Here is a 47,627-nt window from a genome sequence, read left to right as displayed (position 1 = left end):
GGACAGACCGCAAGCGTTCTTATGCCGAGATCCTTCGCCGAAAACATGGCTTATTCCTCGCTCCGCGCGGCATAATCCGGAACCCGGCATAATGGATGCATTCATGTCCGAGGGTTGCCGCATGCGCTTCGGCGGAAACGAACGCGTCAAAGACAGGCATCTGAATGAAATCGCCGCTGAGATGGTAGAACGCCCTGTTGCCGCCATGGCGAATCTCGGCGCCCAGATTGGCAAAAAACTGATCGGCAGCCTCGATGCGCTCCTTGCCCGCGCCATTCCCCGGCTCAATCTCGGTCGTATAGAAGTGCTGCGGCAGCCCTTCAATCTGATCGGCGTTGAAAACATTGTAACCCTTCAGGAACGGGATGCGGCGCTCAACCTCTTCGTCTTCTTCGTCGGTCTCCTTCCGCCCGATCGCGTTGGCATAGACAACGAGGGTGGATTTTTCGCCCTTGCGCACCTTGCCGCCGATTTCTTGGGCCTGCCGAAACGTCATCCAATAGCCCGACCCGTAGCCACGCTCGGCCGCGGTCATCCAAAGCAGAACCGTGTTGATGCCGCGATAGGCAACGCCGTTATGACGCAACGGCCTGATCGGTGTGCCGCCGGCGCCCCATGGCTGCATCCAGGGCCGCGTGCCGGCTTCTAGCTGCTCGACGATGCGGGCGGTGATGCGCTCATAGATATCGCTGACGGTCGTAGTGGTCTCGGTTGCCTTTGCCTTACCCATTTCCTTGCCCTTTCCTTGGAACTCGCGAAGCGGGAGCCCTTCGCTCCTGCTTCCCGAGCTCGGGCGGACCAGCGGGGGATTGGGGTGCAAGCGCGTGCGCGGGGACCCGGCTGCACGGAGCGGAACGTCAGTGGAGTGAAGGAAGCTGGGCGGCAGGCGCTTGCAGGGGCGAAGGGGGCAGAGCCCCCCGGCCCCTCAATCAATGAGAATTGAGCCGCTCAAGCGGCACCTCACAATGGTCTGGCGCGCGTGCCGGTGCGCGTCGGCGTCGCCCGACCAGCGTACGTTGCACTGTTTGAGGTCGGTCTAAAGCCCAACACGAAATCGATCACCTTTGACGACGTCATTTCACACGGCTTGAGGACGACGCCGGTATCGAGCACATAGAAGTCGAAACTTACGACGTCGGTTCCACCGAGCCAAATGCGTCGTTCATCGACCGAGCGCCGGATCGTCGCGCCCCATGGTCGACCTTCAAAGGTTCGGAATCGAGTTCGGATCACCGACCAAGCTTCGGCCAAACTCAACTTACGGCAACGGCTATCGCTGGTCTGGGCGGCAGCTTGAACCCATTCACCAAATGAATGCTCTCAATTCACGCTATCTATTTGGCGTGGGGTGCGACTTGCGTCAAAAAATGGCGGCTAGTCGAGAGTGGGACAGATGATCCAAATCCAGAACCTGCAAAAGCGATACGGCTCCGTCGAGGTGCTCAAGGGGATCGACCTCTCGGCAAATGCGGGAGAGGTCGTCGCATTGATCGGTGCGAGCGGGTCAGGAAAGAGCACTCTTCTGCGATGCATCAATTTTCTGGAAACGCCAACCTCCGGCGAAGTGGCGGTGCTGGGCGAAACGCTACGTTTCCAGGCTCTTGGAGGGGCCAGAACCGATGCGGAGCGTCTAAGGCGGCTACGCGCGAGAATCGGCATGGTCTTCCAAGGATTCAACCTTTGGAGCGGCAAGACCATTCTCGAAAACGCCCTGGAAGCTCCGATCTACGTTCACGGCGTTTCAAAGCGCGAGGCGGTCCGCCGCGCAGAACACTATCTGGCGAAAGTCGGTCTCTACGACAAACGAAACCGGTATCCCGAGGAATTGTCCGGCGGTCAGCAGCAGCGTGCGGCGATCGCGCGGGCGCTGTGCGGCGAGCCCGAACTCATGCTGTTCGACGAGCCGACTTCGGCACTCGATCCGGAACTTGTCGGCGAGGTTCTGCGCGTCATGCAGATGCTTGCCGACGAGGGCCGGACCATGGTGGTCGTCACGCACGAGATGGCCTTTGCCCGCGAAGTTTCCAGCAGAACAGTATTCCTCGCGTCAGGCCGGATCGAAGAAACGGGCCACCCGACCGAACTCTTTGCCCGTCCCTCGTCCAAGGCCCTCCGGGACTTCCTTCGCAACATGCATTGAAAACCAAACAAAAAGGGGAATGACACATGAAACTGCCAATGCTTCTCGCCGTCGCTTTCACAAGCTTCGCCGCGCCCGCCGTCGCAGAGCAGCTGCGCATGGGCGTCGAAGCGGCCTACCCACCGTTCAACTTCATCGACGCGAAAGGCAATGTAGCTGGTTTCGATGTCGACATCGGCAATGCGCTTTGTGAAAAAATGCATCGGGAATGCACGTGGGTGTCTCAGGAATGGGCAGGCATCATCCCGGCGCTGCAGGCCAAGAAGTTCGACGTCATCATGTCGTCGATGACGATTACCGAAAAACGTAAGGCCGAAGTCGCCTTCACAAAGCCATACTACTTCACCTATGGCCTGATGATTGCGAACAAGGGCTCCGGCCTCAAGCTTGAGGCCGATGCGCTCGCAGGGAAATCGATCGGCGTCGGCGCCGGTTCCTCGCACGAGGTTTGGGCTGAAACCCATCTGAAGGGAGCGACACTCGTTCCCTACAAGTCGACTGACGATATGTTCCTCGACTTCCAGAACGGGCGGCTTGACGCCGTTTTCGCCGATGCGGTGGCCGTCATCCCGTGGACGGAGACCAACGGCGGCCGTGACGCCTTCGACACGGTTGGAGAAGTCCACGATAAGGCTCTCGGCACGGATATCGGGATTGCCGTCCGAAAGGACAACGCGGACCTACAGGCAGACCTGGATAAAGCTCTCGACGAGATTATTGCGGACGGCACGTTCGAAAATCTGAACAAGAAATACCTCTCTTTCGATCTTCGCTAAGACAGCCCGCGCCCGCCGAGCACCGGCGGGCGCTTCGAACTGGAGGACATCTTGGAACTTCTCGGTGGATTTGGTTTTCAGCTTCTCGAGGGCGCTGTACTGACCCTCAAACTCGCCTTCGCCTCGCTGGCGCTGGGGCTACCGCTTGGTCTTGCGATGGCCATGGGCAAGCTGTCGAAGGCATCGGTAGTTCGTCTACCCACGACTGCGGCCACGAGCGTCTTAAGAGCACTACCGGAGTTGCTGGTGATCCTGATCATCTACTTCGGGATACAGAACGCCCTGAACGCGCTGTCGGAAACCCCTTACGACATTGACCCGTTCGCGGCCGGGGTGGCGTCGCTGGGCCTCATCTTCGCGGCTTATGCGTCCGAGATCTTTCGTGCCTCCTACATCGCAGTCCCCCGCGGCCAGCGCGAGGCTGCGACATCTCTCGGCCTCCCACCGCTCAAAACATTCTGGCTGGTGCAACTTCCGCAGATGTGGCGCATCGCGGTGCCAAGCCTTGGCAATCTCTGGCTCGTCATGCTGAAAGACACTTCGCTCGTCGCCGTCATCGGACTGCAAGAGCTGATGCGTAAAGCGCAGGCCGCCACTGCGACGACGAAACAGGCCTTCTTGTTCTATTCCGTCGCAGCACTGCTCTACATCCTCATGAGTATCGCTTCAGCCCTGGTGATACGTTACCTCAGTCGCCGCTCGCAGGCGGGTTGGGCAAGCTCGTGGGCGGCAGCGTGATGCTCGGGTCAACCATACAAGGAATATTGGCCGAGTATTCCGCCGTCTTGCTTGAAGGCGCGGTGGTCACGCTTAAGTTGCTCATCGTTTCCTCTGTCGGCGGCTTCGTTCTGGCACTGCCTGTCAGTGTCGCACTCGGTTCAAGCCGCAGGCGCTGGCGCTATCCGGCGGCACTGTTCACGCTAGTGCTGCGAGGTTCCCCGCTGTTTGTGCAAGTGTTTCTCGTCTACTACGGACTGCCGCAAATCCTCACCCTTGCCTATGGTGGGATTGTCGCGATCAAGGCGAGCTTCTGGTGGCCTCTGCTATCTTCGCCTTTTCTGCTGATTTCGATTGCCTTCGTCTTGAACATGGCCGCCTACATGGCCGAGGACATTCGAAGCGGTCTGGCAACCATCCCTAAAGGGGAACGCGAGGCGGCAATTGCCTGCGGCATGTCGGAGATGACCGCCCTTCGGCGTGTAAAGATGCCTTGGGCGTTAAGGACCATGATGCCGGTTCTGTTCAACGAAGTGGTTTTGACACTGAAGGCAACGACGCTCGCCAGCACCATAACCCTGCGAGATCTGCTGGGTGCCGGTTCGATGATCTTCGCACGTACCTTCGACATGACGATCTATCTCGTGCTTGCGGTGTTCTATCTGATAATGGCCGGACTGTTGACGGTGGTCTTCCGCTACATCGAGCGCCGCTTTCTCATCGCCCACCGCATTGCCAACCGGCCACTCGACCAGGTGAAGCCCCTTGCAATCAATGCTAAGCACTAGCCGGAGGTTTTGAGGCCCAAGTGTCACAACCTCAGTCGATCTTATCTTGGTGGTGACTGCAATGGACCAAAAAGCGCGTCGGTTTGTATGGAATCTTGATTGGAACCTGCTCCGGACTTTTGTCGTGATTGTCCAGGAGCGGGGCATAACGGCTGCTAGCGAGAAGCTGCTTCGCAAACAGCCTACCATCAGTCAGGCTCTTCGGCGCCTGGAGGTGCATCTGGGCTGCACGCTGATCGAGCGCAGCCCAGGCTCCTTCAAGATAACACCGGCCGGCGAGCGGCTCTACGCGGAATGCCAGACGATGTTTGTCAGCGTCGCGGGCCTGCATGACCTCACTCAAGTTCATGCGGCCGACCTCACCGGCAACGTCTCAATGGCTTTCGCGAGCCACGTCGTGTCACCATTCCTTGACAAGGTCCTGGAGGATTTCCACAAGACCTATCCTCTCGTAACATTCACCTCGACCGTCCTATCGAGCCACGAGGTCATCCAGCGCGTCTCCCGTCGAGACGATGCGGTAGGCTTCTGTCTGATGCACCAGCGCGACCCACGCCTGCAATACACCACGCTCTATCGAGAGTACTTCGGCTACTTTTGCGGCAAGCCTCACCCGTTCTATGGCCGTGATGACATCACGCTCGAGGACATGCGCCAGGCGCCCTATGTTTCTTTCCTGACAGATCAAATGTCTGACGCTCTCTGGCCCGTGGCGCTACTACGCCAGCAGGCCATGCTTCAAGGAAAGGTTGTCGGGGTCTCCTCACACCTCGAGGAAGTCCGGCGTTTCATCGTTGCCGGCTGTGGTTTCGGACCTTTGCCTGTCCACGTCGTGGCTGAAGATGTTCGAAAAGGGACGCTGTGGCCCCTGCCTCCGCTTGAAAATCAGCCTTCAGTCGAAGTCTACATGGTCACCGATCCCCAAGCACGGCACGATCCCGCCGAGACACAGTTGCTGCGGATGCTTTTTGAGGCGATCGAATCCACCCCGATCGACCAACGCACGTATCGTGGCGCTTAGGCATTCAGCGCATCTATCCTGGGCATTTAGATTGTCTATTTGCATAGGCCACGGACGTCGCCCAGACTTTCGATACCGCGCTGAGGGCCGGACATAACATTGCAATTTCGAAGCGTTGGCTCCGCCGAGCAATCAGGCAGAGACGGTCCTGTCGCGCGCTGGAGCATACGGCCCGGTCAACGTGCAACTTATAACTTATAAAGAGGTGGAGCATGTTAAGAAGGATTCCCGCAATCGTATTGGTCGGTTTGTGTGCGGCTGGCGTCGCCGACGCGAAGGACCGTGCACGGGATCTTGGCGTACCGTTCGAGGGGACGCCGGGGAAATTCAACGCGATCACCGATGTCGCCGGCGTCGAGGTTGGTCAGATTACACGCATCGAGGGCGAGGGTCCAAGGGTGGTCGGTACGGGCCCTATTCGGACCGGGGTCACGGTGGTCTTGCCGCACGGCAAGGATAACTCCCGACCGGTCAACGGCGGCTTCTACAATCTCAATGGCAATGGGGAGATGACGGGCCAGTCCTACCTCGAGGACTTTGGAGTGATTTACGGCCCTATCGGCATCAGCAACACAAACGCCATCGGGGCGGTGTATGCCGGCGTACAGCAGTGGACCCAGAAAAAATTCGGAGAAGCGTTGTGGCCGGTCGTTGCCGAAACCTATGACGGCGGCCTGAACGACATCGAAGGGTTTCACGTCAAATCCGAGGATGCCATTGAAGCCATCAACATTGCCAAGCCGGGTGCCGTCGATGAGGGCAGTGTCGGGGGCGGTACCGGCATGCGCTGCTTCGGATTCAAGGGGGGCATCGGAACCGCGTCACGCGTCTTCAAGATCGACGACAAGACCTTCACTGTCGGCGTCCTGGTTCAGTGCAACACTGGAGAGCGAAGCGTGCTGCGCATCGCTGGAGCACCCGTCGGCCAGGAACTCGCAAAGAAGTGGCTGCCCTGCTACGCACCCGGCCAATCCGGTGAGAAGCAGAAGGAACCCGTCTGCGCGGCGGACGGGACCGGCGGCAAACCGACGCCGGACGAAGGATCAATCATCATCGTCGTCGGCACGGACGCTCCATTGAGCCCCATCCAGCTCGACCGTACCGCGAGGCGGGCGGCGCTCGGTCTCGGTCGCCTGGGTTCTTTCTCCGGAAACGGTTCCGGAGATCTGATCGTGTCGTTCTCGACCACTGCAACCGTGAATGACGTTTCCGACGAGGAGGCGGTAGGAGGAGAGGTCCTCGCGACCGGCAAGATTGATCCGGTTTTCAAGGCGACGGTCGAAGCGACAGAGGAAGCAGTCGTCAATTCTCTCGTCGCAGCGGACACCATGACTGGAGCGAACGGATATACTCTCTTCGGACTTCCGCATGCGGACCTCAAGACGATCCTGGGGCAGTTTGGACGAAGCAACTGATAGCCGCCCCACCTGTTTGGTTCAACGGCGAGCGGGCCAATAAGCCCGCTCGCCTCTTTTCATTCGAAAGGCATTTGTTTTGGCACAACTGGCACAATTCGACGTACGCATAAGGGTCGGGCGGGAGAGCGATGCCGAGCTCATCCATCGCGGCCTCAAGCTGATCGCAGCGCACCTCTCCCTCGAAGACAAAGTGACAGCAACGGTCGAGGACATCCGCCGACACGGTTTCGGCACGCGGCCAGCATTCGCAACGTTGATTGCAGAGGTTTCCGGGCAGTTCGCTGGTCTTTGCCTCTATTTCGACAGTTTCTCGACCTGGAGCGGTCGGCGTGGCGCCTATATCCAGGATCTCGTCGTCAATCCGCAGTTCCGCGGACTGGGCGTCGGTGAAACACTGATGCGGGCCGCAATCGCTCGGATATGGTCGGAGGGAGGCCGCTATGTTCGGCTCTCTGTCGATGCATCCAACACGGGTGCCCATAGATTCTATGAGAAAATGGGCCTCGAATGGTGTCAGGAAGAGCGCATTTATGCTCTGCGCGGGGATGCTTTTGCCTGCTTGGCCTCCCCAAGCTGAGCACGCATTCAGCGGACCGGAGCAAGCACCGCCTCATTCACAAAACCAATGGCAGGCTTTCGCGCTATCTATTTGCCTTGCGGCTCATCGGCATGATTTTGTTCATGAAAGTTTCCAATGAGGGATGCACTTAAATGACAGGCACGCAAGCCAACCTCTTCTACCAGTCCGGCACCCGCCGCCCTCTGCTTGACCGCGCTTCGGGCGTGTATCTATGGGACAGATCGGGCAAACGTTATCTCGACGGTTCCAGCGGTGCGATGGTGTCGAACATAGGCCATTCCAACGCCCATGTGCTGCAGGCGATGAAGCGGCAGATGGAACTGTCGACCTTTGGATATCGCCTGCATTTCGAGAACGAACCTGCGGAACTGCTGGCGTCGGCCATTTCTTCGAAGATGCCTCCCGGACTGGATCGGGTGTTTTTCGTTTCCGGTGGCTCTGAATCCGTGGAAAGCAGCATCAAGCTCGCCCGCCAGTATGCGGTTGCCAAGGGCGAAGCGCAGCGCTGGAAGGTCATTTCGCGGTTTCCCTCCTACCACGGCTCGACGCTCGGCGCCCTGTCGCTGACGGGCATGTCACTGATGAGCGCACCATTCGCGCCGATGATGCGGGAGATGCCGAAGATCGCAGCACCCACATGTTACCTCGACCGGGACAATCTGAGTGACGAAGAACGCGGTCTGAAATATGCTCGCCTGCTTCGGGACGAAATCCTGCGTCAGGGGCCGGAGACCGTGCTCGCCTTCATCATGGAGCCGGTCGGCGGCGCCTCTACCGGAGCGCTTGTGGCACCCGACAGTTACTACCGCGAGATCCGTCAGATCTGCGATGAGTTCGGCGTGCTCTTGATCTCGGACGAGGTGATGAGCGGCATGGGACGCACTGGTGCGTATCTTGCCATGCAGCATTGGAATATACGCCCCGACATTGTCGCCCTCTCAAAGGGTTTCGGAGCGGGCTACGTTCCGCTTGGGGCCATGGTGGCGGATCGTAACATTGTTGACACCGTGCTCGGCGCGGGCGGCTTCATTCACGGCTTCACCTATGCGGGCAATCCGCTCGCTTGCGCGGCCGGTCTCGCGGTGATGCAGGAAATCGATCGTCTGCAATTGCTGGAGGCTGCAACCGAGCAAGGCGGCAAGCTGCGTGCCGCTCTCACGCAGCTCATGGAGCGCTTTCATTTCATCGGCGATGTTCGCGGCAAGGGCCTGCTCCTGGCGTTTGAACTCGTCGCAAACCGAGAAACGATGGAGCCGCTCCCGCCTGCACTCAATGCGCACACCCGGCTCGTCGACATCGCCTACGACAAGGGCCTGATCATTTACTCCAGACGCACCCGTGGCGGCAGAATAGGCGACCACTTCATGGTCTGCCCACCGTTGATAATCGACGATCAACAGCTCGAAGAACTCATCACAACTCTGGCCGAAAGCCTTGAATCCTTCGCAGCGGAATACGGCGCTGCGTTGGGTGTGGCCTGAAGGGGATCGTCGACAATGCGGAGCAAACTCGTTGCCATTGAGGAGGCGGTGTCCGCCGTTCGCGACGGCATGACCCTGATGATCAGCGGCTTCGGCATTCCCGGAACGCCTTTCACGCTAATTGATGAGCTTATTCGTCAAGGGCCTCGGCACCTGACGGTCATCAAGAACGACGCCAATGAGCGCGGAATGGGCGTCGATCGGCTTTTGGAAGCTGGAATGGTCGACGTTCTAATAGCCTCCCACATCGGGCTGAACGCGCGCGCCATCGAGAAAATGAATGCCGGACAGTTGCGCGTTGAATTCAGCTCGCAAGGCATCTTGGCCGAGCGCATCCGCGCCGCAGGTGTCGGCATCGCGGCCGTACTCACCGACATCGGGAATGGCACCCAGCTCGCCGAGGGCAAGCAGCGCGCCAACGTCGGTGGCAAGGACTATTTGATCGAGCCAGCGCTGCATGCCGACATCGCCTTCATCCATGCGCGCCATTCGGATCCGTTCGGCAATCTGCGCTATGCGGCAACCGCGCGAAACTTTGCACCCCTCATGGCCATGGCTGCGAGAACCACAATCGCGGAAGTCGAGGAAGTCGTTGCGATCGGCGAAATTGCTCCCGACGACGTTCATACGCCCGGTCCGTTCGTGCAGCAGATCGTCGCCCTCCCCACACTCAGCGAGGCCTATCATGTCCGCAACCGTGCTTAACCGAATGCTGGCGCGGGCCGCTCGGGAGCTGATCGACGGTCAGACAGTAAACCTCGGCATCGGGTTGCCGACCAAGGTGCCCAGTTTCCTCGGTCCTGGGATCACCGTCTGTATCCACTCGGAAAATGGTATCGCGGGGATGGGACCGAAAGCGTGCTGCGACCAGGCCGACCGCAACCTGATCGATGCCGGCGGTAACTACGTGACCGCGGTCGCGGGCACATCCTACTTCGACAGCGCCACCTCCTTCGGCTTGATCCGCGGAGGCCATCTCGACCTGACAATCCTTGGTGCCTTCGAGGTCGCCTGCAATGGCGACCTCGCAAACTGGATTATCCCAGGCAAATTCACGCCCGGCATGGGCGGTGCGATGGAACTCGCTCAAAAAGCGCGCCGTGTCGTCGTCCTGACCACCCATATGGACAAGAACGGTAACCCCAAACTCGTCGAACGTTGCTCCTTTCCGCTCACGGCGGTCTCCTGCGTCGATCGGATCATCACCGACCTCGCGGTCATCGACGTAACTCCGAGTGGTTTCCTGTTGCGGGAACTTGCGGAGGGGGTTTCCGTGGAAGCCGTTCGAGCGAAGACTCTCGCCCCCCTCGCGATCGCCGAAGAACTGGAAACATATTAATGACGTGCGATATGCCCCCTTCCCTCCGACAAGCGATCGCCAAGGCGGTCGACGATGCTTTTCCCAGCCAAATCGCCTTCCTTGAAAGACTGTGCCGGTTCCCATCGACGCGCGGCAAGGAGCAGGACGTCCAGCGCTTTTTAGCCGATGAACTTGCGGCGCGCGGCTACGACGTCGACCTCTGGGAGATCCGCGAGGAGGAGCTTCGTGATCTGCCAGGCTTTTCCCCTGTCGTGACGCCCTATTCGGACGCGTTCAATGTTGTCGGAACCTCTCGCTCCCGGTCGCCAAGGGGTCGCAGCCTCACTCTCAATGGACACGTCGACGTCGTACCGACAGGCCCGGTCGAAATGTGGTCGTCTCCGCCTTTCGAGCCCCGCATCACGGATGACTGGATGTACGGCCGTGGCGCTGGCGACATGAAGGCGGGTCTCTCCTGCAACCTGTTTGCGCTTGATGCGCTAAAGTCGCTCGGATACCGACCCGCGGCCAAGTGCCATATCCAGTTTGTGATCGAAGAAGAGAGCACAGGCAACGGCGCTCTGGCCTGCCTGCAACGCGGCTACACGGCAGACGCGGCGCTGGTACCGGAGCCATTCGACGAGACGCTGGTCATGGCGCAGGTTGGCGTGCTGTGGCTTCGTGTCAGCCTTAGCGGCGTCCCGAGCCATGTGGCGCATGCCAGCGCCGGTGTGAATGCGATCGAAGCGGCAATACCCCTGTTTGCCGCCTTGCGGGAGCTCGAAGCGCGCTGGAACGCCGAGGCGCGCCGTCCACTTGAGTTTGCGCAGGTCCCCCATCCACTGAACCTCAACATCGGACGGATCGAAGGCGGCGACTGGCCTTCAAGCGTCCCGGCATGGGCCACCTTCGAGTTGCGCATGGGCATCTATCCAGGGGACGATATCGACAAGGCCGAGGCGGAGCTTCGCGCATGTATCGAAGCCGCTGCCATGCGCTCTGCCTACCTGAAGGAAAATCCACCGATCATCGTTGGCCATGGCTTCAGGGCGGAAGGCTACAGTCTCGCGCGCGACAAATCCGAGAATGCAGCCGATGCGATCGGCGTGCTCGAGGCAGCACACACAGAGATATCGGCCGAACCGCTCGTGAGGAGCGCGATCACCGCGACAACCGACGCGCGCTTCTTTGGCCTCTACGGTGGTATTCCCGCCCTCGTATACGGTCCCAAGGCCGAACGCATTCATGGCTATGACGAACGCGTATTCCTGCCATCCGTCCGGCGCGTCACCCAATCCATCGCCCTTTTTGTCGCAGACTGGTGCGGCCTCGAAGCGTACCAGTAGGGAGTTTGCAATGCGTGAGATCGCGATCGTCTCGACGGCCAGAACGCCGATCGGCAAGGCCTACAAAGGCTACTTTAACAACACCACGGCGCCCTCGCTCGCCGCGCATGCGATGCGCGCCGCGATCGAAAGGGCGGGCATCGATCCCGTCGCAATCGATGACGTCATCTTGGGCTGCGCCGTGACCCAGGGAAGCAGCGGCGTTAACGTCGCGCGTCATGCGCTGATTGCCGCGGGAATGCCCGTGAGCGTCGCCGCCGCAACAATTGATCGGCAATGCGCCTCGGGGCTGTCCGCGATTGCTACAGGCTCTGCGCAGATACGAGCGGGCGACAGCAGCATTGTGCTCTGCGGCGGCGTCGAGTCCGTCAGTCTGGCACAGAACGAGCATATGAACCGATATCGCGAACGCGATCCACAGGTCGAGGCCACATATCCCCGATACTATATGTCGATGATTGAAACCGCTGAATTTGTTGCGCAGCGCTATGGGATAGCGCGCGACCGGCAGGACGAGTTCGCCGTTCTCAGCCATCGACGTGCGCTGGCGGCATCTTTGGAAAGCGAAATCGTTCCGATCGAAGTCTCGCAGGCAATCAAAGATCCGAAGGACGGTGAGGTTAGCTATAGGGCTACGCTGGCGCATACGGATGAGGGACCGCGGCAAAGTAGCCTCGAAGTGCTGCGGTCCTTGAAACCCGTCCTGAGCGAGGGCCATCATGTCACGGCGGGCAACGCCAGCCAGCTATCGGATGGGGCGAGCGCGATGGTCCTGATGGATGCTTCGCGGGCGGTTCAACGAGGCCTGAAGCCGATTGGTCTGTTCCGCGGCATCGCCGTTGCTGGCTGCCCACCAGAAGAGATGGGCATCGGCCCCATCTGCGCTGTTCCGAAACTTCTCCGCCGGTTCGGCCTCACGGCGGACGACATTGATCTCTGGGAAATAAACGAAGCCTTCGCCTCGCAACTCCTCGCCTGTGTCGATGCTCTCGGTATTCCCATGGAACGCTTGAATGTAAACGGCGGCGCGATTGCGACTGGTCATCCCTATGGCATGACGGGGGCGCGCTTAGCCGGTCACCTGCTGCTGGAAGGGAAGCGTCGCGATGCGAGGCTGGGCGTCGTCAGCATGTGTGTCGGAGGTGGGCAGGGGGCAGCTGCGCTCTTTGAAGTTATCTGAACGCGCAAAAGGACCCGGCACGACCGCGCCGGCTCCAGCCTGTACCGTTCGAAGGCAGACGACTGCGCAGTGTAACCTTCGTCGACGTGTAGTTCTGAACCAGTGATCGCGGTCCCCACTCGTGCCCATAGACTTGGCGTCGTCCTCGCTGCCGCATCCGCGTCAGCCAAGACGCTTGAGAGTACCCGTCAACCCGTTCCCTCGACCAACAGATCAGCTTCGGCGACGCGCATCCGCTCGACAGTTTCGCATCCAGCTTCAAGCGATGAGTACGAAAGACCTATCCCGCTTGTGCGGAATTTCCCGAAAGCAGCGCGCCCGCCAGCAGGACATGCTCTTCTACGAGATGCGAGACGATGTTCGGAGTTCGTTGCAGGCGAGCAAGCCCGTCACTCCCAGGACAGCTTCGCTATTCACCTTCCCGGCCGCGCGAGCGAACGAGCTATGTCGATGATGTCGTCGCGTGTCGCCGTCGGATCCTCTTTATTCCAGGCGACGCCAAGCCCGATCTTCAGATCGACACCGCGCACCGGCTTAAGCTCGAAATTGCGGTTCGGCAGGTCCTTCGTCCATTCGGGGACAAAGCCGATGCCAAGACCGGCTGAGACCAGCGATACCAGCGAGAAGGTGTCGTCGCAGCTGTAGGCAATGTTTCCAGCCAACCCATGAGTGTCGAACATCTGCGAGAAGTAGCGCTCACTGTAGGAGAGGTTCTGTCGGGAAAAGGCGATGATCTTCTCTCCCCTCAGGTCCTCGATATCGATCTCGCTTCGAAGTGCCAGCGGGCTCGTCTTTTCGACTGCCAGCAGATAGCGCTCATGCGCAATCGAGAAGAAACGCAAGGAGCCAATGTTCTCGACCGGCCGGATGAAGCCGAGATTGATCTGGCCGTTTTCCAATCCGCGGATGACGTCGCTGGTCGAGCCGCTTCTGACATGCAGCGACACATCGGGAAACTTCCGGCCGATGCGCGACAGAAACGCCGGCAGCACGCCGGTCGTTGCCGGATAGACGGTTCCGATCTTGATCGTGCGCGCTCCCTTGCCGGCGACCGAGCGAGCCACTTCGGCCGACAGTCCGACATCGCCGATTATCCGAACTGCCCGATCGTAGAACGCCTCCCCTGCCCGCGTCAGCTCGACCCGCCGCGTCGACCGGTCAAGCAGCCGCACACCCAACTCCTTCTCCAGCGCCTGGATATGCGCACTCAGCGCCGGCTGGGCGATGCACATGCGCGCGGCCGCACGATGGAAGTGCAGCTCCTCGGCCACCGCAACGAAATACCTGAGTTGGCGTAGTTCCATACCGTGCTCCGCGCTCGCTGCACTAAATGATGGTCCCGGTTAATGCTCGTGACAAAAAATGCGCAGTACGCAGCCGCTCGCGCGCGCGCCATTGGCTCGCTATAGTCCGGATAGAATCACCTCGACGCAAAATGCGCTCCGAGGTTGTAAATATGCGACCAAAATCGCCACGTCAAGGCGAATTCGATACGGAGAGGCGATTTTGTTGCCGGTTCAATGCAGGATGGCTCGGACAGCGCTTCAAATGAGCGTTAAGGAGCTCGCTGAGGCAGCGACGGTCTCTACAAACACCATTGTGCGTTTCGAGCGCGGTGAAGAACTGAAACCTCGCACCGTTGCTGACATACGCGTGGTCCTGGAAAACGCTGGGGTGGTTTTCGTGGACGGGGACTACGCCGGCAGCGGCGGCCCAGGCGTACGGTTAAGCAAGTAGTCCGGTTGGTTGGGCGAACATTCCAGTCGATACGGTCGTAAAGGCTGTGAAAACCGCGCAACGGAGCTTCGAATTGCCGTGCAAAAGCGACTGCGCCTTAAGGTAGAATACAGAGGTTCAGGAACCTAGGAGAATGGCGCTGAGCGCCAGAGACCACGGCACCGAGCAGCTGGCCCGCACCCTTGCCGAATGGACCGGCTAAAGCATCACACTGGCGACCAAGCGCGCGCTCGAAGAGCGCCTGCGACTGCTTGGCTCCGACATGCGTAAAGCTGCCCTCCTTGAAGATCTCGAAGCGATCCAGCAACGCTGGAACGCCCAGCCTGTCCTTGACAACCGCACCGCCGACGAGATCATCGGCTACGACGCGAACAGACTGCCATCCTGATGGTCATCGAGACCTCGGTCCTTGCCGCCATCGCCAAGCCCCATCTTTTGCTCAGAAGAGAGAAAACGAAAGCGAGCAAGAAGATGGCTACCACAACTTATCACAAGGGTTTCATCGGTCGTGCATTCGCAGTTCTCGGCGCTGCTAGCGCTGCCGCCGCCGCTGTCGAAGGTCACCGCCGCCCGAACGCAAGCGACCTGCGCACGCTCGGCATCGACCCCGCGAACTTCCCGGATACGCGCCGCGGCTAACAAATACCAGCGCTCTCAAGGGCGCCTTATCCTCCCAAGGATGAAAAACGGCTCGGGATCGAAAGATCGCCGGGCCGCTTTGCATTTGAGGGTGTCAGCGAGACTTTCCGAACGGCAGGAATCTCGCAATCGGGTCCGAAGGATCTGGGACCAGGGAACCTCGGCATCGATTGCTGTGTAGCCGGCCCGCGTCAGTGAGAACTCGACATGACCGGCTCCGTCCTGCCGGCGGACCATGTATTGCATGTTGAGCGCACGGAAGACCGCCGCATGCAGGTCCTGCGGCCAATCGATGTCTTCGGCCGGCACGCGATGCGCACCTGCCCTGTACAGTTCCTCGAGCACATTCTTCAGATCGTCAGCCAGCATTCGTTCCTTATCCGGTGTGCTGCGTGATTTGACAACGCGGCACGGTCGAACCGAGCCGAAAGAAAAACGGCCCGGCGTTTCCGCCGGGCCGTTTCCGATTTAAAACGAGCGTCCGCCGCTTAGGCTTCTGCGCGAGCCCGCTCTTCCTGGTGTGCGCCAGCAAGCTCTTCCTGTCGTTCCCGCTTGTTGTAGCGGATCGACGACCAGAGCGAGATGCCGATGAGCGCAGCACCGCCGAGGCCGGTGATGACTTCCGGAATGTGGACGAGCGTCTGGAAGTACATGACCACCGAGAGGATCAGGATCGCGTAGAACGCGCCGTGTTCCAGGTAGCGATATTCGCTGAGCGTACCCTTTTCGACCAGCATGATCGTCATCGAGCGCACATACATGGCACCGATGCCGAGGCCGATCGCGATGATGAAGAGGTTCTGCGTCAGTGCGAAGGCGCCGATAACGCCGTCGAACGAGAAGCTGGCATCGAGAACTTCGAGATAAAGGAAGGCACCGAAGCCGCCCTTTGCTGCAGCGCTCATGGTTTCCTGCTGCGCATCGAGCAGGCCACCGACCACCTCAACCACGAGGAAGGTCAGAAGGCCATAGATCGCCGAATAGACGAAGGTGTGCACGTCAGCCGGCTCAAGCAGCGTCGAGAAGCCAAGGATGAGAGCGAGGACGAATGCGATCTCAATGCCCTTGATGGTCGCAAAACGCGCCATCTTGGTTTCGACCCACTTGATCCAGTGCACGTCCTTCTCATGGTCGAAGAAGTAGCTGAGACCGACCATCATCAGGAAGGTGCCGCCGAAGGCCGCGATCGGCAGATGCGCGTCGTTCATGATGCGCGCGTATTCTTCGGGCTTGCTTGCCGCCAGAACGATCGCTTCGATCGGACCGATCTTCGCTGCGATAACGACGATCAGGAGCGGGAAGACGATACGCATGCCGAAGACGGCGATGAGAATGCCCCAGGTCAGGAAGCGATGCTGCCACTCGGGCGTCATGTCCTTGAGCTTGTTGGCATTGACGATGGCGTTATCGAAGGACAGGGAGATTTCGAGCACCGCAAGCACGGTACAGATGAAGAAGACGGAGGCCATGCCACCGATGGTGCCGGTCGCCTGCCAGCCGAGCCAGGCGCCGAGCACAAGGCCGACCGCCGTGACGATGAAGGCCCAGGTGAAATAGCCGAGCGCGCTCGAATGCGATTGAGGCTGGTTCATCGACGTGCCTCCTTCGCGCGGACGACGCCGGATTCGGTGAAAAGATGAGGTTTCAAAACAGAAATTCGCACGGCCGAAGGGGCACATGCGTGAGGCATGAGATCAGTTTTCATGGGAGCTAATCCGCCGGCTAATTTGCTGGCGGTACCGACATCACGAGAGCGCCGTAAAAACTCTCGCCAGAGGGGCCCGGCACCAGTGTTCGACCCGCAATCCGATGTCTGGACGGCGGGAACGTTTGACTAATTAGCAGTGTCAGGCGGAACGTCAAGGGGGCGGCCACTCGCTTTGATGGTGGATCGCCAAACGGTTGTTGCCAAGCTCTGTCTTGGTTCGGCTGCCGCCCCGGGCGCCGCCGCCCATTCATTCGCAAAACTTATGGTTCCATATGCACACGGCAATGGATCGGCCGCGCTGAATGTGGCATGGCGTGCGCAACTTATCGAAGGCCCTGACATGACCGTGATCTCCGCCCCCATAACCGCCCCGAACGCCGCCCGCACCGGTGTTCTCATCATGCTGCTCGGCATGCTGATGTTTTCGCTGAACGACGTCATGGGGAAATGGCTGGTCGCGACCTACTCCGTCAGCCAGCTGATGGTGATCCGGAGCGTGGCGGCGCTTCTGTTCCTGTCCCCCTTTATTCTCAGGCGCGGCCTGCGCTCGATGTTCCAGGTCGAGCGTCCTGGCCTACAGGCCCTTCGATCGCTGCTCTTTGCCATCGACGCCTCCGCCTTTTATTTCGCGGTCGCCTACATGCCGCTCGCCGATACCATGACCTACTGGCTGGCCGCGCCGATCTATGTGGCGGCAGCCTCGCCGTTCCTGCTTGGCGAGAAGGTCGGCTGGCGGCGCTGGACGGCGATCCTCATCGGCTTTGCCGGGGTCTTGATCGCGCTCGAGCCCTCCAAGGAAAGCCTCGGCCTCCCGGCCCTGATTGCGCTTGCCGGCAGCACCGCCTTCGCCTTTGCCCTCATGCTCGGTCGCACGCTCCGCTCCACGCCTGACACGACGCTGGTCTTCTGGCAGATCGTCGGCGCGCTGATCTTCTCGCTCGTCGGCGTTGCCGTCAATCCCTCCGGCTGGGCGCCGGTCGATGGCGAAGCGCTGTTGCAACTCGGCGCGCTCGGCATCGTCGCGATGCTCGCGCATATCCTCGTCAATCGGTCGCTCAAGCTCGCCGATGCCGCCACCGTCGTCCCGCTGCAGTACACGCTGCTCTTCTGGGCCGTCGTCTTCGGCTGGTTCTTCTTCGGCGACACGCCGCGCCCGACCGTGCTTATCGGCGCGGGATTGATCGTCACATCGGGCCTCTTCATCTTCTTCCGCGAACAGCAGTTGAAGAAGCGAAAGACAACAGCCTGATCTCCCGCCCGGCGGGGTTCCCTCATCGGCGACACTCTGCTACGCCGCCGAGATCATAGCGTGAAGGAGATATGCCCGTGGCCAAAGCGATCCATTCGATGATCCGTGTTCTCAACGAGAAACGATCGATCGATTTCTATCGTGTGGCCTTCGGGCTCGAAATCGCCGAACGCCTCGAGTTCGAAACCTTCGTGCTGATCTACCTCAGGAACGGGGAAAGCGAATTCGAGCTGGAGCTGACGGTCAACAAGGACCGGACCGAGCCCTATGCGCTCGGTGATGGCTATGGTCATCTGGCGTTGTCGGTCGACGACCTCGACGCCGAACATCAGCGGCTCACGGAAGCCGGCCTCAACCCGGGAAAGATCGTCGACTTCAACCTAGACGGCGCGCTGCTTGCCCGGTTCTTCTTCGTGGTCGATCCCGACGGTTACAAGGTCGAAGTGCTGCAGCGCCACGGTCGCTACAAGTAGGACCTGGCCGCCAGACAGATCAACCAAAACAATACCGATTATCGCGCCTATCTATTTCGCTTATAGACAAGCGCGACTTAGTCTTCCCTGGAAGCATCAAGAATGATGCGCAACAAGGGGAACGCGAATGAAGAAGCGGATTGCAGCAGCAGTGCTCGCCGTCATGGCGACAACGGTGGTCACGGCCCAGGCCGCCGAGAAGATCAAGATCGGCACGGAGGGCGCCTATCCGCCCTTCAACTTCATCGATCCCGCCGGCAAGATCGGCGGCTTCGACGTCGACATCGGATTAGCACTTTGCGAGCGCATGAAGGTCGAATGCGAAGTAGTCGCCCAGGACTGGGACGGCATCATTCCCGGTTTGGTCGCCAAGAAATACGACCTGATCATCGCTTCGATGTTCATCACCGAGGAACGCAAGAAGCAGGTCGCCTTCACCAATCCCTACTACCTCGCAGCCATGACGCATGCGGCCCCGAAGGGTGCAGGCTTTACCGAGTTCACCAATGAGGCGCTCAAGGGCAAGGTGATCGGCGCACAGTCAGGCACGACCCAGGCCGAATACATCACCGCCACCTATCCCGACGCGGAGATCAAGCTTTATCCGACCCAGGACGAGGCCAACCTCGACATGGTCAACGGCCGCCTCGACCTGCAGGTGGGCGACATGCTGCCGCTGCTCGACTGGGTGACGAAGAATGCCGACGGAAAGGCATGCTGCGAACTGATCGGCGAACCGATCACCGATAAGAAATTCGTCGGCGAAGGCGTCGGCATTGCCGTGCGCCAGGAGGACAACGACCTGCGCGAGCGGCTGAACAAGGCCCTCGACGAAATCCGTGCCGACGGGACCTACAAGAAGATCAACGACAAGTACTTCACCATCGACGTCTATACGATGAAGTGACGCATGGATGGCCGGTCGACACGGCCGCTTCGAAAGACCGGCCGCGCCCCAAGGGCGCGGCCGGCCTGTTTATGGCTAGGCTTCGCTCACCGCGCGCTGCTTCGCCACGATCGCCTTGAATTCGGGATCGTCGACGAGCGATTGCACGGCCCAGTAGCCCTCGAGCCACTCGGCCTCGCCTTCCCAACCGCCATCGACAAGCTGGCGCAGATTGGCAAGCGCCCGGGTGCGGTCGCCGGCAAGCGTCCAGGCTCCGGTCGCGTGGAAGCGATACCAGTTGATGTGATCGCTCGCCCGCTCCAGATGCAGCCCCCATTCCCGGCAAGTATCGAGATCGAGATCGCCGACGTTCTCCGCCGGCAAGTTTCCGCTATAGGCAACATGCCGATCGCGTTCGATGAGGCCGATGCCGTTGGCAATCGCGATCGACCCCTTGTTGGAGGCGTGCGTGTGCCATTCGATATCGGGCCGACCTCGCTTGACGCACTCGTCAATCGTCGCAGCCGCTGCCGCCTTGCCGAGCCCCAGGCGCCGATAGGCAGGCTCGGTCCCGACACCCACTTCGCAACGGGTGCCGCTGACGCTGTCGGTTGCGCAATGGCTGACGATGGACCCGTCGTGAAGCACGCAGAAGCCGATGGCGTTTTCCAGGAAGACTTCGGGGGAGGCCCAGCCTTCCATAAGATCGGTCACGGTCTCGATATCGCCGGGTTCCAAATCGAGCAGGCGCTGGTCGATCGGCACGAGGCGGAAGCCGTCAGGCAACGCCGTCGCCGCGAGGCCATGACTTACTGCCGGCAAACCCATCCTGACGCGCGGATGCGGCCGGGCGAAGCCATTGGACCAGATGTCGCCCAGACGATCGGACCAGCGGTCTTCGACGAAGAAATAGGCCCAGTCGGGGATCAGTTCCTTCAGCTCGGCAAAGCTTTCGCCCGCCTCATCGGGCAGGCCCGCGAGATAGTAGGCATCGCCATTGGCGAGCAACGCAACGCGCAGGTCTACCGCGCGATCGACCCAGACTTCACCCTCTAGGGTGCCGTCGAGTACGGCAGCGATGGCCACGTGGGTGGAGGAAAGGTCCTTTAGGACGGATTGAGCAGCCGGATAGGCGGCTTGTTCGAGTAGAAACATGAAAATGCAATCCTGTTGCGGCGGGATATGCCATCCCTGCCGCCAGAAGAAAGAGTGGAGACGATCAGGTCGTCCCGTTTCAGACCGGCTTCAGCCGACCGGCGCACGGCGTTGGACACTGTCATCTTGTTACCTCTCTCTACCTGCGCCCTCGGATCGGACGCGATTGCAATTGCCGAACTAGACAGCCGGGCCGTGCAGCGCAAGCGCTTTACGGTAACCGCTCCAGATTGGTCTGCGGTCCGGCGGGCTTGCGCCATTGGCGGCGGCAACGGCAGGCGCTAAAGCTCTCCTGCCCGGATTTGGTGTAGCCTCACCCCGGAATCGGCGGAAAGCATCGGAGACCGAGATGTTCGACCTCAGCGGAATGACGGCATTGGTAACGGGCGGCGGCCGCGGTCTCGGCCTTGAAATGGCAAAGGCGCTCACGCGGGCCGGCGCGGTTGTTGCGATCAACGGCCGCAATGAAGCGACCCTCGATATGGCGCGCCACCAGGCCGCCGCCGAAGGCATCGCACTCGACCTTGTCGCCGGCGACGTTTCAACGGATGCGGAAGAGATCGTCGCGGCGGCCGCGGCCAAGACCGGCCAACTCGACGTCCTCATTCATGCCGTGGGCGAGCGCGATCGGCGTGGGACCGACGTCATGGACCCTGCGGCCTTTGCCGCCCTCGTCAACACGGACCTGACGGCCGCCTATGCCATGGCGCGCGCGGCACTTCCCTATTTTCACCGGTCCTCGTCCGCCCGGCTGATCTTCGTCACCTCGATCGCCGCCTCCGTGGCGCGGCCTGGCGACCCCGCCTATACCGCGGCAAAGGGCGGTCTTGATGCCCTCACCCGTTCACTGGCGGTGGAACTTGGATCGGCGACGCTGACGGTCAACGCGATTGCGCCCGGCTGGTTTGCAACCGAGACCAATGCCGCACTCGCCTCCGATCAGGCACTGCAGGGCTTCGTCGATATCCGAATTCCCTTGAAACGCTGGGGCCGACCGGAGGAGATCGCACCGGCCGCCGTGTTCCTGGCCTCGCCTGGCGCCAGCTTCGTCAATGGCATCACCTTGACGGTGGACGGCGGCATGACCGCGCAGATGTAAACGTCATCCTAGACAGGTTTCCCGGTGCAGCGACTGCTTTCGGAATCGCCTTGGCGCTGTACGCTCGGATTTGGAGTATTCGCAGATCGACGCGGCCACGCCGCAGTCTTTCCGGGTGATCGTCTTCACCACCGCTCGGAACCGGCCGCCAAGCCTTCGGCAAGCAATGTGGCGAGGTTCGACGCCGGCTTGTCGGCTTTTACCTTCAGCCGCAAGCTGAATTCCGCATTCGGCAATGCCGGGAGCGAAAGTGCCGGGGGTGCGACCGCGATCCCTTCTCCGAGGAAGCGTGCTGTGCGCGCCGTAACGGCAATCCCGCTTCGCACGGCTGCGCGCAGACCGGAAAGGCTGGGGCTTGTCGCCGCGATGCGGTAGCGACGACCGGTCTCATCGAGGGCTGCCGTCGCGGCCGCGCGAAAGCCGCAGGGCGGATCCAGCACCGCGATCGGCAACTCGCTGTCAGCCGTGGGCGGAGCATCCGATGACGATAGCCACAGCATCGGTTCGCGCAGAATGGCACGTTCGTCGGGCGTCGGCCCCTCCCGCATGACGATCAGTACTTCGATCAGCCCCTGATCGTAGGCCGAAGTCAGTTCACGGGATCTGCCGACCCTGAGATCCAACCGCACACGCGGGTGGGTGCGCCCGAAGCGGCGCAAGAGATCCGGCAGATTGCTGTCGGCAAAATCCTGGGTGCAGCCGAGCGCCAGACGGCCGTCGGTGCTGGCACCCTTGAGGCTCAGCCATGCATCCCGGTGAACTTCGAGAATCCGGCGTGCATGAACGACCAATTCCTCCCCGGCCGGCGTGAGAATTCGCCCCCGGCCTAAGGGCGCGAGAAGTGGCTCGCCGATCATCGTTTCCAGGCGCTGCATCTGGGCGGTCACAGCCGAAGGCGTCCGCCCAACGGCCGCGGCCGCATTCGCAAGAGAGCCACTCTCAGCGAAAGCAAGAAAAGTACGAAGCAGATCGGGATCGAAGGCTTCCATTACTTCAATGTAATCGAAGTTATGATATTAAACAATTCGATTTTTCCGAAGATAGAGACGTGGCAGATTGGGCTCACACACGAAACAGGAAACCCGAAAGGAACCACCCAATGCCCATCATCAACGTCACCGTCAGCGGCAAGCCGGACACCGCACTCTCGTCACGGATCGCCGCTTCGGTCAGCGAATTGACAGCAGCGCATCTGCGCAAGGATCCGACGATCACGGCAATCGTCGTCACCTATGCGGATCCGGAACACTGGTTCGCTGGCGGAAAGTCGCTTGCCGAACAGGATATCAACAGCTTCTGGCTCGACATCAAGGTCGTCGACGGCACCAACACCAAGCAGGAAATGGCTGCTTATCTCGAAGCCATCTTCGGGCGCTTCGAACAATTGCTCGGACGGGTACACCACGAGAGCTACGTTCTCGTCCACGAGGTTTCGGCTGCCACTTATGGCTATGGCGGCAAAACGCAGGAATTCCGCTACATCAGCGGTAGGCTGAAATCCGGCGGTTGAAACCCTTTGTCAGCGGGTGTGGCAGGTATCCCTGTCGATTGCCAAGGGAAAACGACGCAGCTCACCTCCACCTATACATCTTATAGTTGCCCCACCCGTGGCCACGCAGCCAAAAGCCCGAGGGCTCGCCCTCGACCGCTGGCGCCACCTTGACTTCAGGCCTTGCCGCCTCGCCGGGAGATGAGCGCGACGAGCGCCTCACGCATATCCGGTCAAGTCTTCGGAACCACGTCACATCGAGGTCGAGGCGCTGATCCACTTGGAACTGCAGGACGTTATCGGCGCGCTTGCCTAGAAGGACGAGCGAGATCCGAGCCAACTGATCGAAGCGATCGGGCAGGCGGTTCCTCCCGCCGTTGATCTTCTTCGTGAAGGTCTCTGCATCGCCCTCGGCGGCCCACCGGTTGAAACCCGAGCGGTCCGACAGTACGACTCGTCGGCGCCGATGCCAACTTGAGGCACCAGCCAGACGGCATTGACCGCCTGTATGGCGATGACGACAGGGCCGCCGGCCGCAGCGCCAGCGATCAAAGAAAGACGGCTGGATATCAAGCTATCCCCTCGAACTGCTTCGCCAAAAACTTCAGGTCGGCGTTCCTCCCGCAGTAAAAGAAGCCGGCGAAGCCCGCGGTTCCGATGATGATCATCAGCAGGTTCTGCCAAGGGATTCCTCCGAGCGCCGTCAGGATCGAAGCGCCGCCGCCGCTGATGACCGGGACGTTAACCTCTTTCGACTTCCACCACGGCGCATCGAGACTGAGAGGCATCACAGGAACGGGCATCTCCTCGGTAACCGGTACCACTTTGACCTCTCGTCCTGCAGCCTCGCAGGCGTGAGCGCGACGATAGCCTTGTGAATGTTGGATCGCGTCTTCGGGCCGACGTCACCGTCGACGTCGAGTCGTTGGTCAGCCTGGCACTGTCGGATGCTGTCGGCGCGATAGCCGCGAGAACGAGCGAGATCCGCGCCCGGCGGTCGAAGCGATCGGCCGGGCCGTTCTTGCCGCCATTGATCTCCCTCGTGATGGTCTCGCCGTCGCCCTCATCGGCCCAGCGGTTCAGCCCGCGGGTGGCCCAATAGAATAAGGGACGAGGCCTTCCCAAAGGTCAGTTTTGACCGCATCCAAATCTGTGACGAAGCCGGGCAGGCGGCGCGACACCAAACCGCGGAACTGGCGATCGTTGTCCTTGCCCGTCAACTGCGTGCCGGTGCGGCCACGGTAGAGGTAGTCGTTGCCGTTCTTCTCCTCGCGTTGCCAAATTCGGTTCGCGTATCGTAGCGCTGCTGCGCCGGGGTCCGGCCCCAGATCTCGCAATCGTACCTGAAGTCGCCGCTTTCGTGCATCAACCTGCGCACACCGAGTTGGCCTGTTCATCTCCGGTTTTGGTTGTCGTGATACAATTCACGAGTCGGATGCATCCAAGAGGAGTGAATCATGAGCCGAAATACCGTCCTCGGAATAATTCTCGCCGTGGTGGTGATCACCCTGGTCGTCGTTCTAATGCCAAAGAAGGAAGCGCCTACGGAAACTGCAACGCCGCCAGCAACGACGACTGAGCCGACGACATCTCAACCGTCGACGGCCACGCCATCGACAACTGAGCCGGCGACTACCCAGCCATCAACAACGACCCCGTCGACGACAGCACCGGCAACCGCTGAGCCGTCAACGACCCAACCTTCGACGACCACTCCGTCCACTACGGAGCCGTCGACAACGGCACCGTCAACTACTCAGCCGTCCACGACGCAACCTTCAACTACGACGCCTGCTCAATAAGGCCTGGTGGCGACCACCCTACACCTAGACAGCGGTCATTGGGTGGTCGCGCTCGCCCAGCCGGATGTGGTCGCGTAATCATTTTAACCGCAACCAACAAACCTGTCGGCGTGGACGAAAATCTCCGAACGCCGCAATGACGAACCGCTCGAACGCCGAGAAGGCCCATCGTTCCTGCGGCACGATCCCCGTCGACAATGTGGCAAGCACAAAAATGCTCGCCTTGAAGAATAAGGCGCGTCGCAGTTCGGGATGCGGTACATCCGTCAGCCGAGGCACGTAGTCGGGTTCAAGCCACAGATAAGCATGGAGGCTGTTCGGCCTGACACCACGCCTTTGTTGTGCAGAATGCCGGCCAATACGGCTATGGCTGCCAAGATGCCTAAAAGCATCCAGACAATTCTCTCAATCGTGGCTTTCGCGCTGATGCGTTCCCTCATCTCGGCTCGGCTTGTCGCCGCCATCGCCGTTTCGCGGTCCTGGGTCGCGGGGGTTGTCGTTGCGTGGCCCGGGATCACCCGGGTTTTCAGGCCGAGGTCCGGGATCGCTGGGCTTCTCTGGCCGTGGGCCCGGATCGCCAGGCTTTTCTTCCCTTGGTGGCTTTTCCTCACGCGGTTTTTCCTCGCGAGGCTTTTCCTGGACGGCGGGGGCCGATCTCACAGCGTTGGAGCGGTCGGTGTCATCGAACTTGGCTGCCCTTAATCCGCAGCCGCCCCCGGCCCAACCCAGCGCACCAGACAATCTCTGACCTCCGGAGAGGAACGGCAGCGCCTGGGCGTTGCCCAGGGATTTCAACGTCATGCGGCTGACCCGTTTCGGCTCGGTGGCCCGGCGGCCGGGCTTGGCGACGACGCAATCGCAGCGCTGCCTCAGTTGCCGGCAACCGCCGGGGCCGCAGAAATCCGCCGCGCCGCTGAGCAGCACCACCGCGGTGGTGCCATCCGGCCCGACGAAGAAGTCGAAGGCGGTGCCGCGCACGCCGATGGTGCCGGCCGGCGTAACGATTTCATAGGCGGAATGGCCGGATTTGCCGCTGATCCAGCGGAACGTGCCCTTGGCGGCCATGATGGTTAGCTTCTTCACCGACTTCTTGTCGTCATAGACGAACTTGTCGATGACGACGGAAGACCCCCAGCCGACGGCAAGCTTGGTGCCGTCCTCGAAGACAAACTGTCCGAGCCCGGACTTCGATGTCGATATCCGTTCGTTCTTGTAGACAGGGTCTCTGACCGCAATCGCACCGCGCGCACCGTTGACGGCCGTCCGGATTTCCACCGCCTTGCCGACCGGTTCCGCGGCAAAAAGCGGTGTCGGAGCAAAGACCATGGCGCAAAGCACGAGCGCGGCACCACGCAAGCAGAACATGGTACGCCTCCAACGCGTTATTGTTATCATATTTCAAAGATTTACGTCTTCTAGCGAAATTGAGGTAAGAGACACCATTGCCTAACCCTATGGGGTGTAGCCGACGACCACTCGCAGCAGACGTAACCAACGCCGACAGCGATTTCGGTGTGTCCTTTCCTAACTTTCCAGGTGTCGTAACAGCAGGCACCAGCTTGGAAAATGCGCGCGCCATGGCTGAGGAAGCCTTGGCGCTGCATATCAACGGCCTAGTCGCTGATGAGGAGGCTACTCCCGAACCTTCATCTTTGGATGCCGTGATGGCCGATCCCGGAAATATAGAGGGAGTTGCGATTCTAGTAGTGCATAAGACTGAGGCGAAAAAAATCGGTCCGCGTAAAGGGCACTTTATCTGAAAATGTTCTTCAGCAGATCGACGCCTTCGCTGAGGCTCACGGACTGACTCGATCTTGGTTCCTGGCAAAAGCCGCCAAACGAGAAATGGAACTCGCGGCGGCGTGAGGTCATAAAACTCGAGGCTCCCCTCGCGTTTTTCTTTGCCGACCTCAAGCCATATCGACCCAATTTGGGAAGAGCCATATCTGCCAAGGCGCTTTGAGGCCACGGGAAGAATTCCCAAACCATGTGATGATCCTTTTTGTTTAGAATAGAAGACCCCGCTCAATTGCGGACCAAGATCAATGCAGCGTGAGGCGAGAGGCATCGCTCTGCGACGAGCGGCAGGGCCGTGGCATTTGGCCACAGCCTCTCGAAACCCACGATGTGATCGCGTATCTCAAACGCCCTGGCCACAACCGCCAGCGAGCGTGAGATTGTCATGAAGCAGCGCGATACACGGAAATACGACCAGCAACTTGGCTTGATCGTTTTGGCGGCCTTCCTGGCCGTCCTCCTCATTCAGGGCGCCATGCTGTTCCTATCGATTTGGCTTGGTGCGTAGCAGCAGCGCGTGCATCCCACTCAAATTTACCTCGTCGCTAGGAAAAACGAGCCACTATCCCGGCATGGCATGATGCCGGCTAGGGGAACGTGATGGGCTATGTCTGGAGTGGCGGGCGCGGACGCTCATGGAGATTGCGCGATTTGGAACGGCCCTCGTGCTAGCTGCCTTACTGATGACTGTCACTGCTCAAGTTGTGAGCAAGGCGATCTGAAGTTCAGCGCACGCTTCGGAAAAGCGAGAGCACACGCTCAGCTGGTGATCAATCGAGGCGAATCATGGATCCCCACGAAATAGCAAGAGAGGCATGGAGCCTTGCAACTCGTCACCTCGCGGGGGGGGGGGGGACGCCATCCGACCATGATGATTGGCCAGGCTATTTCCCTGGAACGCCAACGCTGTTCGAAAGTCGAATTTTGTTGCGAAAGCAGCGAAGTAGTTAGTGAGATCCGGGCGCGTAAGCGGAGAAAAGGCCCCGGATTCCCACAAGGTGATCCGGGGCCCTCTGCCCGAGCATTCAATTTCTACAGACGTCTAAAATCAGCGCCATTCCCTCGCAGAATGCAACCAAATCGATTGCAATTGCGCGCCAAGACGAGGGCCGCTTGGACTGTTAGTTGCCGAGATCCGCGGCACGGTGCATGGCGATTGCGCCGGTATTCGCCACTCGCAGCGGCTGACCTAAGATACCAAAGAACTTTGAGATGTCCGTCGTCAAGTGGCGCGACACATAGATGATGTCGCGGTTGTTGACCGGGAACGTTTGTCCGACCAACAGGCTGTCTGGACGGCTCATGTCTAAGCGGTAGACAAGCGGCACTCTCCCATGGCTGTCGGGCCGCATTCCCTTCTTAAGCATCGCGTCATATCGAGATCTACCGAGCAAGGATGCTGCTATCTCTGCTTCTTCATATCTGAATACGAAGAACCCTTCGGCGTCTGTCGCGAGATCGTTACCGCCCCTGCTCATGCCGAGCGCCTCGATGAGACTGAGATCTCGAGAGCCAAAGGCCTGTCGCTTGTTGGATTTAACAGCGCCCAGAACCGTAAACTGCCGAGGGTCGCGAACCAGGGTTATCTCGTCACCGGATTGAACCCAGATGTTTTCTGTAGGATTGTCGATGAGCGCGCTCATCAAGACGGTGCCAGATTTGTTCCCTCGGGTTACAGTGACAAACGTGTCATAGGTCTCACCGCGTACACCTCCCGATTTCGTGATTACGTCAGTGAGCTTCTCGCCTGCCAGGCTGAGCGGAACGACAGAAGCAGCGTTGACCGCGCCGGTGACCGTGACGTTGCGCGATGCGGTGTCCAGCGAAGTGACAATGACGTCAGGCTCAACGGCCTTGCCTTTGAGCGCCTCAACGATCGCTCGTCTCGCTTGTTCAAGGGTCAGTCCCGCAAACCTGACCTCGCCGACGTAGGGGATTGCGGCTTTCCCATCCGGTTGCACGACCACAGGTATCTTAGCGGCTTTCGACTTGGAGGTTGAGAACAGGCCATCGGCCCCAGCTTCAAATATCGAGACCACGAGGCGGTCGCCTATCCCGACAGTCGCGCTTTCCGGCCTTCCACCCATACCTAGGCGCTTTGAGAGCGTCGTCTTTGAATAGGCTGAAATTAGGCTGGCCGATCGATTATCGACGTCAACGACCTCATAGACCGTCGCGTCATTGCGGTGGAGCTCTTCAGGTGACTTGCCGGCGTCTGAAAGGATAGCATCAGTTAGCGGCCCCGCTCCAGGAACCACGTCCTGACAGGATGTAAGTGCTGAAACGAGAAACAGGGCAACAAGAATGCACTTCAAGCTAACTTTCCCTTTAGAAGGCGGGGCTTCCCGGTTGAGCGTTCGACTTCGCAGACGCGGCATTGATGCGCCAAAGACCGATGCGGTTTCAAGCATTTTCATTACTGATCTGGCAAATTGAATGCACGCGGGCGCCGCATGATGACCGCGCGATATGGAACAGCCGTCGCGCTGGCGCCGTTCAGTGCTCGGCTGTTCTAGCTTCCAAGCGATTGAGGCGGCGGCGAACGCACGCCACCTGACGACGCTTCGGTAACGACGTACCGCCGGAAGCCTCTGCTCTCCGCCGATCATCGCCTGCAAAGACCGGGCGCTGAGAAGTGTCTCCCGCTCCATGCTTACTTTGCTGCCATACTTGTTCAGCTGTCGCCAACCTCCTGAGCGGTGACGACGCATCGGGTCCTCCTGGTTCATCCAGTGTTGAAGAAAAGTTGACGTGCAAGGGCCCTTTCGCCGTGCTCTAACCATTGCAGTTGCCAATCGCCCGGAAAAACTGAGGACCTGCCGGTGGATTTCGAACGGATCGGACGCGCCCGCCTTATGATGCGGCTCCCTCATCATCGAAAGAAGCTCGCGGAGAGTGAATTCCTCGCCCTAACCAGCCTGATCGAAAACTACGGCGCGGCAGTGATTGAAAATAAAGAACACGATTGCCAAGCAATTGAAGAAAAGGTCGATCGACTTCTCTCGTCGCTTTTCTCCTGACTTTGGTTTGGGTATGCCGCTTTCCCGGTCGGTCAAAATAGCTTATTTTAGATTTCTCTTATATTTTGATAAGTAGCCGGCAGGAGGGCATCCATGGGGCTTGGCGGGACAACGATCAGAGCCGAATTTCTGGGCAACTATTCTGTCGCGTCCCTCGATCCCCTTTTGGGGGTCTTCGAGCTATCAACTTCGACGGATACAACAATCGAAGTGCTGCTGGACCGGTACAGCGCGGAGGCATTGCTGTCGGCCCTCGCGCAGCTCCTGGCGCAGGGAGAGGCATCGGAGTTTGATGACGGGATGTGAAGGGTTTGTTCGACGATGTGCGCTACCATCCAGACGAGGCGTGACGCCGGCTGGAGGATGGTGATGGGCTATGATTGGAACGGCGCTCGCGGGCGCCGCATCAAGATCGCGCGATTGGGAACGGCCGTCGCGCTGGCGGCCTTGCTGGTGTCAGTCGCGGCCAAAGTGGTCACGCGAGCGATCTAGCAGGAGCTAGGCGATGGGCTGTCGCCCCCGAGCATCGCGGCATCGATCATCATTTTCGAGCCTCATGTCTTCGCAGGGTCTCTGCCCAAGGCCACGATTCGAGCCCATTCCCATGATCCCCAACGCGTCTGTCGTTGGGACGTTCTTCATGTCGTCGACGGTCTAGTATCCCCGCCGTTTGAGCTCGCCAAGGAGCTTCGGGTTACTCAGTCTCAGGTGTGAAAGATTCGTGGTCATGCCCCATCAGATCAGGCTTTCGGACGTCGCGCAATTTGTAGGGTTCACCATAGCAGCCATGAAACCAGACGCCGCGATGGTAGTTTTCGATTGTGAGCCCGAGCAATCCCCTTCCTCCGCGAGGGCTTACTTGGCACAGCACACTCTTCGGCCCCTTTGGTTGCATCTTGGGCCGTTTTTTTTGGCGTCAGGAACCTTCTCCAGCGTCCCAGACTTAGGTCCGACGCGTTGACGCAAAGGTCTGGGTTGCATTGCCGAATCGTAATTGCTCCGCCACTTGCCGGTAAGCACCAGCGGTGTCAGAAGCCAACGCCGTTGAGGCCGGAGATCACCGAGCGCGCTCTGAAAGCGAAGGGCCGGGCGGTTCAGCTAAGGTTCAGGCTTAAGGAGCCAAGCTGAGCCTAGAAAGGATGAGTCAAATGAAACTGATCGTATCCACCCTTGGCGCCGTCGTCCTGGCGGCATCTTTCGCGCTACCGCTAAACGCCGCGCCAATCCTCGTGCCGAAGCCGGAACAGGTGCAGACCGGCGATGTCCAACAGGTAAAGCACCGCAAACATCGCCATGAGCATGCGGATCGCCACTGGAAACGGAAGTACGCCCATCGTCACTGCGGCTACTACGACAGGTGCTACCCCCGCTATTCCCGGTATTACGGCTATCGTGACCATTACCGATACGGCTATCGAGACTACTATCAGCGGCGGCAAGGCGTAACAGTCTACTTTAGCTTCTAGCCGGCAACTCTCGCTTAACACCGCCCTTGGGATTCCTGCCGCTCAATGGACAATTTCTCAGGAGGCTCCGGAAGCACCGAGGTCATAGACCTGCTGCCCGAGCTGTCAGCATGGGCGCGCAACCTGACGGTCCCGCCAGAGACTGCAACCGCACTGACTGAGCAAACCCTGGAATGGCTGGCTCGTCCGATCGATGGTCGAGCTTCGGCTTGGTCGGGGTCGTCGCTCACGTTCTGGAAAGCCCCGCGGAGGGACCGATGGGCTATGACTGGAGATGATACGCGACCGCAGTATGGAGAATGAGGACGTTTTGGAGATCTGTCGTGAAGCGGCCAAGATGATGCGGCAACAGCGTTAACGACTCCAATGATCACGTACCTGAGACACCACTAAATTAATCCACCCGCATGCAATCTGCGGTCCTTTGCCATTGTCCCTGCACGTTACAACTGGCGCTCAGGACCGCAGCCACCGACCCCGGGGCTCTGGTTTTGCCTTTCACGCGCAGGGAAGAATCGGCCGGTGAGCTCGTCGTTTTAGCGAGGTCGCTCGCGCTTGAGATTTCGATTTAACCCTTCCTTGGCTGCGCCACCTTAGATTGCACACCGAAGGGGGAGCGAAATGCAGAAATTCAGGGAACTAGGACGTCGCCGGTTATGGGTGAGACTGCCGAAATTTCGACGGGCGCTCGAAGCTGATGTCCGCCCGGCGGAGCTGAATGACCTTTTCGAGGCGTATGCGCTCGCAGCTGAACGATTGGAAGAACTGCAAAACAGAACAACATCCAGACTAATGTCTCTTATTCGAGTACGAGGTAGCAAGCAGGGGGATCGAAGAGGTGGTAAAGAGCCTTCTGACCGCTACCCCCGGCAATGCGGCGAACATCGCCACGCCTGTCGCGTCGCTCCGAGACGCAATAAGGCCCCGGAACCCCACGAGGATGATCCGGAGCCTTTCCGTCTGAGCGTTCGATTTCTACAGACGCGCCATTTATTGCTGAAAGTTCCGAGATTTCAAGGTGTACCCAACCTGACCAAGGACCGCACGACGCCGGCTGGGGAATGATGGGCAATGACTGGAATGGCGCTCGCGGGCGCCGCGTGAAGATTGCGCGATATGGAACGGCCTTCGCGCTCGCGGCCCTACTGTTTTCGGTGGCCCAAGTGGTGGGGCGAACGACGTAGAGGGGAAAGTAGATGGATGTCCTGGGCGGTCGCGATGGTCGCAGGGCGCGATTGCCGAGTTGCTACCGCGAAGACGGAGTCCTAAAGGCAATGCAAGATGGTTGCCCGCGACGGTAAACGGCAATCCGGTGTCGCAGAGCCAATGGTCGCCGGTGAGCGGCCGGGCTATCGAAGCCCCGTTAGCTGGAAGGGAAGTATCGCTCCAGCGCCCTCTCATCTATTGGTACCGCTTCAATCGCGAGGCGATACCTCCGTAAAGACAGCGTCAGAACCGGACGCGTGCACCGACTTTCGCACCAGCCGCCTGCGAACCGTCGCCCTCGATGTTGAAGAGCAGCGAGAAGTCGAGGTCCCAGTTGTCGTTGTTGGAGAGCGCCAGCCCGGCCGAGACCCGGCCAAACAGGCCTTCGCCATCGAGCGACGCAAAGCCGACATCGGCGCCGATGGTCGGCGACAGGATCAGGCCGTTTTCCAGTTCCAGCGTCCGCTCAACGTCAAAGCCGATGCTGAAGCGCGCCTGTTCCTCGATGAAGCCCTTAAGGTCGATCGTCTCCCCAAGCGCGTTCCTGACGGTGTAATCGTCGACCTCTTCGTTGAAGTAGACGGCTCTGAGCTTCGGTGTCAGCACAGTGATCTCGTCGAGCTGCCACTCGCCGGTCAGCTTGACGTCCGCCATCCAGCGGGTCGTGTCGAAGGTGCCTGTGAAGATGCCGGTGTCGATGTCGTTCGACGAGCCGCCATAGAGCAGGTTGGCATCGAGGAAGACCCCCTGGCCGATTTCGAACGAGGCATAGGGACCGGCGAGCCAGCCGTTGCCGGTCAGTTCGGCATCCTCGTCGGTTGGGTCGCTCATGTAGTCGTAGTGGAACGACAGGCCGACCAGCGCCCGCTCGCTGACGAGATAATCTGCGCCGATCGAGAACAGGGCGAAGTTGCCCCACTTGTCGCTATCGTCATCCTTGTCCTTGTGGAACAGGAAGCTGCCGTCCATCCAGACGTCGAAGGGCTGATCGGTCTTCACGAAGGTCTGGCCGGCTGCCGCCGCATCGGCGGCATCGCGCGCCGCCTGGATCTGCGTGAGGCTGGTCGAGAAGCCAAGGCGTGCGCCCCGTTCGGACGGCGCGACAGCCGTCGTCACCGGATCGGTGCTTGCCGCCGCCCGGCGACGCTCGATCAGCCCCGGAACCTTGACCGTCGACGACAACAGGCTCTGCCGGTTGCGCACGAAATCGCGCACCAGGCCGTCGATCTCCTCGCCGGCTGCGACACGGTCCAGTGCGATCTTGTAGGTGACAGTTCCAGCACCCGACGTACCGAGTGCGCTTCTCAAGGTGTAGCTAACCACCGCCGAACCGGAATAGGAAGGATTGGGCGTGAACTTTAGATAATAGCCGACCGGCGTAAAGCTGCCGGCGGCTGCAAGCTCGCCCTCGATGATCTCGGCTGTGCCAGCGATCGGCGGCGAGACCGAGGCGACGGCGGCACTGGTGAACGGACCGCCGGTGGCACCGGCGTTGAGATAGACGTTGTTCGGTGTCGTGCCGGCGGGCACGTCGACGACGATGCTGGGCGCCGTCACCGCACGCGGGTTGAGTTTGAGCGTATAGGCAGCCGAACCGCTGGCGCCACGGCTGTCGACGACCCCGATGGTGAAGCGGTAGGTGTCGGGTGTCGCATCCGCGGCCAGTGGCCCGGTCAGTTCCCCGGTCGAGACATTGAGCACCATGCCTTTCGGCAAAGTACCGCTCTTGACGCTGTAGATCAGCGCGCCGGTGCCGCCGCTTGCCGAAATCGGCGCGGAATAGGTCTCACCGACCATGGCATCCGGAAGGTTGCCGGGCGACGGGGTAAAGACGAAGCTGGCGGAGGCAACAGCGATCCGGTAGCTGGCCTGGCCTGTCGCGCCATGGGCGTCCGTCGCCGTCACGGTGAAGGTGAAGTCGCCGTCGGCGGAAGGTCGTCCTGAAATCGACCCGCTCGATGCATCGAGCGTGAGACCGCCCGGCAGCGCACCCGACGAGACCGTGTAGCTGTAGGGGGCCGTGCCGGCGCTGGCGGCAATGCTCTGGCTGTAGGAAACGCCGGGCACGCCGTTGGCAAGCGCTCCGCCAGCCGGCGTCAACACCAGCACCGGCGGCGAGACCGTAACCGAAACGGTGGCCGGCGCCGACGTTCCGGTCGCATTCGTTGCCGTGTAGGTGAAGCTGTCCGCCCCCGAATAACCGGCCGCCGGCGTGTAGAGGATCGTTGTGCCCGTCACCGTGGCCGTGCCATGCGCTGGCGCCGTGGCGATCGCAACCGTCGCCGCCGCCCCGCCCGTCAGATTGAGGCTGATGGCATTTGCGCTGGAGTTCGCAGCGACAGTGGCGCCGACCGGGCCGGCCGATGGCGCCTCTACGGCGACCGCGAGACTATAGCTTGCCGTGCCTGTGGCATTGTTCGCGTCGGTCGCCGTCACCGTGAACGTTGCCGGTCCATCGGCGGTCGGCGTTCCGGACAGGCGGCCGTCGGCTGCCAGCGTCAACCCGGCCGGAAGCGCACCGCCGGTCACCGCATAGGTGTAGGGAGCGGTTCCGTTGGCAGCGGTGATCGTCAGATCATAGGCATCGGCAACCGTCGCACCAGCAAGCGCACCCGCAGCCGGCGTGAAGGCGAATGTCGGCGGCGACACTGTCACCGTGACGGTCGCCGGGGCGGAAGTGCCGGTTGTATTGGTTGCCGTATAGGTGAAGCTGTCAGCGCCGGAGAAACCGGCTGCCGGCGTGTAGCTGAATGTATTTCCAGCCACCGTGGCCGCGCCATGCGATGGGGTCGCGACGATGGCGACCGAAGCGGCCGTGCCGCCCGTAAGATTGGGCGAAATCACGTTGGCCGACGAGTTGGCGGCAACCGTTGCCGTTGTCGCGTTGGCAATCGGCGCCTGGATGCGAACCGTCAGACTATAGGTACCGCTGGTTCCGACCGCGCCATAGGCATCTTGCGCTGCAACCGTGAAGGTGAAGCTGCCGTCTTCGGTCGGCGTGCCGGCAAGCGCACCCGACGGATCGAGCGTAAGCCCGGCCGGCAGGCTGCCGCTGGCGAGCGCATAGCTGTAGGGGCCCGTGCCGCCATTGGCCGTGAAGCTCTCGTTGTAGGCCGTTGCCACGGTTGCGACCGAAAGAGCCCCAGCGGCGGGCGTAAAGGCGAAGATCGGTGCCGAGACGGTGAACGACTGGCTGACGCTCGCAGCCGCCAGATAGGCGTTATCGCCGGCCTGCGAGACCTCGATGGTGCAGGTGCCGCCGTTGCGGAAGCTCACGACGCCACCGGAGGTGACGACGCAGACGGTGGTCGTCGAGGATTGCCAGGCGACGGTAAGCCCGGAACTGGCGCTCGCGCTCAAGGTCACCGGCGTTGCATAGTCCTGCGCCCCCGGATTGGCAAAGCTGATCGTCTGTGGCCCCTTCGGGGTGACCGCAGTGGAGGCACTTGAGACCGCCCCCGGACCGATGCCGTTGGCAGCGGTGACCGTGAAGGTATAGCTGGTGCCGTTGGTCAGGCCCGACACCGTCAGCGGGCTTGCCGAGCCTGTCTCGCTCTGGCCACCGGGGCTGGCGGTCACGGTGTAACCGGTGATCGCCGCACCGCCGGTGCTGACAGGTGCAACAAACGCGACCGAAGCCGAGGCATTGCCGGCCGTGGCGACAACGCCGGTCGGTGCATCCGGCGCGACCGCGTTGACGACGAACGAGCGGCTGGTCTGCATCGCCGGCAGATAGGTGCTGTCACCCGCCTGGTCGGCAAGGACGGTGCAGGTGCCGGTCGATTCGAAGGCCAAAAGCCCACCGGGCGAAATCGTGCACACCGCCGGCGTCGATGACGTGAAGCTGACCGTCAGGCCGGAGTCCGACGTCGCCGTCAGGGTCGGGGTCGTACCGAAGTTCTGCGTGCCCGGATTGGCAAAGGTGATCGTCTGGATCGTGCGCGGCGTCACCGCGTTGGAGGCAGCCGAGGCCGGACCGGGCGTGCTGCCGTTCTCCGCGACCACCGTGAAGGTATAGCTCATGCCGTTGGTGAGGCCGGCGACGACCACCGGACTGGAGGTGGCGTCTCCGGTCAAACCGCCCGGGCTCGAGGTCACGACATAACGCGAGATCGGCGCGCCGCCGGTGTTAGCAGGCGCCACAAAGGCAATGCTCGCCTGGCTGTCACCCGCCGTCGCAACCGCCCCCGTCGGCGCGCCTGGCGCAACCGCGTTCACCGTGAAGCTCTGCGTCACCGTCACCGCAGCAAGATAGGTGCCGTCACCCGTCTGGTCGGCACTGATCGTGCAGGTGCCGGCCGAACCGAAGGTCAGCAAACCACCAGAATCGACCGTGCACACAGCCGTCGTCGACGACGTGAAGCTCACCGGCAGGCTCGAACTCGCCGAAGCCGTCAACGTCGGCGTCGTGCCAAAGTTCTGCGAACCCGGATTGGCAAACGTGATCGTCTGCGTCGCCTTCGGCGTAACGACGTTGGAAGCGCCGGATGCGGCACCCGTACCGGCTAGGTTGGTGGCGGTGACTGTAAAGGTGTAGCTGGTACCGTTAGTGAGGCCGTTAACATCGATCGGACTTGTCGGCCCCGTCCCGATCAAGCCCCCCGGGCTCGCCGTGACTGTGTAACCGGTAACGGCGCTGCCGCCATTGAACGCAGGCGCAACGAAGCTCACGCGTGCGCTGGCATCACTTGCCGTGGCTGCCGCCCCTGTTGGTGCGTCAGGAACCACTGCAGCGACATTGATGCTGTAGTTTTCGCTCGCCGTCCGGCTATGCATGTCGGTCGCCGTAACGGTGACGTTGAAGGCGCCTGCAACCGTTGGTGTGCCGGTGATTGCGCCGCTTGACGAGGCCAGGCTAAGGCCGGGGGGCAGCGTTCCCGGGGCTGCGGAATAACTGACCGTCCCAAGCCCGTTCACGGCTGCGATCGACGTATCGGAGTAGGCCGTCCCGGCCGTAGCAGCCGTCAAGGCACCGCCTGCGGGCGTCAATGTCATGGCGGGCGCGGAAATCGCGATGCTATAGGCGGCCGCCGCCGAACCGGCGGTCGAGCCTGTCGCGGTGATCGTGAAATTTTTGGTGCCGTAAGCTGCCACCGTCGGCGTGCCGGAAATCGCACCGGTCGAGCTCAGGCTGAGACCGTCTGGAAGCGTGCCGGCCGTTACCACATAGGTAAACGTCCCCACGCCGCCGGTCGCAGAGATCGATGCGCCCGGATAGGCGACGTTCACGTCGCCGCCGGCAAGCGCTCCGGCAGGTGGCGTCAGCACTACGGGTGGTGCCGCGATCGCTATCGAATAGATCTTGGAATCGGTCCCGATGGTCGCAGCCGTGGCCTTCACCGTGAAACTCGCGGTGGGGCCGTAGGCGCCAGGAAGCGGCGTTCCGGTGATCGCGCCCGTCGAGGGATTGATGCTCAGACCTGCCGGCAGGGCGCCCGCCGACACCGAATAGGTGATCGCACCGACACCCCCGGTCGCCGAAATCGAGCTGTTTGAGTAGGCAACACCCACCGTTCCGCCCGAAAGCGCGCCGGCCGCCGGCGTCAGAACTACAGGCGGCGCCGCGACAGCGATGGAGTAATTCGCCGAAGCCGAGCCGGTGGTCGCGGCGGTCGCCGTCACCGTGAAGTTCGCCGTACCTACGGCCGTCGGTGTGCCGGTGATTGCCCCGGTTGTCGGATTCAAGCCGAGGCCGGCCGGCAATGAACCCGCCGTTACCGCATAGCTGATCGCGCCCGAGCCGCCGCTGGCCGAAATCGCCTGAGAATAGGCGGTACCGACCGTTGCTGCCGAGAGTGCAGAACCGCTCGCCGGGCTGAGGGTCACTGGCGGAAAGGCATTGACGGTGACTGTAAAATTCTGTGCCAGGAAATGGACGCCGCCGGTTGAAATCGTAGTGCTGTCCTGGATCTTCAGCTTGAAGGTGAAACTTCCCGTCGCCGTCGGTGTACCGGACAGAAGCCCACCTGTCGAAAGGCTGAGGCCAGTCGGCAGCGTGCCGGTGTCGAGCGTGTACGCATATGCCGGCGTGCCGCCGCTGGCGGCAAACTGGACACTGTAAGGAGTACCGACGCCGCCATCGGGCGGGTTGTCCGGCGTCACGTCGATTACCGGCGCCGCGATCGTCGGATTGTAGCTCTTGTCATATGTATGGGGTGTCGGCGTGGTGGAATCGGTCACCCGCACGATGAAATTGTAGGGCCCCGAACCGGTCGGCGTTCCCGAAATGACACCGCCGGCCGAAAGTGTGAGGCCAGGCGGCAGCGTCGTCCCGCCGGCGAGCGCATAGGTATAGGGCGCCGTGCCGCCGGTGGTCGCGAGGGTCTGACTGTAAGGTGTACTAATAGCGGGGGTCGGCAGGCTTACCGGCGTCACCGTCAGCGGCGAACTCGACGGCGCAATCGTCACGTTGAAGGTAACCGGCGACGACATGCTTTCATCGTACGCAATGAAGCTGTCGGACGTCGCTCCGTCCCCATTGTTGGTGTAGATCAGGGCGTTGGTATTCGTCGGCATGCCGAACGTCAGGCTACCGTGGCTCGGAGGCGTCCCGGCGTTGGTAACGAAGCCCCATACGGAGCAGGTGATGATGCTTGTTCCGCCGGACGCCACCGAGATGTTCTGGGTCGTTCCGCAAGCGCCCGCTCGCGCGGAGGACACTGGCCAGAACGTTGCCAGGCAAAGCAGCACCAAGAAGCCAACGAAAGAAAACAACGGCTGGATACGCCCGCCCTCGAGACATGCCCGACCGATTGACTTCTGCAACATGTCCCGCCCCCGCGCGTACTGCACGCCACATGGACGGAAGTCCATCGTCACGACCAGTCCGTTCACCGCCTCGGCTATTGAGTGACACGTAATTTCGAGTCTCACAACCCTAAATCGCACCACTTCTGCGCGAAAGCTAATAAAAATGTTTCTTGAACCCCTCTTCCTAACTTGCGCGTTATAGGAGAGAGTAGGCGCGGGGATTAAATCCAGAGTCGTCACGCTTGTTGCATCGGGGGAAACAATGGCCGAACCATATGTCGGGCAGATCATGATGGGCGGATTCGGCTTTGCGCCGCGTTCTTTCGCATTTTGCAACGGGCAGATTCTGGCAATCAACCAGAACCAGGCCTTGTTTTCTCTGGTGGGAACGACATACGGCGGCAACGGCAGCACGACTTTCGCCCTGCCAAACCTCCAGGGACGCACGCCCGTGTCTGCCGGCCAATCCGCCGACCCGAACTGGCAACCTCCGGCCCATGCGATTGGAAAAATTGACGGCGTGGAGAACGTGACGCTGAATTCGCAACAGATCCCGTCGCACTTGCACGTTGGCAACGGCGCGACCGCTTTGGGCGGGGAGCGTAATCCGGAAGGCAAGCTCTTCGGCACCACCTCTGCGCCCGTATACGCCAAGACCGGTGGTGTACAGGTTCTGCTGTCGCCGCAAACCGTCGCATCGACCGGCGGCAACCTGCCTCACGCCAATATGCAACCATACAACGTGATCAACTTCTTCATCGCACTTGCGGGTGTTTACCCGTCGCGCAGTTGAGCCCAGCCGTCGGAGGTCAAGAATGAGCACTCCCTTTCTTGGGGAAATACGGATGTTCGGTTTTCCGCGCGTGCCGGTCGGCTGGCAAGCCTGTGACGGCACTCTTCTCTCCATCGCACAAAATGATGCGCTTTATGCGCTCATCGGCACGACCTATGGCGGAGACGGAGTGAATACCTTCGCTGTACCGGACATGCGCGGCCGTGTGCCGCTCCATTTTGGCAACGGACAGGGGCTGACACCCCGTGTTCTGGGCGAGAGGGGCGGCACCGAAAACGTAACGCTTGCGAGCACGCAACTGCCTGCGCACAACCACCCGATGTTCGCGACCACGGCGACGGCTGAGAGCACAAAAGTCGATGCGACGCTGGAGCTCGGTACGCTGGGGAGCGATACCCTCTACGTAACCGACACGTCCAACCTTACCGGTTACAACACCTCGCCGCACTCGACCCTGCCCACAGGCAATTCAGCGCCACACAACAACTTGATGCCGACGCTGACGGTGCAGTTCTGCATCGCCACAGCCGGTGTCTTTCCGTCGCAAGGCTGATCGAGCCAGCCACCATCTCACAGCAAGGGGATAATAATGTCAGAGCCTTTCATCGGTGAAATCCAGTTGTTCGGCTTTCCCTTCGCGCCCAAAGACTGGGCGATTTGCAACGGCACGCTGTTTCCCATCCAACAGAATACCGCTTTGTTCTCGTTGATCGGCGTGATCTATGGAGGCGACGGCCGCACCAATTTCCGGCTGCCGAACTTCACCGGGCGCGCCGGATGCACGCAGGGCGGGGGCCCTGGCCTCACCCCCCGCGACATCGGGGAGACGTTTGGCGAATACAGTCACACGCTGGACTCGACGGAAATGGCGGCACATTCTCACGCCTTTACGATTTATAACCAGTCGGACACGGCAAAGAAGGCGAATACACCTTCGCCTGGTAATTCGCTGACCCTGCCCGCCCAAAGTCAGATGATGGCGTTGGATGCCACCCCATATGCGCAGTTTGCCGCAGCAATGATCGGCCCGACGGGCAACGGACAATCACACGAAAACCGGCAGCCCTATCTCGCGGTGAATTTCTGCATCTCACTTGCAGGCGCCTTCCCTGCATTCGGATGACAAGGCCCGAGCAAGCTCTCGACATCGCTTTTCCGACGCGGGAAGCACCTCCCCACGTCCGAGTTACTGGCTTGTCCCTGCGCCATGCGACATCGAACGACGTTCCGTTTCTGCTCGAGCTCTATCGCTCCTTCCGGGCGGACGAACTGGCGCCGGTACCCTGGCCGCCCGAACGGAAACTCGCCTTCCTCGATCAACAGTTCCTGTTCCAGCATCGCCACTACATGGCGACCTTTGCCGACGCGGATTATCTGGTCGCCGAGGCCGAATCCCAGCCGATTGGGCGCGTGTATCTGGATTGGAGCAAGGACCGATGGCTGATCGTCGACATTGGGTTTCTTCCGCAATGGCGTCGCCAGGGCCTGGGGACGAGGCTTATCTCAGCCATCCAGCAAGAGGCCGCCCTCGCAGCGGCCACAGCCATAAACCTGCACGTCGAACAGCACAATTTCCGGGCTCAAGCGCTCTATTACCGCCTTGGGTTCCGAGCGGTTGAAAACGGCCCGTCACACGTCCGGATGGAATGGCCTTGCAGCAAGCACGCCGAAGCAGGTGATCTCTGACCGCCCACTCTAGCGTCAATTGAAAACAGCCTGGTAGACGATGCCCTGCTTGTCGCGTGCGACCGGCACGAGAAAAATATCGAGCGCCCCGAGCGACGCATTTTTCAACCGATAGATCTGCTGCGGCAGCACGATCGCCGAACCGCTGCGGAAGACGAGGGAAAAGGGTGCGCGAAGCATGCCGGGCATGATCTGCGTGGTGCCGGGTGTGGCTTCCGCCAGGGTCAAGGGCATCGTGCTCTCTCCCAAAGACAGATCGAACGCCTGACCGACGCAACCCGCGAAATGTTGAAGCGTCAGCAATTCCATGCGCGGATCCCCTTGGTGATTCCCGTCTGGGTCGTTCCCGACGTTTCTACACCATGGAAGTTGAACACAAAAGCCTCAGCCGGTGAGGATTGGCAGGTAGCTATTTGAGAACGGCAAAAGTAGGCAGCTGCGCGAGCACCGCACTCCGCAACCGCGAACATCCCCGCCCGCTCTGCCATCGCGATCACTGCAGCAGTCGCGCGAGCCCGGTTCGAAGGTCGGTTGCACAGCGATAGTTGAGTTTTGCCTGGAGCGCTTCAACACACCCGCGCGATCGCCTGACTTCACCCAGGAGGCCGTCGATATAGGTGAGATCCGAGCGGCTGCCGGTTTCCTCGATCATGATCCGCGCAAGGTCGCTGATCGACGTCTCGACACCGCTGCAGACATTGACGATGCGCGCGCCCGTGTCCCACCGGCCAAGCGCGTGCAGCAATGCCTCGACGACGTCATTGACATGGACGAAATCACGGGTCTGGCGACCATCGCCATGGATGGTGATGTTTTCACCGCGCTCCAGCCGCTCGGCAAACTTCGCGATCACGCCGGAATAAGGAGACGATGGATCCTGCCCCGGCCCGTACACATTGAAGAAACGCAAGCCCAGGCTCGCGATACCATAGACCTCGTAGGCAGACCGCGCGTGAAGCTCGCAAGAAAGCTTGTCCGCACCGTAAGGCGAAAGCGGAGTGCAACGTCCGGTTTCGGAAAGCGGCAGTTCCTGGCTCGCCCCGTAAACCGCGGCCGATGAGGCGTAGACCAGCGGAAGATGCGCCTGGGAATGGGCAAGCTCCTCGATGATCGTGAGGAAACCGGTTATGTTGATTGCGTGCGATGACGTCAGTTGGCGCTTGCACCGCTCCACCGAGGAGATCGCCGCCAAATGGATACAGGCATCCACATTGGCGAGCGCGCGGCGCAAGGCGTCGCGGTCGAGCACCGACCCCTCGATGAAGGTCGCAGCCTGTGGGACGTTCTCTCGCTTTCCCGAACTCAGATCGTCGAGGATGGTGACGTTGTGGCCGGCCGTCACCAGCCGCCGGGCAAGGTGGGCGCCAATGAACCCGGCTCCACCGGTAACCAGTATCCTTTTCAAGTCGATTTCCCTCGCGACACCTCATCGCGATCGGAGGCGCCTGGATCTTAAGTGCAGGTGGTTTGTCTGAGCCGCCGAGCCGGCCCGGAGCGCGACCGGCCCTCGGGCAGTGCGTCCGTGACCGGACCTTCCGTCTGGGTTGCAATCTTCCCTGTCGCCCGGGCGGCGTCAAGGCTTCGGCCACCAGGTTTACCGTTTCGCTGAGATGTCGTCGCTTGGGAAAGCAACAAAGCCGAGGCGTGTCCCAGGCCAGACCGGTTGAACCGCCCAGTGCCTTAGGGCGCGGGGCAACCAAGGATCAGGTCTTCGACCTCGGATCCTGAGCCGACGCGCATCAACACCGTGAACCGGCCGTCGGCGCCGACCTCGAAAAGCGTTCCCCCGTTTTCGCCCTTCTCGTTCGTCCGGGTCACGATCAGCAGGCTTCCGGCGCCGCTCAGATAGGATCGAATGTTGGACACGGCCAAGCGGATCTGCGCGTTGGAGAAATAACTCCTGTTGAGAATGTTCGCGGCTCTGACGAGATCGAAGCGGCCGGCGAAGTCCGGCGAGCGCCGCATGATGTCATCCTCGACGAATGCGATGGAATCGTCGCGCGACAACGACCGCGTGATCATTTGAACCGGCTCGCTCCTGCCGCTGCGGATCAGCGCGCGAAGGCGCGGCTGCAGCATCGATTTTGCCAGTTGGCGCGGGATAAAGGCAAGGGACACATAGTCGAGCCGTCGGATCCAGGGGCGGATCGCAAGACCGGCGACATCATATTGCAGCGGCCAACCTTCCGGATCGGCAAGAACGCGAACCCCCGGCGCCACGTCGACGATGTGCGCGTCGATGAAGAGGTCGGTGGCGGTGATCTTCGGTTTCGCCCCGCAGGCCTCGAGGTATCGCAACAGCTCGACCGTCGTCACGCCGGTGGAAACGCCGACATCGAGCACCTCCCGCAACTGCCCTGCCCTTTGCGAAAGCAAGGGCCTGAATGCCGTTTCCAGCTCGCGAAACCGCGACGGCTGCGTGAGCTTGAAGGTGCCGTTTCGCATCTTCAGTCTTGCGAAGAACTCCGACTCCCGGACCCAGTCCGTCGAGCCATCGTTTCCCGAATAAAATTGCCGGGCGCTCATCACCATGGTCGGACAACCTATAAAAATTGCCTGCGGCTCTCGAACCCTGGGGGGCGTCTGACAGCGGCCGATTGCTCTGCCGCCTGCCTTTCCAGACAGGGGCTCAGCGCCCGCTACAACAATCCTGAGGGTAAACTGGCCGACATCGGCTCCCAAAACATGAAAACGACAACAGTTAATTTCAGTATATTCGAAAACAATGCAGGGATAATACCAACTCCCCAGGAGATTCCAAGTTACATTTCAGCAGTTGCTTTCGAATGAGCCGCTGCGTGATGCCACGATCCCGGTGGCCCGATCGTGTCGTCTCCTGCTTTCTCCACATCCCTCCGACAGAACGCCGCGACTGCTCAGGGCAGATCCTGTGACGGGTGCGAGGAACGGCGGAACCGAGAGGCGCCGGTATCTGCGCCGGCCGTCGTCAATGTCGGCGGACCGGGCTTGATCAGATCGTAAAGATCCTCGTAGCATGAGACGGTCCGGTCGATCGAAAAGCCCTGCGCACGGCGGCGCGCATAGGCTGTTGCAGCGCTATATTTCTCACCATCGCTGGCAAGTTCTCGAATGCGGTCGGCAAGCTGCCCGTGGTTTTTCGCCGGGAAGCGGTAGGCGTCGTTGTCAACGACGACGGCCAGCCCTCCGACATCGCTGACCAAGACCGGCAGGTCCGACGCCATCGCCTCAACCACCGCCACGCCGAAGCCTTCCCAGTGGGAGGATTGCACATAGAGATCAAGGCGGCCTAGGAACGCCGGGATATCCCGGACCAAGCCGGAAAAGTGGACGCGCTCGCGCACGCCCAGAGCACCGGCGAGTTCTTCGACGATCGGGCGGCGATCCCCCACACCGGCAAAGACCGCATTGACATTGTCCGGAAGCCGCTGGAGGGCGCGCACGATGGTTTCCTGGTCCTTCTTCTCGGTGAAGCTTCCGACCATGCCGATGTAGAAGAGGCCATCCTGTCTCGGCCTGCGGTCGCGCGCCGACGCAAACCGGTCCAGGCTGACGCCGTTTTCGACGATGTGGATTTTCGCGGCCATAGGCGCCAGCCATTCGGACAGGTGGTCGCGGACAGGTGTGCTGATCGCCGCAACACAGTCGTAACGGCCGTAGACCCAGCGTTCGATACCGCGCAACCACCGCCTCGCCCTTCGGCGGTTCCAGGTGTTGTGCTCGGTGTAGATTTTCCGAAAGGGCAGGAGCGCGCAAAAATAGAGGGACGGAAAAAGGTGGACGTGCACGACGTCCGCTGCGCGCATCGCGCGCCATGCTTTGGCGATCGAACGGGGGCTCGACAGCTTGACCGCGATGATCGTCACGGCAGCGAAGGCCGCGTCTTCCAGGAGCTCGTTATTGGCTCCCTTCCACACGATTACCGTTGCCGAAAACCGCGTCTGTCGCTGCGCCATTTCCACGACCAGGCGCTCGGCGCCGCCGTTTCCGTTAAGGTCGTTGATGATGTGAACGACGCTGCCTGCCATCGTAAGACAATCGCCTCAAATATCCCTCGAAGGCGATTATGCATAGCAACCGTCAATTCAACAACTATTAGTAATGTATACATCGAAAATTATGAGTTTCTCATTGAAGCGCTAGAAACACGCGCAACCGGAAAGTTTCTAGAAAATCATCGCCGCGGTTGTTTTTTCTTGGAGAACACTCGCGACTATTCTGAAAAAGGTGGAAATGTGCCCGTCAGATCAATGCCATGCGCTCAAGAAGCAGCTTGTTCACGGCATGCACGTCGAACTTTGATTGGGCGAGTTCGCGTGACCTGAGCCCCATGTCCGCAATCAGCGAAGGCGCTCTCAGGAAGCGGCACATGGCTTCAGCCAGTTGCTTGGCGTTGCGCGGCTCCACCAGGTAACCATTGAGCCCATCGACCACCGTCTCGTCGCAGCCCGGCAGATCGGTGGTGACCACCGCGCGCCCTGTCGACATCGCCTCGAGAATGCTGCGCGGTATGCCCTCGCGATAATAGGACGGCAGGACGAAGACGCTGCAATCGGTGAGATGCGGGCGCACATCCGTGGTTTCGCCGAGATAGTTCAGGCTGCCGTCCTTGACCCATCCGTCGATGGTCTCAGCCGAGATCGCGGCCGGACTGGGATCGAACTGCCCGAGAAGACGAAATTCGGCCTCCGGGAATTGTTGGCGGACGATGCGCGCGGCCTCGACATATTCGCCGATCCCCTTGTCCTTCAGCAGGCGGGCGACGAGCAGAAAGACCGGGCGCCCGCTGGGCGGGCTCGAAAACGCATAGTGGTCGAGATCGACCCCAGAGCCCGGGACCAGCGTTAGTTCGCGCTGATCGGAGATCAGCCTGCAGCTCTCGATGTCGGCCGAATCCGCACGGTTATAGGCAAAGACCCCGCCAGCCCCCTTGAGCGCCAGCCGGTAGAGCAGCACGCTCAGTTGCTTGATGCGGCGCCCGACCCACCGTTTGCTTGCGGCATCCGAGTAGACGTGGCCAAGGCCGGTCACGAGAAAATACCGTCGCTTGACGCCGGCCAGGCGGGCGGCAATGCCGCCATAGACGATCGGCTTCATCGTATAGGGGATCACGACATCGATCTGCCGTGAGCGTAGCAGCCGCCAATAGGACCAGAGCGTCGTCAGATCCGTCAGGGGATTGAGCCCCGTGCGTGCCATCGGCGCGCGGACGAACTCCACGCCGATCGCGGCAAGCTGACGGACGACGTCCTCGTCCTCTTCCGGCCCGACGGCCAGAACCGAATGGCCGGCCTCGACCAGGCGCCGCAGCAGCTCCAGGCGAAAATTGGTGAGCGAACGGCTGTAGCTCGAAAGCACCGCGATCCGCTGTTTCGGCACCACGCCGGCAACCGCCGATCCCGCGGCAACGGCCACCCGCTGTGGCGGATGCCTGACCGGAGAATAGTCGCTCGCGTCAATCAACATCAAGCCGCGCTCCATACAAGCGTTCGAAAGATCGCACAGATCACATCGGCATCGGCGTCGAAGGCGGCCCCCGCCTAAGGCTCGACAGCGCTGCTTGCAGGACATCGTCAGTCAGATGCGCGACATCGGCGTCGGCGGCCCCTTCCTCCCCGTCATCCGACGAGAGCGCCCCAGCCGTACCTTCGGCCGGATGCTTGTCGAAGCCGGGAATGAGGCTGTTCATGATCGCAAAAACCATCGCCTGGTCGCCGAGTTCGGCAAAAAGCTTCAGGCGCGCGAACATCTCCTTGAGTGTCGTCAGGGGCACGGCATTCGGGATCGCGCCGAGCACGCCCGGAATGGGAGAGCTGATGCGCTGCTCGCCGCTATCGAACAGCTCCTCATAGAGCTTTTCGCCGGGCCTCAGGCCGATGATCTCGATATCGATGTCCTTGCCCGGCGTAAGACCGGCAAGCCGGATCATCCGCTTGGCGATGTCGA

At 60.8% G+C, this 47,627-nt stretch carries 44 protein-coding genes and 2 pseudogenes (1 of these 46 only partly in view); 30 read left to right on the top strand and 16 right to left on the bottom strand.

Annotated elements, in window-relative coordinates; all coding sequences use genetic code 11:
- Positions 1–19 precede the first annotated feature (19 nt).
- The gene (locus ACIQUG_RS32975; RefSeq protein WP_402326544.1) at positions 20–730 is read right to left on the bottom strand and encodes an ArdC family protein; all 711 of its coding nucleotides are present in this window, start codon (positions 728–730) and stop codon (positions 20–22) included.
- 663 nt (positions 731–1,393) lie between these two features.
- Here ACIQUG_RS32975 and ACIQUG_RS32970 point away from each other — a divergent pair.
- The 12 genes from ACIQUG_RS32970 (at position 1,394) to ACIQUG_RS32915 (ending at position 12,747) form a co-directional block, all read left to right on the top strand.
- Complete coding sequence (locus ACIQUG_RS32970; protein ID WP_402326543.1) at positions 1,394–2,140, top strand: ATP-binding cassette domain-containing protein; 747 nt, start codon at positions 1,394–1,396, stop codon at positions 2,138–2,140.
- A 26-nt stretch (positions 2,141–2,166) separates the two neighbouring features.
- Positions 2,167–2,916 carry a transporter substrate-binding domain-containing protein gene (locus tag ACIQUG_RS32965; RefSeq protein ID WP_402326540.1) on the top strand — a complete coding sequence of 250 codons (750 nt, stop codon included), beginning with the start codon at positions 2,167–2,169 and terminating at the stop codon, positions 2,914–2,916.
- Positions 2,917–2,967: 51 nt separating this feature from the next.
- Positions 2,968–3,654, top strand: a complete 687-nt coding sequence (locus tag ACIQUG_RS32960) for an ABC transporter permease subunit (RefSeq protein WP_113505945.1) — start codon at positions 2,968–2,970, stop codon at positions 3,652–3,654.
- Entirely contained in the window at positions 3,627–4,421 is a 795-nt protein-coding gene (locus ACIQUG_RS32955; protein WP_402326538.1) for an ABC transporter permease, read from the top strand. The genes ACIQUG_RS32960 and ACIQUG_RS32955 overlap by 28 nt, the downstream gene beginning before the upstream one ends.
- 61 nt (positions 4,422–4,482) lie before the next feature.
- Positions 4,483–5,442 carry a LysR family transcriptional regulator gene (locus tag ACIQUG_RS32950; protein WP_402326536.1) on the top strand — a complete coding sequence of 320 codons (960 nt, stop codon included), beginning with the start codon at positions 4,483–4,485 and terminating at the stop codon, positions 5,440–5,442.
- A 212-nt stretch (positions 5,443–5,654) separates the two neighbouring features.
- Positions 5,655–6,857, top strand: coding sequence for a P1 family peptidase (locus tag ACIQUG_RS32945; RefSeq protein WP_402326535.1), 1,203 nt, complete (start codon positions 5,655–5,657; stop codon positions 6,855–6,857).
- 79 nt (positions 6,858–6,936) lie between these two features.
- Positions 6,937–7,437, top strand: a complete 501-nt coding sequence (locus tag ACIQUG_RS32940; protein ID WP_402326533.1) for a GNAT family N-acetyltransferase — start codon at positions 6,937–6,939, stop codon at positions 7,435–7,437.
- 134 nt (positions 7,438–7,571) lie between these two features.
- Complete coding sequence (locus ACIQUG_RS32935) at positions 7,572–8,921, top strand: aspartate aminotransferase family protein (RefSeq protein ID WP_402326531.1); 1,350 nt, start codon at positions 7,572–7,574, stop codon at positions 8,919–8,921.
- Between the two features lie 69 nt (positions 8,922–8,990).
- A complete protein-coding gene (locus tag ACIQUG_RS32930; RefSeq protein WP_402326529.1) occupies positions 8,991–9,626 on the top strand; it encodes a CoA transferase subunit A in 636 nt (211 codons plus the stop codon).
- A complete protein-coding gene (locus ACIQUG_RS32925; RefSeq protein WP_402326527.1) occupies positions 9,607–10,260 on the top strand; it encodes a 3-oxoacid CoA-transferase subunit B in 654 nt (217 codons plus the stop codon). The genes ACIQUG_RS32930 and ACIQUG_RS32925 overlap by 20 nt, the downstream gene beginning before the upstream one ends.
- A gap of 11 nt (positions 10,261–10,271) precedes the next feature.
- Positions 10,272–11,567 carry an ArgE/DapE family deacylase gene (locus tag ACIQUG_RS32920; RefSeq protein WP_402326525.1) on the top strand — a complete coding sequence of 432 codons (1,296 nt, stop codon included), beginning with the start codon at positions 10,272–10,274 and terminating at the stop codon, positions 11,565–11,567.
- Positions 11,568–11,577: 10 nt separating this feature from the next.
- Complete coding sequence (locus tag ACIQUG_RS32915) at positions 11,578–12,747, top strand: thiolase family protein (protein ID WP_402326524.1); 1,170 nt, start codon at positions 11,578–11,580, stop codon at positions 12,745–12,747.
- Between the two features lie 413 nt (positions 12,748–13,160).
- Here ACIQUG_RS32915 and ACIQUG_RS32910 read toward each other — a convergent pair whose 3' ends face one another.
- A complete protein-coding gene (locus tag ACIQUG_RS32910; protein ID WP_402326523.1) occupies positions 13,161–14,051 on the bottom strand; it encodes a LysR family transcriptional regulator in 891 nt (296 codons plus the stop codon).
- A 223-nt stretch (positions 14,052–14,274) separates the two neighbouring features.
- Here ACIQUG_RS32910 and ACIQUG_RS32905 point away from each other — a divergent pair, with 223 nt between their 5' ends.
- The 3 genes and pseudogenes from ACIQUG_RS32905 (at position 14,275) to ACIQUG_RS32895 (ending at position 15,123) form a co-directional block, all read left to right on the top strand.
- A complete protein-coding gene (locus tag ACIQUG_RS32905; protein WP_402326553.1) occupies positions 14,275–14,484 on the top strand; it encodes a multiprotein-bridging factor 1 family protein in 210 nt (69 codons plus the stop codon).
- 133 nt (positions 14,485–14,617) lie between these two features.
- Positions 14,618–14,872 (top strand): annotated as a pseudogene (locus ACIQUG_RS32900) (type II toxin-antitoxin system VapB family antitoxin).
- Positions 14,872–15,123 (top strand): hypothetical protein, encoded by a 252-nt coding sequence (locus ACIQUG_RS32895; protein WP_402326555.1) that lies wholly within the window; start codon positions 14,872–14,874, stop codon positions 15,121–15,123. Before ACIQUG_RS32900 ends, ACIQUG_RS32895 begins: the two are co-directional and overlap by 1 nt.
- A gap of 15 nt (positions 15,124–15,138) precedes the next feature.
- Here ACIQUG_RS32895 and ACIQUG_RS32890 read toward each other — a convergent pair whose 3' ends face one another.
- Together ACIQUG_RS32890 and ACIQUG_RS32885 are read right to left on the bottom strand one after the other, a co-directional pair.
- Complete coding sequence (locus ACIQUG_RS32890; RefSeq protein WP_402326522.1) at positions 15,139–15,492, bottom strand: hypothetical protein; 354 nt, start codon at positions 15,490–15,492, stop codon at positions 15,139–15,141.
- Between the two features lie 119 nt (positions 15,493–15,611).
- The gene (locus ACIQUG_RS32885) at positions 15,612–16,715 is read right to left on the bottom strand and encodes a DUF475 domain-containing protein (RefSeq protein ID WP_402326521.1); all 1,104 of its coding nucleotides are present in this window, start codon (positions 16,713–16,715) and stop codon (positions 15,612–15,614) included.
- Between the two features lie 456 nt (positions 16,716–17,171).
- On the opposite strand from ACIQUG_RS32885, the gene ACIQUG_RS32880 reads away from it, so the two are divergent.
- The 3 genes from ACIQUG_RS32880 (at position 17,172) to ACIQUG_RS32870 (ending at position 19,460) form a co-directional block, all read left to right on the top strand.
- Positions 17,172–18,080, top strand: coding sequence for a DMT family transporter (locus ACIQUG_RS32880; RefSeq protein ID WP_402326520.1), 909 nt, complete (start codon positions 17,172–17,174; stop codon positions 18,078–18,080).
- 77 nt (positions 18,081–18,157) lie between these two features.
- Positions 18,158–18,553, top strand: coding sequence for a VOC family protein (locus ACIQUG_RS32875; RefSeq protein ID WP_402326519.1), 396 nt, complete (start codon positions 18,158–18,160; stop codon positions 18,551–18,553).
- Between the two features lie 127 nt (positions 18,554–18,680).
- A complete protein-coding gene (locus ACIQUG_RS32870) occupies positions 18,681–19,460 on the top strand; it encodes an ABC transporter substrate-binding protein (RefSeq protein WP_192451404.1) in 780 nt (259 codons plus the stop codon).
- 75 nt (positions 19,461–19,535) lie between these two features.
- Here ACIQUG_RS32870 and ACIQUG_RS32865 read toward each other — a convergent pair whose 3' ends face one another.
- Positions 19,536–20,594: a GNAT family N-acetyltransferase gene (locus ACIQUG_RS32865; protein ID WP_402326517.1), complete on the bottom strand. Its 1,059-nt coding sequence runs from the start codon at positions 20,592–20,594 to the stop codon at positions 19,536–19,538.
- Between the two features lie 349 nt (positions 20,595–20,943).
- On the opposite strand from ACIQUG_RS32865, the gene ACIQUG_RS32860 reads away from it, so the two are divergent.
- Entirely contained in the window at positions 20,944–21,693 is a 750-nt protein-coding gene (locus ACIQUG_RS32860) for an SDR family oxidoreductase (protein ID WP_402326516.1), read from the top strand.
- A 125-nt stretch (positions 21,694–21,818) separates the two neighbouring features.
- Here ACIQUG_RS32860 and ACIQUG_RS32855 read toward each other — a convergent pair whose 3' ends face one another.
- A complete protein-coding gene (locus ACIQUG_RS32855; RefSeq protein WP_402326515.1) occupies positions 21,819–22,682 on the bottom strand; it encodes a LysR substrate-binding domain-containing protein in 864 nt (287 codons plus the stop codon).
- 110 nt (positions 22,683–22,792) lie between these two features.
- On the opposite strand from ACIQUG_RS32855, the gene ACIQUG_RS32850 reads away from it, so the two are divergent.
- Positions 22,793–23,203, top strand: coding sequence for a 4-oxalocrotonate tautomerase family protein (locus ACIQUG_RS32850; protein WP_402326514.1), 411 nt, complete (start codon positions 22,793–22,795; stop codon positions 23,201–23,203).
- Between the two features lie 548 nt (positions 23,204–23,751).
- On the opposite strand, the gene ACIQUG_RS32845 is transcribed toward ACIQUG_RS32850, so the two are convergent.
- Positions 23,752–24,006 carry a chitinase gene (locus tag ACIQUG_RS32845; protein WP_402326513.1) on the bottom strand — a complete coding sequence of 85 codons (255 nt, stop codon included), beginning with the start codon at positions 24,004–24,006 and terminating at the stop codon, positions 23,752–23,754.
- A gap of 1,383 nt (positions 24,007–25,389) precedes the next feature.
- Entirely contained in the window at positions 25,390–26,349 is a 960-nt protein-coding gene (locus ACIQUG_RS32840) for a FecR domain-containing protein (protein ID WP_402326511.1), read from the bottom strand.
- 89 nt (positions 26,350–26,438) lie between these two features.
- On the opposite strand from ACIQUG_RS32840, the pseudogene ACIQUG_RS32835 reads away from it, so the two are divergent.
- Both ACIQUG_RS32835 and ACIQUG_RS32830 read left to right on the top strand, forming a co-directional pair.
- Positions 26,439–26,850 (top strand): annotated as a pseudogene (locus ACIQUG_RS32835) (type II toxin-antitoxin system HicB family antitoxin).
- A 316-nt stretch (positions 26,851–27,166) separates the two neighbouring features.
- On the top strand, positions 27,167–27,289 hold the full coding sequence (locus ACIQUG_RS32830; protein WP_255381107.1) for a hypothetical protein: 123 nt from the start codon (positions 27,167–27,169) through the stop codon (positions 27,287–27,289).
- Positions 27,290–27,902: 613 nt separating this feature from the next.
- Here ACIQUG_RS32830 and ACIQUG_RS32825 read toward each other — a convergent pair.
- Positions 27,903–29,087 carry a polysaccharide biosynthesis/export family protein gene (locus ACIQUG_RS32825; protein ID WP_402326551.1) on the bottom strand — a complete coding sequence of 395 codons (1,185 nt, stop codon included), beginning with the start codon at positions 29,085–29,087 and terminating at the stop codon, positions 27,903–27,905.
- A 516-nt stretch (positions 29,088–29,603) separates the two neighbouring features.
- Between ACIQUG_RS32825 and ACIQUG_RS32820 the strand changes: the two genes are divergently transcribed.
- The 4 genes from ACIQUG_RS32820 (at position 29,604) to ACIQUG_RS32805 (ending at position 31,267) form a co-directional block, all read left to right on the top strand.
- Complete coding sequence (locus ACIQUG_RS32820; protein WP_060529396.1) at positions 29,604–29,801, top strand: hypothetical protein; 198 nt, start codon at positions 29,604–29,606, stop codon at positions 29,799–29,801.
- Between the two features lie 93 nt (positions 29,802–29,894).
- A complete protein-coding gene (locus ACIQUG_RS32815; protein WP_402326510.1) occupies positions 29,895–30,107 on the top strand; it encodes a hypothetical protein in 213 nt (70 codons plus the stop codon).
- A 63-nt stretch (positions 30,108–30,170) separates the two neighbouring features.
- Positions 30,171–30,293: a hypothetical protein gene (locus tag ACIQUG_RS32810; protein ID WP_402326509.1), complete on the top strand. Its 123-nt coding sequence runs from the start codon at positions 30,171–30,173 to the stop codon at positions 30,291–30,293.
- Positions 30,294–30,949: 656 nt separating this feature from the next.
- Positions 30,950–31,267, top strand: coding sequence for a hypothetical protein (locus ACIQUG_RS32805; protein WP_402326508.1), 318 nt, complete (start codon positions 30,950–30,952; stop codon positions 31,265–31,267).
- A gap of 1,449 nt (positions 31,268–32,716) precedes the next feature.
- Here ACIQUG_RS32805 and ACIQUG_RS32800 read toward each other — a convergent pair.
- Positions 32,717–38,989 (bottom strand): putative Ig domain-containing protein, encoded by a 6,273-nt coding sequence (locus tag ACIQUG_RS32800; RefSeq protein WP_402326505.1) that lies wholly within the window; start codon positions 38,987–38,989, stop codon positions 32,717–32,719.
- A gap of 496 nt (positions 38,990–39,485) precedes the next feature.
- Between ACIQUG_RS32800 and ACIQUG_RS32795 the strand changes: the two genes are divergently transcribed.
- The 4 genes from ACIQUG_RS32795 to ACIQUG_RS32780 all read left to right on the top strand — a co-directional run bounded on the left by ACIQUG_RS32795 (position 39,486) and on the right by ACIQUG_RS32780 (position 41,702).
- Complete coding sequence (locus tag ACIQUG_RS32795; protein WP_402326504.1) at positions 39,486–40,016, top strand: phage tail protein; 531 nt, start codon at positions 39,486–39,488, stop codon at positions 40,014–40,016.
- A 22-nt stretch (positions 40,017–40,038) separates the two neighbouring features.
- Complete coding sequence (locus ACIQUG_RS32790; RefSeq protein ID WP_402326503.1) at positions 40,039–40,569, top strand: phage tail protein; 531 nt, start codon at positions 40,039–40,041, stop codon at positions 40,567–40,569.
- A gap of 36 nt (positions 40,570–40,605) precedes the next feature.
- On the top strand, positions 40,606–41,139 hold the full coding sequence (locus tag ACIQUG_RS32785; RefSeq protein ID WP_402326502.1) for a phage tail protein: 534 nt from the start codon (positions 40,606–40,608) through the stop codon (positions 41,137–41,139).
- Between the two features lie 71 nt (positions 41,140–41,210).
- Positions 41,211–41,702, top strand: a complete 492-nt coding sequence (locus tag ACIQUG_RS32780) for a GNAT family N-acetyltransferase (protein WP_402326501.1) — start codon at positions 41,211–41,213, stop codon at positions 41,700–41,702.
- A 15-nt stretch (positions 41,703–41,717) separates the two neighbouring features.
- On the opposite strand, the gene ACIQUG_RS32775 is transcribed toward ACIQUG_RS32780, so the two are convergent.
- From ACIQUG_RS32775 to ACIQUG_RS32750, 6 genes are all read right to left on the bottom strand, one after another.
- Entirely contained in the window at positions 41,718–42,011 is a 294-nt protein-coding gene (locus tag ACIQUG_RS32775; RefSeq protein WP_402326499.1) for a DUF6916 family protein, read from the bottom strand.
- Between the two features lie 184 nt (positions 42,012–42,195).
- Positions 42,196–43,107: an NAD-dependent epimerase/dehydratase family protein gene (locus ACIQUG_RS32770; protein WP_402326498.1), complete on the bottom strand. Its 912-nt coding sequence runs from the start codon at positions 43,105–43,107 to the stop codon at positions 42,196–42,198.
- A 275-nt stretch (positions 43,108–43,382) separates the two neighbouring features.
- The gene (locus ACIQUG_RS32765; RefSeq protein ID WP_402326496.1) at positions 43,383–44,234 is read right to left on the bottom strand and encodes an ATP-binding protein; all 852 of its coding nucleotides are present in this window, start codon (positions 44,232–44,234) and stop codon (positions 43,383–43,385) included.
- 344 nt (positions 44,235–44,578) lie between these two features.
- The gene (locus tag ACIQUG_RS32760; protein ID WP_402326494.1) at positions 44,579–45,709 is read right to left on the bottom strand and encodes a glycosyltransferase; all 1,131 of its coding nucleotides are present in this window, start codon (positions 45,707–45,709) and stop codon (positions 44,579–44,581) included.
- A gap of 214 nt (positions 45,710–45,923) precedes the next feature.
- Entirely contained in the window at positions 45,924–47,150 is a 1,227-nt protein-coding gene (locus ACIQUG_RS32755) for a glycosyltransferase family 4 protein (RefSeq protein WP_402326493.1), read from the bottom strand.
- A gap of 37 nt (positions 47,151–47,187) precedes the next feature.
- Positions 47,188–47,627: the 3' portion of a polysaccharide biosynthesis protein gene (locus tag ACIQUG_RS32750; protein ID WP_402326550.1), read on the bottom strand. 1,714 nt of this gene lie beyond the right edge of the window; 440 of the gene's 2,154 nt are visible here — the last part of the coding sequence; its start codon lies beyond the right edge, outside the window; the stop codon is at positions 47,188–47,190.

The sequence above is a fragment of the Ensifer sp. NPDC090286 genome (assembly GCF_044769565.1).
Lineage (GTDB): Bacteria > Pseudomonadota > Alphaproteobacteria > Rhizobiales > Rhizobiaceae > Ensifer.
Note: the sequence above shows the minus strand (reverse complement) of the source record. Positions and strands in the feature narration are given on the sequence as shown.

Coding starts and splice junctions, on each gene's coding strand:
- ACIQUG_RS32805 (WP_402326508.1), top strand. CDS start 30,950: ATGAAACTGATCGTATCCACCCTTGGCGCCGTCGTCCTGGCGGCATCT.
- ACIQUG_RS32850 (WP_402326514.1), top strand. CDS start 22,793: ATGCCCATCATCAACGTCACCGTCAGCGGCAAGCCGGACACCGCACTC.
- ACIQUG_RS32775 (WP_402326499.1), bottom strand. CDS start 42,011: ATGGAATTGCTGACGCTTCAACATTTCGCGGGTTGCGTCGGTCAGGCG.
- ACIQUG_RS32915 (WP_402326524.1), top strand. CDS start 11,578: ATGCGTGAGATCGCGATCGTCTCGACGGCCAGAACGCCGATCGGCAAG.
- ACIQUG_RS32950 (WP_402326536.1), top strand. CDS start 4,483: ATGGACCAAAAAGCGCGTCGGTTTGTATGGAATCTTGATTGGAACCTG.
- ACIQUG_RS32830 (WP_255381107.1), top strand. CDS start 27,167: ATGAAGCAGCGCGATACACGGAAATACGACCAGCAACTTGGCTTGATC.
- ACIQUG_RS32870 (WP_192451404.1), top strand. CDS start 18,681: ATGAAGAAGCGGATTGCAGCAGCAGTGCTCGCCGTCATGGCGACAACG.
- ACIQUG_RS32760 (WP_402326494.1), bottom strand. CDS start 45,709: ATGGCAGGCAGCGTCGTTCACATCATCAACGACCTTAACGGAAACGGC.
- ACIQUG_RS32765 (WP_402326496.1), bottom strand. CDS start 44,234: ATGGTGATGAGCGCCCGGCAATTTTATTCGGGAAACGATGGCTCGACG.
- ACIQUG_RS32895 (WP_402326555.1), top strand. CDS start 14,872: ATGGTCATCGAGACCTCGGTCCTTGCCGCCATCGCCAAGCCCCATCTT.
- ACIQUG_RS32945 (WP_402326535.1), top strand. CDS start 5,655: ATGTTAAGAAGGATTCCCGCAATCGTATTGGTCGGTTTGTGTGCGGCT.
- ACIQUG_RS32975 (WP_402326544.1), bottom strand. CDS start 730: ATGGGTAAGGCAAAGGCAACCGAGACCACTACGACCGTCAGCGATATC.
- ACIQUG_RS32815 (WP_402326510.1), top strand. CDS start 29,895: ATGGGGCTTGGCGGGACAACGATCAGAGCCGAATTTCTGGGCAACTAT.
- ACIQUG_RS32910 (WP_402326523.1), bottom strand. CDS start 14,051: ATGGAACTACGCCAACTCAGGTATTTCGTTGCGGTGGCCGAGGAGCTG.
- ACIQUG_RS32905 (WP_402326553.1), top strand. CDS start 14,275: ATGGCTCGGACAGCGCTTCAAATGAGCGTTAAGGAGCTCGCTGAGGCA.
- ACIQUG_RS32855 (WP_402326515.1), bottom strand. CDS start 22,682: ATGGAAGCCTTCGATCCCGATCTGCTTCGTACTTTTCTTGCTTTCGCT.
- ACIQUG_RS32860 (WP_402326516.1), top strand. CDS start 20,944: ATGTTCGACCTCAGCGGAATGACGGCATTGGTAACGGGCGGCGGCCGC.
- ACIQUG_RS32840 (WP_402326511.1), bottom strand. CDS start 26,349: ATGTTCTGCTTGCGTGGTGCCGCGCTCGTGCTTTGCGCCATGGTCTTT.
- ACIQUG_RS32885 (WP_402326521.1), bottom strand. CDS start 16,715: ATGAACCAGCCTCAATCGCATTCGAGCGCGCTCGGCTATTTCACCTGG.
- ACIQUG_RS32925 (WP_402326527.1), top strand. CDS start 9,607: ATGTCCGCAACCGTGCTTAACCGAATGCTGGCGCGGGCCGCTCGGGAG.
- ACIQUG_RS32795 (WP_402326504.1), top strand. CDS start 39,486: ATGGCCGAACCATATGTCGGGCAGATCATGATGGGCGGATTCGGCTTT.
- ACIQUG_RS32790 (WP_402326503.1), top strand. CDS start 40,039: ATGAGCACTCCCTTTCTTGGGGAAATACGGATGTTCGGTTTTCCGCGC.
- ACIQUG_RS32890 (WP_402326522.1), bottom strand. CDS start 15,492: ATGCTGGCTGACGATCTGAAGAATGTGCTCGAGGAACTGTACAGGGCA.
- ACIQUG_RS32970 (WP_402326543.1), top strand. CDS start 1,394: ATGATCCAAATCCAGAACCTGCAAAAGCGATACGGCTCCGTCGAGGTG.
- ACIQUG_RS32865 (WP_402326517.1), bottom strand. CDS start 20,594: ATGTTTCTACTCGAACAAGCCGCCTATCCGGCTGCTCAATCCGTCCTA.
- ACIQUG_RS32880 (WP_402326520.1), top strand. CDS start 17,172: ATGACCGTGATCTCCGCCCCCATAACCGCCCCGAACGCCGCCCGCACC.
- ACIQUG_RS32935 (WP_402326531.1), top strand. CDS start 7,572: ATGACAGGCACGCAAGCCAACCTCTTCTACCAGTCCGGCACCCGCCGC.
- ACIQUG_RS32800 (WP_402326505.1), bottom strand. CDS start 38,989: ATGCCGACGAATACCAACGCCCTGATCTACACCAACAATGGGGACGGA.
- ACIQUG_RS32920 (WP_402326525.1), top strand. CDS start 10,272: ATGCCCCCTTCCCTCCGACAAGCGATCGCCAAGGCGGTCGACGATGCT.
- ACIQUG_RS32930 (WP_402326529.1), top strand. CDS start 8,991: ATGACCCTGATGATCAGCGGCTTCGGCATTCCCGGAACGCCTTTCACG.
- ACIQUG_RS32785 (WP_402326502.1), top strand. CDS start 40,606: ATGTCAGAGCCTTTCATCGGTGAAATCCAGTTGTTCGGCTTTCCCTTC.
- ACIQUG_RS32810 (WP_402326509.1), top strand. CDS start 30,171: ATGGGCTATGATTGGAACGGCGCTCGCGGGCGCCGCATCAAGATCGCG.
- ACIQUG_RS32965 (WP_402326540.1), top strand. CDS start 2,167: ATGAAACTGCCAATGCTTCTCGCCGTCGCTTTCACAAGCTTCGCCGCG.